This is a genomic window from Novosphingobium aquiterrae (genome assembly GCF_042434435.1).
GTDB lineage: Bacteria > Pseudomonadota > Alphaproteobacteria > Sphingomonadales > Sphingomonadaceae > Novosphingobium > Novosphingobium aquiterrae.
Map to the genome: position 1 here is coordinate 441,741 of NZ_JBHLTL010000006.1, position 57,433 is coordinate 499,173.

Annotated in this window: 49 protein-coding genes and 1 tRNA gene (2 of these 50 only partly in view); 30 read left to right on the top strand and 20 right to left on the bottom strand. The window is 64.3% G+C overall.

The features are described 5' to 3' along the window. The 3 genes in view from ACFFF7_RS11980 to ACFFF7_RS11990 are tightly spaced (at most 43 nt apart) and all read left to right on the top strand, a layout consistent with a single transcriptional unit that may run on beyond the window. Positions 1–321, top strand: the 3' portion of a protein-coding gene (locus tag ACFFF7_RS11980) for a hypothetical protein (RefSeq protein WP_379481584.1). The gene continues 450 nt to the left of window position 1, outside the view; the window shows 321 of its 771 coding nt (coding positions 451–771); its start codon lies off the left edge, out of view; it ends in the stop codon at positions 319–321. Continuing rightward, entirely contained in the window at positions 321–788 is a 468-nt protein-coding gene (locus ACFFF7_RS11985; protein WP_379481585.1) for a hypothetical protein, read from the top strand. The genes ACFFF7_RS11980 and ACFFF7_RS11985 overlap by 1 nt, the downstream gene beginning before the upstream one ends. 43 nt (positions 789–831) lie before the next feature. After that, positions 832–1,401, top strand: coding sequence for a hypothetical protein (locus ACFFF7_RS11990; protein WP_379481586.1), 570 nt, complete (start codon positions 832–834; stop codon positions 1,399–1,401). Here ACFFF7_RS11990 and ACFFF7_RS11995 read toward each other — a convergent pair. Next, complete coding sequence (locus ACFFF7_RS11995) at positions 1,398–2,177, bottom strand: LytR/AlgR family response regulator transcription factor (protein ID WP_379481587.1); 780 nt, start codon at positions 2,175–2,177, stop codon at positions 1,398–1,400. The genes ACFFF7_RS11990 and ACFFF7_RS11995 overlap by 4 nt on opposite strands. Further along, positions 2,174–3,328, bottom strand: coding sequence for a sensor histidine kinase (locus ACFFF7_RS12000; RefSeq protein WP_379481588.1), 1,155 nt, complete (start codon positions 3,326–3,328; stop codon positions 2,174–2,176). The genes ACFFF7_RS11995 and ACFFF7_RS12000 overlap by 4 nt, the downstream gene beginning before the upstream one ends. 373 nt (positions 3,329–3,701) lie before the next feature. Here ACFFF7_RS12000 and ACFFF7_RS12005 point away from each other — a divergent pair, with 373 nt between their 5' ends. The 6 genes from ACFFF7_RS12005 to ACFFF7_RS12030 are packed head-to-tail and all read left to right on the top strand — an operon-like array spanning position 3,702 to position 7,970. Then, a complete protein-coding gene (locus tag ACFFF7_RS12005) occupies positions 3,702–4,202 on the top strand; it encodes a response regulator transcription factor (RefSeq protein ID WP_379481589.1) in 501 nt (166 codons plus the stop codon). Further along, positions 4,141–4,929, top strand: a complete 789-nt coding sequence (locus tag ACFFF7_RS12010; protein ID WP_379481590.1) for a hypothetical protein — start codon at positions 4,141–4,143, stop codon at positions 4,927–4,929. The genes ACFFF7_RS12005 and ACFFF7_RS12010 overlap by 62 nt, the downstream gene beginning before the upstream one ends. A 32-nt stretch (positions 4,930–4,961) precedes the next feature. Then, positions 4,962–5,795, top strand: a complete 834-nt coding sequence (locus tag ACFFF7_RS12015) for a tetratricopeptide repeat protein (RefSeq protein ID WP_379481591.1) — start codon at positions 4,962–4,964, stop codon at positions 5,793–5,795. A gap of 34 nt (positions 5,796–5,829) precedes the next feature. Further along, positions 5,830–6,180 (top strand): hypothetical protein, encoded by a 351-nt coding sequence (locus tag ACFFF7_RS12020; RefSeq protein WP_379481592.1) that lies wholly within the window; start codon positions 5,830–5,832, stop codon positions 6,178–6,180. Positions 6,181–6,216: 36 nt separating this feature from the next. Further along, complete coding sequence (locus ACFFF7_RS12025) at positions 6,217–7,170, top strand: SHOCT domain-containing protein (protein ID WP_379481859.1); 954 nt, start codon at positions 6,217–6,219, stop codon at positions 7,168–7,170. Then, positions 7,164–7,970: a hypothetical protein gene (locus ACFFF7_RS12030; RefSeq protein WP_379481593.1), complete on the top strand. Its 807-nt coding sequence runs from the start codon at positions 7,164–7,166 to the stop codon at positions 7,968–7,970. Before ACFFF7_RS12025 ends, ACFFF7_RS12030 begins: the two co-directional genes overlap by 7 nt. A 35-nt stretch (positions 7,971–8,005) precedes the next feature. Here ACFFF7_RS12030 and ACFFF7_RS12035 read toward each other — a convergent pair whose 3' ends face one another. Together ACFFF7_RS12035 and ACFFF7_RS12040 are read right to left on the bottom strand one after the other, a co-directional pair. Beyond that, positions 8,006–9,055, bottom strand: coding sequence for an ankyrin repeat domain-containing protein (locus ACFFF7_RS12035; RefSeq protein ID WP_379481594.1), 1,050 nt, complete (start codon positions 9,053–9,055; stop codon positions 8,006–8,008). A gap of 161 nt (positions 9,056–9,216) precedes the next feature. Beyond that, positions 9,217–9,651: a hypothetical protein gene (locus tag ACFFF7_RS12040; protein ID WP_379481595.1), complete on the bottom strand. Its 435-nt coding sequence runs from the start codon at positions 9,649–9,651 to the stop codon at positions 9,217–9,219. 1,167 nt (positions 9,652–10,818) lie between these two features. Here ACFFF7_RS12040 and ACFFF7_RS12045 point away from each other — a divergent pair. The 6 genes from ACFFF7_RS12045 to ACFFF7_RS12070 all read left to right on the top strand — a co-directional run bounded on the left by ACFFF7_RS12045 (position 10,819) and on the right by ACFFF7_RS12070 (position 27,489). Beyond that, positions 10,819–20,691: a beta strand repeat-containing protein gene (locus ACFFF7_RS12045; protein ID WP_379481596.1), complete on the top strand. Its 9,873-nt coding sequence runs from the start codon at positions 10,819–10,821 to the stop codon at positions 20,689–20,691. A gap of 42 nt (positions 20,692–20,733) precedes the next feature. Next, positions 20,734–21,459, top strand: coding sequence for an OmpA family protein (locus tag ACFFF7_RS12050; RefSeq protein WP_379481597.1), 726 nt, complete (start codon positions 20,734–20,736; stop codon positions 21,457–21,459). A gap of 17 nt (positions 21,460–21,476) precedes the next feature. Then, positions 21,477–22,874 (top strand): TolC family protein, encoded by a 1,398-nt coding sequence (locus tag ACFFF7_RS12055; RefSeq protein ID WP_379481598.1) that lies wholly within the window; start codon positions 21,477–21,479, stop codon positions 22,872–22,874. Between the two features lie 99 nt (positions 22,875–22,973). Continuing rightward, positions 22,974–25,106, top strand: a complete 2,133-nt coding sequence (locus ACFFF7_RS12060) for an ATP-binding cassette domain-containing protein (protein ID WP_379481599.1) — start codon at positions 22,974–22,976, stop codon at positions 25,104–25,106. Next, entirely contained in the window at positions 25,103–26,233 is a 1,131-nt protein-coding gene (locus ACFFF7_RS12065) for a cell wall hydrolase (protein WP_379481600.1), read from the top strand. The genes ACFFF7_RS12060 and ACFFF7_RS12065 overlap by 4 nt, the downstream gene beginning before the upstream one ends. Beyond that, the gene (locus ACFFF7_RS12070; protein WP_379481601.1) at positions 26,230–27,489 is read left to right on the top strand and encodes an HlyD family type I secretion periplasmic adaptor subunit; all 1,260 of its coding nucleotides are present in this window, start codon (positions 26,230–26,232) and stop codon (positions 27,487–27,489) included. The genes ACFFF7_RS12065 and ACFFF7_RS12070 overlap by 4 nt, the downstream gene beginning before the upstream one ends. A gap of 17 nt (positions 27,490–27,506) precedes the next feature. Here ACFFF7_RS12070 and ACFFF7_RS12075 read toward each other — a convergent pair whose 3' ends face one another. Then, positions 27,507–28,475 (bottom strand): transglutaminase-like cysteine peptidase, encoded by a 969-nt coding sequence (locus ACFFF7_RS12075; protein WP_379481602.1) that lies wholly within the window; start codon positions 28,473–28,475, stop codon positions 27,507–27,509. 95 nt (positions 28,476–28,570) lie between these two features. Here ACFFF7_RS12075 and ACFFF7_RS12080 point away from each other — a divergent pair, with 95 nt between their 5' ends. The 3 genes from ACFFF7_RS12080 (at position 28,571) to ACFFF7_RS12090 (ending at position 30,337) form a co-directional block, all read left to right on the top strand. Next, complete coding sequence (locus ACFFF7_RS12080; protein WP_379481603.1) at positions 28,571–29,164, top strand: hypothetical protein; 594 nt, start codon at positions 28,571–28,573, stop codon at positions 29,162–29,164. Between the two features lie 64 nt (positions 29,165–29,228). Next, positions 29,229–29,849, top strand: coding sequence for a 6-phosphogluconolactonase (locus ACFFF7_RS12085; RefSeq protein ID WP_379481604.1), 621 nt, complete (start codon positions 29,229–29,231; stop codon positions 29,847–29,849). Further along, positions 29,837–30,337 carry an NUDIX domain-containing protein gene (locus ACFFF7_RS12090; RefSeq protein ID WP_379481605.1) on the top strand — a complete coding sequence of 167 codons (501 nt, stop codon included), beginning with the start codon at positions 29,837–29,839 and terminating at the stop codon, positions 30,335–30,337. Before ACFFF7_RS12085 ends, ACFFF7_RS12090 begins: the two co-directional genes overlap by 13 nt. Here the strand turns inward: ACFFF7_RS12090 and dinB are convergent. Next, the gene (gene dinB, locus ACFFF7_RS12095) at positions 30,291–31,418 is read right to left on the bottom strand and encodes a DNA polymerase IV (protein WP_379481606.1); all 1,128 of its coding nucleotides are present in this window, start codon (positions 31,416–31,418) and stop codon (positions 30,291–30,293) included. The two genes, ACFFF7_RS12090 and dinB, sit on opposite strands and share 47 nt — an antisense overlap. An 89-nt stretch (positions 31,419–31,507) precedes the next feature. Between dinB and ACFFF7_RS12100 the strand changes: the two genes are divergently transcribed. Together ACFFF7_RS12100 and ACFFF7_RS12105 are read left to right on the top strand one after the other, a co-directional pair. Further along, on the top strand, positions 31,508–32,785 hold the full coding sequence (locus tag ACFFF7_RS12100; RefSeq protein WP_379481607.1) for a multidrug effflux MFS transporter: 1,278 nt from the start codon (positions 31,508–31,510) through the stop codon (positions 32,783–32,785). A 13-nt stretch (positions 32,786–32,798) separates the two neighbouring features. Further along, a complete protein-coding gene (locus ACFFF7_RS12105; RefSeq protein WP_379481608.1) occupies positions 32,799–34,253 on the top strand; it encodes a glycerol-3-phosphate dehydrogenase in 1,455 nt (484 codons plus the stop codon). Between the two features lies 1 nt (position 34,254). Here the strand turns inward: ACFFF7_RS12105 and ACFFF7_RS12110 are convergent, their stop codons facing one another. Further along, complete coding sequence (locus tag ACFFF7_RS12110) at positions 34,255–35,778, bottom strand: acyl-CoA carboxylase subunit beta (protein WP_379481609.1); 1,524 nt, start codon at positions 35,776–35,778, stop codon at positions 34,255–34,257. 133 nt (positions 35,779–35,911) lie between these two features. Between ACFFF7_RS12110 and ACFFF7_RS12115 the strand changes: the two genes are divergently transcribed. The 3 genes from ACFFF7_RS12115 to ACFFF7_RS12125 all read left to right on the top strand — a co-directional run bounded on the left by ACFFF7_RS12115 (position 35,912) and on the right by ACFFF7_RS12125 (position 37,793). Further along, the gene (locus ACFFF7_RS12115; RefSeq protein ID WP_379481610.1) at positions 35,912–36,793 is read left to right on the top strand and encodes a c-type cytochrome; all 882 of its coding nucleotides are present in this window, start codon (positions 35,912–35,914) and stop codon (positions 36,791–36,793) included. A 147-nt stretch (positions 36,794–36,940) separates the two neighbouring features. Further along, on the top strand, positions 36,941–37,294 hold the full coding sequence (locus ACFFF7_RS12120; protein WP_379481611.1) for an ArsR/SmtB family transcription factor: 354 nt from the start codon (positions 36,941–36,943) through the stop codon (positions 37,292–37,294). Next, positions 37,281–37,793, top strand: coding sequence for an SRPBCC domain-containing protein (locus ACFFF7_RS12125; RefSeq protein ID WP_379481612.1), 513 nt, complete (start codon positions 37,281–37,283; stop codon positions 37,791–37,793). Before ACFFF7_RS12120 ends, ACFFF7_RS12125 begins: the two co-directional genes overlap by 14 nt. Positions 37,794–37,800: 7 nt before the next feature. Here the strand turns inward: ACFFF7_RS12125 and ACFFF7_RS12130 are convergent, their stop codons facing one another. Next, positions 37,801–38,460: an RlmE family RNA methyltransferase gene (locus tag ACFFF7_RS12130; RefSeq protein ID WP_379481613.1), complete on the bottom strand. Its 660-nt coding sequence runs from the start codon at positions 38,458–38,460 to the stop codon at positions 37,801–37,803. Further along, on the bottom strand, positions 38,457–39,689 hold the full coding sequence (locus tag ACFFF7_RS12135; protein WP_379481614.1) for a Ppx/GppA phosphatase family protein: 1,233 nt from the start codon (positions 39,687–39,689) through the stop codon (positions 38,457–38,459). The genes ACFFF7_RS12130 and ACFFF7_RS12135 overlap by 4 nt, the downstream gene beginning before the upstream one ends. Positions 39,690–39,825: 136 nt before the next feature. On the opposite strand from ACFFF7_RS12135, the gene ACFFF7_RS12140 reads away from it, so the two are divergent. Both ACFFF7_RS12140 and ACFFF7_RS12145 read left to right on the top strand, forming a co-directional pair. Continuing rightward, positions 39,826–39,899, top strand: a tRNA-Gln gene (locus ACFFF7_RS12140). Positions 39,900–39,979: 80 nt separating this feature from the next. Then, positions 39,980–40,945 (top strand): LOG family protein, encoded by a 966-nt coding sequence (locus ACFFF7_RS12145; RefSeq protein WP_379481615.1) that lies wholly within the window; start codon positions 39,980–39,982, stop codon positions 40,943–40,945. Here the strand turns inward: ACFFF7_RS12145 and thiD are convergent. Genes thiD through glmM form a run of 3 tightly spaced genes read right to left on the bottom strand, consistent with a single transcriptional unit; the run spans position 40,869 to position 43,182 of the window. Next, entirely contained in the window at positions 40,869–41,618 is a 750-nt protein-coding gene (gene thiD / locus ACFFF7_RS12150) for a bifunctional hydroxymethylpyrimidine kinase/phosphomethylpyrimidine kinase (protein ID WP_379481616.1), read from the bottom strand. The genes ACFFF7_RS12145 and thiD overlap by 77 nt on opposite strands. Beyond that, complete coding sequence (locus ACFFF7_RS12155) at positions 41,618–41,845, bottom strand: DUF1272 domain-containing protein (protein ID WP_379481617.1); 228 nt, start codon at positions 41,843–41,845, stop codon at positions 41,618–41,620. The genes thiD and ACFFF7_RS12155 overlap by 1 nt, the downstream gene beginning before the upstream one ends. Continuing rightward, positions 41,842–43,182: a phosphoglucosamine mutase gene (gene glmM, locus ACFFF7_RS12160; protein WP_379481618.1), complete on the bottom strand. Its 1,341-nt coding sequence runs from the start codon at positions 43,180–43,182 to the stop codon at positions 41,842–41,844. Before glmM ends, ACFFF7_RS12155 begins: the two co-directional genes overlap by 4 nt. A gap of 98 nt (positions 43,183–43,280) precedes the next feature. On the opposite strand from glmM, the gene ACFFF7_RS12165 reads away from it, so the two are divergent. After that, positions 43,281–44,534, top strand: coding sequence for a dicarboxylate/amino acid:cation symporter (locus tag ACFFF7_RS12165; protein WP_379481619.1), 1,254 nt, complete (start codon positions 43,281–43,283; stop codon positions 44,532–44,534). On the opposite strand, the gene ACFFF7_RS12170 is transcribed toward ACFFF7_RS12165, so the two are convergent. Further along, positions 44,531–45,658, bottom strand: coding sequence for an AI-2E family transporter (locus ACFFF7_RS12170; protein WP_379481620.1), 1,128 nt, complete (start codon positions 45,656–45,658; stop codon positions 44,531–44,533). The two genes, ACFFF7_RS12165 and ACFFF7_RS12170, sit on opposite strands and share 4 nt — an antisense overlap. A gap of 65 nt (positions 45,659–45,723) precedes the next feature. Beyond that, positions 45,724–46,887: a GNAT family N-acetyltransferase gene (locus ACFFF7_RS12175; RefSeq protein WP_379481860.1), complete on the bottom strand. Its 1,164-nt coding sequence runs from the start codon at positions 46,885–46,887 to the stop codon at positions 45,724–45,726. A gap of 135 nt (positions 46,888–47,022) precedes the next feature. Here ACFFF7_RS12175 and ACFFF7_RS12180 point away from each other — a divergent pair, with 135 nt between their 5' ends. Continuing rightward, on the top strand, positions 47,023–48,102 hold the full coding sequence (locus ACFFF7_RS12180) for a fatty acid desaturase family protein (protein WP_379481621.1): 1,080 nt from the start codon (positions 47,023–47,025) through the stop codon (positions 48,100–48,102). A 159-nt stretch (positions 48,103–48,261) separates the two neighbouring features. Here ACFFF7_RS12180 and ACFFF7_RS12185 read toward each other — a convergent pair whose 3' ends face one another. From ACFFF7_RS12185 to lptF, 3 genes are all read right to left on the bottom strand, one after another. Beyond that, on the bottom strand, positions 48,262–49,032 hold the full coding sequence (locus ACFFF7_RS12185; RefSeq protein WP_379481622.1) for a methyltransferase domain-containing protein: 771 nt from the start codon (positions 49,030–49,032) through the stop codon (positions 48,262–48,264). 179 nt (positions 49,033–49,211) lie between these two features. Next, on the bottom strand, positions 49,212–50,309 hold the full coding sequence (gene lptG, locus ACFFF7_RS12190) for an LPS export ABC transporter permease LptG (RefSeq protein ID WP_379481623.1): 1,098 nt from the start codon (positions 50,307–50,309) through the stop codon (positions 49,212–49,214). Beyond that, positions 50,309–51,520 carry an LPS export ABC transporter permease LptF gene (gene lptF, locus ACFFF7_RS12195; protein WP_379481624.1) on the bottom strand — a complete coding sequence of 404 codons (1,212 nt, stop codon included), beginning with the start codon at positions 51,518–51,520 and terminating at the stop codon, positions 50,309–50,311. The genes lptG and lptF overlap by 1 nt, the downstream gene beginning before the upstream one ends. A 134-nt stretch (positions 51,521–51,654) precedes the next feature. Here lptF and ACFFF7_RS12200 point away from each other — a divergent pair, with 134 nt between their 5' ends. Then, positions 51,655–52,362, top strand: a complete 708-nt coding sequence (locus ACFFF7_RS12200) for a VIT1/CCC1 transporter family protein (RefSeq protein ID WP_379481625.1) — start codon at positions 51,655–51,657, stop codon at positions 52,360–52,362. Positions 52,363–52,395: 33 nt separating this feature from the next. Here the strand turns inward: ACFFF7_RS12200 and clpS are convergent, their stop codons facing one another. The 3 genes from clpS to ACFFF7_RS12215 form a co-directional block, all read right to left on the bottom strand. After that, positions 52,396–52,773 (bottom strand): ATP-dependent Clp protease adapter ClpS, encoded by a 378-nt coding sequence (gene clpS, locus ACFFF7_RS12205; protein ID WP_379481626.1) that lies wholly within the window; start codon positions 52,771–52,773, stop codon positions 52,396–52,398. A 156-nt stretch (positions 52,774–52,929) separates the two neighbouring features. Next, entirely contained in the window at positions 52,930–53,715 is a 786-nt protein-coding gene (locus tag ACFFF7_RS12210; RefSeq protein ID WP_379481627.1) for a phasin family protein, read from the bottom strand. A gap of 139 nt (positions 53,716–53,854) precedes the next feature. Then, on the bottom strand, positions 53,855–55,732 hold the full coding sequence (locus ACFFF7_RS12215; protein ID WP_379481628.1) for a PHA/PHB synthase family protein: 1,878 nt from the start codon (positions 55,730–55,732) through the stop codon (positions 53,855–53,857). A 190-nt stretch (positions 55,733–55,922) separates the two neighbouring features. On the opposite strand from ACFFF7_RS12215, the gene ACFFF7_RS12220 reads away from it, so the two are divergent. Together ACFFF7_RS12220 and ACFFF7_RS12225 are read left to right on the top strand one after the other, a co-directional pair. Beyond that, positions 55,923–57,122 carry an LL-diaminopimelate aminotransferase gene (locus ACFFF7_RS12220; protein WP_379481629.1) on the top strand — a complete coding sequence of 400 codons (1,200 nt, stop codon included), beginning with the start codon at positions 55,923–55,925 and terminating at the stop codon, positions 57,120–57,122. 234 nt (positions 57,123–57,356) lie between these two features. After that, positions 57,357–57,433, top strand: the beginning of a protein-coding gene (locus ACFFF7_RS12225; RefSeq protein ID WP_379481630.1) for a winged helix-turn-helix domain-containing protein. 538 nt of this gene lie beyond the right edge of the window; the window shows 77 of its 615 coding nt (coding positions 1–77); its start codon is at positions 57,357–57,359; the stop codon falls past the right edge of the window.

The following is a 57,433-nucleotide window of genomic DNA, read 5'->3' on the forward strand; positions in this document are numbered from 1 at the left end:
CCACAAGCGCAGATGGTGATGCCATTCCTCACTATCCGGCGCGCGAAAGACATGGTGGTTGAGGTGGAAGCCCCGGGCCTGACGCCGCACCGACTGCGCGAGGTCATGCTGCGCGCATTGCAAGGTGCGAACGGGACTTCGGACCGCAATGATGTTCCGATGTTCAACCGCGCGAGAGGTCGTTTCACGCTGACCAGTGATACCGATCTGACCGCCTCGAATGGTGAGGAAAGCGTCTCGGGCGATCGCCATACGGTGGTCTGGACGATCGATGGCGACACAGAAATCGTGCCACAGGCGCAGATTGTTCTCGACAGGTAATGACCATGATCAAAGCACTTTTCCGGGCAAGCGTGCCATTCACTCTGCTGTTGACCGCGGCCCCGACTGTGGCGAGCGGATATTTGCCCATGCCTGAATTGCGCGAAACTCTGCGCAGCTACCGCACATGCTTCTCCCGCCTTCAATCTGCTGCCGGAGCGGATCGCCAGCTAGTAGCGCGCCGGAAGGACAAAGGTATGGCTGCGTCAAGCGATGGAACGACCCATGATGTTTCGCTTGAAGTTCAAAGCAAGGGGGTGGAGCGCATCGGCCGTGACCATGCCCGCTACGCCGCCCGGATCCGGTACCGCAATGGCGTGACGCGCCCTGACCTCAACCAGATTGAATACAATCACAGTTGGGAATCCCACAGCTATGAATGCCGGGGGCGTGTGCTGATCACCAACACCGCCCAGGGTTATACGCTGTCGACTTTCGAGCCGCTTGCGAAGACGCCCCCGCAGTGAGCGGCCTTGACCGAAAAAATCCGGGCGCAGGGAACTGCCGCGAATGAGCAAATGGTCAGGGCCGCCTAAGGGCTGGCTGCCATTTGCGTGGGCAGCAATCGCCGTATCCGCCTTGCTGCTTGTGGCCTACATCCTTGTCGCACGTTCCTTGGCATTGTTCCATGAACCGTTCGATGTGGAAGAGGTCGCGATCAGCTACGTCACCGAATATGACGCAGTCATCGCGGACGAAGATCGTCTTGATGCGAAGGGCAAGCCGCTCAGCGATCAACTCGCCATATTGCAGCGTGACCGGGAGAATTTCCACGAGCGCGCAATTCGGCAGAATGGCGACACTGCGGATCGCGATGCAGAGGGTGTCAGCTTTTTTGCCAGTGCCCGGAACCGGGATGAAATCGGTCGCGGGACGTTTTCAGTTGCCCTTCCCGTTGATACTCCAACGCAGCATCACATGACCGCAGAGGGCACTTCGCTGCATGTCATGGTTCATAGGCGGGATGGACACCTGATCCTGTCAGTCAGTCGCCTCCGGACGCCTGCAGCCAAGCGCAATGGCGACACAATGTTGAGCCGGACAAAACTGATACCAGCAATTGCGTCAAGCGCCCACTAGCCCTGATTCATGAGTCGGCTGCGGATGTTCGACGTGTAAGTGCGCCCAACGCGCAGTTCGACGCCCCCCCCAAGTACCACAACAAGTGCCGAGAAGGCGTCTTGTTTTATCCGCTTGATGGCGTCGATGCGTACAATGGTGCTTCGATGAATGCGAATGAACTGAGCAGACGGCAGACTGCGCTCCAAAGCGGCAAGGTTGCGATTATACAGATATTCAACGCCTTCGGCATGGATGCGGACATAGTCACGCTCCGCCGCTATGTGCGAAATGTTGCCCGGCGCCAGCCGGACATAGTCGCCCTTCGATTTTACCCAGATTTCCAGTCTTCGATCCGGCTGCGTGCTCGATTGCTTCCGCAGGGCAGTTACAACCTCCTCAAGCTCACGGATGCGATCGGTGTTGGATCGTTGCTCTGCGGCGATGCGAGCGCGCTCCAGCGCCTCGTGAAACCGGCCCGGATCAATGGGTTTCGTGATGTAATCCACTGCCCTCGAATCGAAGGCACGCAGTGCCTGATCGTCAAAAGCGGTAATGAAGACGATGGCAGGTGCCGGGTCGGGTAGCCGTTCGACCAGATCAAACCCGCTGCCACCCGGCATCTGGATATCGAGCAGCACCAGACCCGCCTGGAATGTGGCGAGGCGCTGGATGGCCTGCTCCACATTGCCGGCCTCTTCCACGGCACCGACCCAAGCCAGATGTTTGAGCAAACGGACAACACGGCGGCGCGCGAGTGGCTCGTCATCGACAACAAGGACGTCGACCCGGTTCATGCGGCCTGCCAGGGGACGTCGATTTCGGCACGAAAGTTCTGATCGGTCGTCATTCCGGCGGTGAACCGACCGTTATCGCCGTATCGTGCACGAATGCGGCCAGCCACGTTGCGCAAGCCAATGCCAAAACCCTGCGACGCAGAGTCACGAGAATGGTTGCTGGCACTGAGGTCGTTCTCGACAGCGATGAAGAGTCTGTCACCATGCCGCCGAGCGCGAATACTGATGGTGATTGCCTTTATCGATCTGCTCAAGCCGTGCTTTACCGCATTTTCGATCAGGGGCTGCAGAATCAGACTGGGCACGCGTCCCGCCTTTGTGCTCGCCGCAGCATCAATGCTGAAATCCATCCGGTCGGGAAAACGCTCGCGCTCGATCTCGAGATATTCCTCCTGCAACATCAGCTCCTCGGCCAGCGTCACGTCGCTCATCGGGTCCAAGGTCAGTGTGGTGCGCAAAAACGTCGACAGCGAAATCACCATCCGCTCGGCGCGCTTGGTAGAGCCTTCCTCGATCAGCCCGGCAATCGAATTCAGTGTATTGAACAAGAAGTGCGGGCTTATCTGATACCGCAGTGCCCGCATCTGCGCGGTCAAAGCCTCTTCACGCACGAATGCCAGACGGCGCTCCCGGTCCTGCACTTCGAAACTGTAGAGCAGCGAGATGAAAAGGCAGGACCAGCCGAAAAACGTTCCGAAGCTGGAAACCATTGTAACACCTGCCATATGCCAATCGAACACAGGCACTTTTGGCGAAATGCAAAGTGCAAAGAACGCAAAATCGATCAGGCTGAACAGCGGTGCGGCAATGCTGGAAAAAACGAAGGCCAGTCCAACTTTGGTGAGGATGCCGGCATTGCGCAAACGGTATAGGACGCCGGTTATTATCAGCGTCAGTAACGCGCCAAAGCTGTCGATGATCAGCTTCCCGAAAAAAGACCTGATCGGATCGACCCCAGCCACGCCCCACAGAATGCTGTCTGTCAGCAGTACAGCGGTCCAGAAAACTGCTGCCAGCTTAATCGTTGTTCCGGCCAGGGTATCCCAAAATCCGGAATCACCATGCTCCCTGGGCCGCGCGCCAGAATGAGGGTGTGCAAACGGTGTCAATGCTTCAGATTGAAGGTACGAAATATGTTGGATATCTGTCATTTGCGCTGCGCCATTGTTCAATTTCCCCAATTCCTATCGCAACGGCGGCGGACGAGACGTGCATGCGGAAAATGCAACATGACGCCGTGCGGATCGCTCGTTCGTTCGATACGATAGCCGCCTGATTGCGATAACCCCCTGAAGCCAGATCAAGGCTTCCTTCCCCACTCCGACCCAGCCATGCGTACGAGCCTTGGACCCGGTAGCGAACGCTCCGGTCGGACCGAAACGCCAGCGATGTGAACCGCTTATTTTGCCGTTCGTCATTCATTTCACGCCATTCGTACATTTTCGATGTATTTCATCGGCCGTACAAAGCTAGCGGCGAGCGACCGGATTGTAGCATTCAGTTTGATCCTGGATAGCGGCCGATATGGAACTGGTACATCTGCCCTACTTGTCACAAACGCAGTCTATGCAAACGGCCACTCTCCATCCGGCTGACCGTAGCAGCGACGCCCCCCGCAGAAGAACATTGCTTGCCTTGGTCGATTCCGATGACGAACAAGCTTTGGATCGTCTCATGTCGGTGCTGCCCAACGCCCGCTTTGTCGATTTGTCCTCCCCTCACGCCACCCCGGTTCCAACAACTTCGCACGCCGAAAAGGCAGCACCCGATCCGCAGCTTCTGACCAGTCGTCAGAGCGAGATTTTTGCGCTGATGTTGGAAGGGTTGTCGAACAAGGCCATCGGCCGACGCATCGGGATTTCGCATTTCACCGTGCGAAATCATGTGTCCAAGCTCATGCAGATATTGAACATCCCGACCCGCCGCGACATTCGCCGCGCACTGCATGACGCCATTCCAATCAGTGACCATCAGGATCAGCCCGACCGCGATCGCACCGAAAATAGCCCGCGTGCGCGGATGTGATCAGTCGGTGCCAGCAAGAACCATCAACTTTCCAGAAGGTAAGCGTATGCACGGACGCATCAGCCTGGCGCAGAAGCTGCTCCTGGCTCTGACATTTGCTTTGTCCAGCTGTGGTGACGGGTCAGCAAAGGTTGCACAGTCCGAAAGTTCGGCTGGGCGTTCGCCTGCCGCCACGGCGGCCTTCCCGCCCACGACCATTGCAGCCGTCGGCGGCGCGTACACGTTGTCGCAGTCCGACAGAATTTCACTTGGCGCAGCCGAGACTGCATGCCGCGCGAAAGACAAGGCTGAATTTTTCGACGCATTCATTCGTTCGCGCGTCGTCCAGCGAAAATATTTGGCCAAGACCATCAACCTGGCGGTGCTGGGGTCCAAAGGAGAAACGCTCAGTTCCAGACAAGTCGCTGCCGCCGATTTCGCTGGGTCACCAATCATCATGCAGGATTACTATCGCAAGGCGGCTGAGCCATTTCGAGCCGGTGACCGGGATGAATTTGTGATGATCTCCATCAATCAGAGCCAGTCAAATCAGGTTTCGGTTGAGTGGACCCGTGTGCATTTCGACGGCAAGTCGGAAGGCGGAGACGATCTGGGCAATGCCTTCGATCTCGATGGTCAGCCTTATGATCCGAGCGGGCGTACCGATGGTCAGTTGCTTTTCGAACCGACCGCCGATTGCTGGGAGCTTGCAGCCGATATCCGCTATCGACGCGGCGGCAGAGGGTGAGCAGCCTCACGGTCGGACGAACTTCGGCGACGTTGCTGGCTTTTCTCATGGCAGTCATGCCCGCGGTTTGCCTTGCTGCCGAAAATGGCCTGAGCGCCAACATGCGTCAGGCCGAAGCTGCAATCGGGCGTGAGGACTATGCGCAAGCGGCCCGGCACCTCGATGCTGCGTGCAGGCAGGGCGGGGCCCTGGGCTGTTATGATCTGGCGGTGCTCGAACATGAAGGACTTGCAGGCCCTCGCAACCTGGCGAGAGCAGCCGCATTCAATCGCCGGGCCTGCGATCTTGGCAATATCGATGGATGTGCCAACCTGGGCACACAGTTGCTGACCGGTGACGGCGTCCCTGCCGATCGGCGAAGGGCAAAGCCGCTGCTGGAGCGAAGCTGCCGTTACGAGTCGCCATCCGGCTGTTTCGGGCTGGCCTTGCTGCAAGAAGGTCTTTTCGGTGGCAGGGCAGATACGCTGAAAGGTCTGCCGGTGCTCGAGCATGCTTGCCGTATCGGTCATGCCGAAGCCTGCTACCGGCGCGGACATCAGCTGGCTCAAAGCGCCAAGGTGCCTGACTGGCACGCTGCGGCTTCCTGGTACAATGCTGCCTGTGAAGGTGGGCTTGCAGCAGGATGCAATGCGCTGGGTGTCCTTGCAGGTGAGGGGAAGGGCGGCCCGGTCGATCCCGAACGGGCGCTGCGACTTTTCAGGCAAGCCTGTGAAAGCGGCTCTGCTACCGGTTGCAGGAACCTGGGCAATTTGATCGGTCAAGGGACGCTAGGTCCAATTGATAGAGCAGCAGCGAACGCGGCCATTGCGCGTGCTGCCGCTATCGAGTCGGGACAGATCGCCGGTCAGCGGCAGCCAATGCCATGAGCGATGGATTCGCCATTGCGCTGGATATTGCCTGATGGAGCAGGCGGCGGAGATCACGCAGATGTCAAATCGGGGCAGCACCAGATGGCGCAAGTTCAATCTCTGGATACTGCTCGGGATCACAAGCCTGGCATTGCCGATCTATGCACTGCTTGCGCTCGCCATGTTGTTTTGCGACGCGCCAGGCGCCTGGTGTCAGGACAGCGCAAACATCAACTTGATTTATGACTTCGGCATATTGGGTCCCTTCGCGATTTGGCTGATCCTGCTGATAGGCGCAATCCGCAAGCGACCCTGGGTCGTCGCAGTATGGGCTGGCGGTGCACTGCTTTTGATAATGGTTTGTGCGATTGCCTGGCTGCTCCTGCTGGCTGCACTTTCCTGACAACGCAACGGCAAGAAACGCACAATGACTGACCGTATGGACCATTTGGAGCGCCTCGTCTCTTTGCGAGATAGTGGCGCTTTGACCGAAGACGAATTTCAGCGTGAGAAGGCGCTTGTCATTGCAGGAGGCTTAAGCGGGGCGCCCGGAAGCCCGCATCCGGCGCCAGCGCGACGTTTTGGCTTTTGGACGATCGCCGTGCCTCTGGCCCTTGGGTTGGCTGCCGCTGTTGGTATCGTGCTGGCGCGCTGGAGCACAGCCGATTTCGCGGGTGGCAAGTCTGTGGCGGCGCCTGCCGCAAAAAGTCTGCTCTCAACCCCCGCAGCCAGTGTTTCGTCGATACCGCAGACCAGTTTGCGCCAAAGCCTTTCGCCAAGTCAGCAGGCGCAACGCGCGTTCGATGCCCTGTTCGGCGACGGCCCGCCGAAAATCCGCACGAGCAATCAAATCGATTACACCTACAAGGCGGGCAAGCTGGCCTGGGCAGCGTTTGGTCCAGTCCTTGTCTTGCCTGCCGATAACCTGGCGGAACCGAGTCCAGTGTCGATCGGCGCGCTCGGCATATTTTATCTGAAGGAGGAGAACGGCGCATTCCGCGTTGTTCGCCGCTGGCCTGACGCAATCGATGGAAGCATCATGGGCAATCCGCCAGCCTGGAAGTTTGTCAGCGGCCTTGGCCCAAATCCCGTTATAGTCGCCACGGGTGGCGGGGTCTGGCAGGGCTATCGCTGCGAATCGACGACGGTGACCGAGCTGCGTCCTTCCGGTCCCGTCACAGTCGCCAGCTTCAGCTCAGTCTATGAAAACGGCGGCGCGGTGGAGGATCCGGAACGGGTCGAATCGATCACTGGTGAAATCATCAACATGCGGCAGAATTCGTTTGACGTGCGCTTCCGGGGAACGCGCAACTTCATGCATCATTACGTCCGTAAGGGAGAGGTGTTCGTCCGGCCCGACCCGGCTGGCGATCAGGAGTTGCCAGGATGCTGACCAGTAAAAAGCATGGAGCGCGGTTTGCCATGGCGATCGATCGATCGAGTATGTGCGCGTTGATCCTTGCCGGGTGCGCCATGGCCACCGTGTCACCAACGTCCGCCGGAGAAGCCAAGCCTGAAAAGCGCGATATCCCGGCGGATTACAGCACCGTCACATGTTCGAATGAAGCAAGTGCCCGCGCCATGATTTCCGACTATTACCGTCCCAATGACAATGGGGCGTTCGATGTATATCGCTTCTTTGATGGTCTCAAAGTCACGGGCTGCCAGCAAGCGGGCGGCCCGATTGTCATCGAGGAGGTCCTGGCCCGCAAGCGTGTCGGCGCTACGCACCAAATCCTTTACCGGGGAAGCCGATCGACTGGTGCGACGGTTTTTGGCCTGGTCGATGAAGAGGGGAACAATCGGGCACCGCGCAACGCATTTGAACGGTGGATTGCTACCTATGCAACCGGCGGATTCCTGAATCCAGACCCGCAGAAATCGCCGGCGCAGAAGCCGAGCTATCTGTGTCCAACGCCGCAGGCGGCGCAAAAGGTGATTTCCGCAATTCCGGCTGTCCAGCAGCCAGGTGTGATGAATGCCCCACAGGTGAGCGCCAAGCTTGCGGCACTCAACGCGAATGGCTGCACCATTGCTTCAGGGCGATTTGAAGTGATTGCGGTGCATGGCTCGGTGTTTATCAGTCTCGGCTACGAATCGGGAGAGACTTGGACCGCCTTGACCGCATTGGACAGTCATCGGCGGGTCGTGGGCATTCTCCATGATGACGATCTTATGACGGATTGGAACTGATCGACCGGACTGGTCGCCATGCCATTCGCTGATTCTTAGTTGGGTCTGCTCTCGCCGATCACGCCAGATTGGCCGAGACGACGCATGTATCTTGCGATGATCCGCCACACCGCATCAAAACGGCGCGAAACGAATTGAGCGCGCGCACCAGGACATGCGAAGTCGTGGAAAAAGTTACCGGAATTTGATCCACTCCAAACCAGATTGGCCGCGCCGAAGTCCATTGCGCGCAAGCATGAGAGATCGCTGTTGCCCAATGTGAACGGGTTGAGCGAACTGGAGAGGATTCCAGCCAATTGTGCCCTTATCTCGGCGTAGCCCGCAGCGCCAATATCGAAGCTGTGGTGACCTTCAATGAACCTGAAGGGCTCTTCCGAAGAGCCGGGTGCGTCGGGAAGTCGAAAGCCACCTGAAATGGGCACTGCAACCTCGCCCTTGCCGTTCCGATCCATGCGCCAATAGAGGTGATTGCCGGCCCGGGTTCCAATGATCGTGTAGCGTAACTGTTCCGGTTCCGCACTTTCCGTCGAAGAGCCCGATGCCTCCTCCACTGGTCGTTCGGCAGATATGCCATGGCGGATTAGCCAGGCGAGCACGGCTTGCCGCCCTGCAAGCGTGGACCGGTTTAGCATATGATCGGGCGTCATGAACAAATAGCGTTGGAACGTCTGTCCCTGCAAGTTGCGCTCTTCTGGAGGGGCGCCAGCCTGCAGCAGGTCAAGGACCCGCCAAGGTTCATTGATTTCCGCCGCCACGTGGAGCGGAGTGTTGCCCATTTGATCGGCCAGGCCCGGCTGCGCGCCGGCCCGCAGCAGCATCAGGAACTGTGCCTTGTTTTCAAAATACAACGCCGTGATCAACGGCGTGCGACCGTCCTCGGCGTTGCGGGCATCGGGATCGGCTCCCCCGCTGAGCAATCTAGATAGCCGCGCCGGATCAGGATTACGGACCGCGGCATGAATTTCCTCGGGCGAATACGCATGCGACGGAGCATGTGCCGATTGCGGTCTCCCTACGCAGGCAGACAACATCAACATCAGACCAGCAATGGCCGTCACGCCAGGATGTAGCGAAAATCGGGTCATATCTGCCGGAGCTGTATTGCGACAGGCGCACGCAACCTACCGATGCGAGATACCGGTACACAGGCCCTGCTAACGCCATCGTGACGTGACGTTGCGGACCGACGATCCTCCAACCGGAAACGCCGGGACGAACGGCGGCAAATATCTGTGCAGTGACGCGACTAGGGCGTGACGCTGATCGCGATGCTGTCTGCAGCGGCGTTGTAGCTGACATCGAAGCCGGCGCTGCGCAGGGTGGCAAAGCTGACGTATTCGCCCGCGCTGCCGGCCTGCGTGAAGCGTGCGAGCGAATCCGGATCCATCTGTGCGGAGACCAGGCCGAGCAGATCTGCGACCTTGACCGATGGTTTCATATCGGGCCCGATCCGAACCGCGATATCGCCGCCGGCTTGGCCACCCACGGAAACCGCTGCGTGATGATAGACGACATCGTCGATAAGGCGGTCGGCTTGGCGGACCTTGGTACCTGTCGCGGAGGACGTGCGGCTCGCGGCAAGCTTGGCAACTGGCTTCGCGGGGGCTGCGCGGAACTTGGCCAGGTCGAAGCGGCGCAGTTCTGGCGACGAAACAATCCGCAGTGGCTGCGATTCGATCATCGTAGCTGGCGAGGCAAATGTTGCAGCTGGTTCCGTACCGAGCTGCGCAGACAACGGAACACTGACGACGGCCAGGGCTGCCGTGGGGGCAGGCTGGGGCAATTGCACCGCCGGAACGGGCGCAAGAGCTGGCACAGTCTCGGACTTTGCAGTGCCAGCGGAAAGCGCGGCCGGCTCAGTCAACATCTGGCGCGTCAGCCCAGCTGTGGAGCTATCGATCCCGCTGGCGATGGGCCTGGCGGCCAATGCTGGCCTGGCTTTGACACGCGGTTCTGCCGCAGCCGGTGCGTGATATGCGGAATGGGCGACACGGCTTACCTTTGTCGACGACTCAGCCAGGTGTGCCTGCAGCGCGACGATCGCGGCATGCGGCGCGGCCGGCGCACCGCTTTCCCAGCCCGGCGCGAAACCCGCGCCATCGATGCGATGCGGTATGCCGCTAAGATCGGAGCGAACCGCGCCGTGCGAGCCGCTACCACCGGCGAGGCATGCTGCCAAAGCCAACGCGCCCAACAAAGGCCGGTCACCTAGCAGCATGAATGTGGGTTCTATCGTGTCCATCTTCGCCTTCCCCCGGCGGCCAGATTCCGCGGGCAAGTGTCCGTTGATTCGCATGGAAGAGTCAAACCGGATTTGTTCTGAGATCGCAGACCTTGCATAAATAATTGACGAAAAGGGATAGTTCCATTTTGTCGGTTAGCTGACACCACGACGCGATCGCAAGAATGCGTCAGGACGGGACATGATCTGCATGCGCTGCTGCGATTCTTGGTTAACGCGTCAAGTGATCCGCAATTCAGCATAATCAATTGAAAATAAAGGAAATAAAGAGTGGGCGTAGCGATGTCTGCGCGGGGTTGCGACGGACCGGTGGAAAAACAAGGCGTGGAGTCGCGGACACACTTGCCTCTGCATGGTTTGCAAAGGCGGTTAACGAACTTGCAAGGAATCGGTCCGGGTGTTCTAACGCAGCCAAGGCGAAGGGCGCGCTAACGATTCGGATAACGAAATCCGACAGATAAGCGCCACACGCCCCCAACAGGTCGCAGAACGTTTGCTAGGTTCACACCAGCCATTTTGCGCTGCGTCCGTGTCAGATGTTCTGCGTCCCTCACTGGTTCCCCGGTCCGTCTGGACCTGGCAGCCCGAAGAGAGCGAACGACGGCGATGGACTACGAAGGCACCCGCGACACCGACACCGAAATCGCCCTGGGCGATACCGTGCTGAACAATCCGGCACTGGCTCGGGCCCTGCCTGAACTGGCTGCTGCGGCCAGCGCGGCAGCGCGCACCGGCGGTACGCCATTGGTCCCGGACGCGAACAACACGGTGGTCCTGCCCGACGGCGCCTCGCTTGATGACATCACCGTGCGCGGACGCGATCTGGTCATCCAGACCGACGACGGGCGCACCTATGTGATCGCGGATGGCGCGATTTTCGTGCCGCAGATCGTTGCCCAGGGCGTGACGGTTCCGCCGCTCAACCTTGCCGCACTGCTGATCGGGCACGAGCCCGAACCTGCTGCCGGCGCGATTCGCAGCTCGGGCGGCAACTTCGCCGTGCCGGTCGGTTCGATCCAGGACGCCTACAAGATCGGCGATCTGCTGCCTTACACCGAACTCAAGTTTCCCGAACCGCGGATCCGCGAAATCGTCCCCGGAATCGATCGCAAGCCAATCACGGGCCCCAATGCCGATGTGCTGCTTGACGATGACGCGCTGAAGGGCGGCAATCCCGGCGGGACCGGTGACGATGCCGACAGCGCCAACACCGCGGGCACGCTGGTCGGCAGCGGCGGCGACGGCGCGCTGACCTGGTCGCTGTCGACCGCAGGCGCACCCAGCGGGTTCTCCTATGTCGCCAATGGCACCGGGCTCGACGTCTTCCAGGGCGCGGTCCGCGTTCTGACGGTCACGCTCGATACCGCGACAGGTGCCTATACCGTCACCCAGCTCGCGCCGATCGTGCATGTTGCCGGCAGTGACGAGAACAACCAGATCTTCTCGCTGACCTACACGGTCACCGACATCGACGGCGATACGGCATCGGGAACGCTCGGCATCAATGTCGATGACGATACCCCGGTCGCCAATCCGGACACCGACACGGTTGCCGCAGGCACCTATGGTCCGGAAACCGGCAATGTCCTGACCGGCGCCGGGACGACCAGCGGTGCCGCGGGTGCCGACCACGTCGGGGCGGACGGTCCGGCTGCGGGCGGCGCGCTCATTGCGATCAGCGGCTTTGGCGGTGCAGGGACGATCGGCGGAATCACTGTCGGTCACTATGGCACGCTGACGCTCAATGCCGACGGCAGCTACAGCTATATCCGCAATCCGGGCACGCCGGGCGGCGTGGCCGACACCTTCACCTACACGATCCGCGACGGTGACGGCGACAACACCTCGACCACGCTGACGATCAACATCGGCGATGCCCAGCCGCTGACCCGCGAGAACGCGACGGTCCTGCTTGACGACGATGCCCTGGCCAATGGCAATGCCGGCGGCACCGGCGACACTGTCGATGCAGCCAATGTTTCCGGCACGCTCTCCGCAGCTGGCGGCGATGGACCGCTGGCCTGGTCGCTGTCGACCACCGGCGCGCCGGCCGGCTTCAGCTATGTCGCCAACGGCACCGGCATCAATGTGCTCCAGGGCTCGACCCTGGTCATGCAGGTCACGCTCAACACCGCGACCGGCGCCTACACGGTGACCCAGGTTGCGCCGATCGACCATGCGGCCGGCGGCGACGAGAACAACCAGCCCTTCAACATCACCTACACCGTGACCGATCAGGACAGCGATGCCGCCACCGGCACGCTGTCGATCAGCGTCAACGATGACACGCCGCTTGCCGCAAACGACACCGACACTGTCGCGAGCGGTACCTATGGCCCGGAAACCGGCAACGTCCTGACCGGCGCCGGCACGACCAGCGGCGCCGCAGGGGCCGATTCGATCGGCGCTGACGGTCCGGCCGCGGGCGGTGCAGTCACCGCGATCAGCGGTTTCGGCGGCGCTGGCGCGATCGCGGGCGTTACCCACGGCCAGTACGGCGACCTGACGCTCAATGCCGACGGCAGCTACAGCTATGTCCGCAATCCGGGCACGGCGGGCGGGGTCAGCGACACCTTCACCTACACCGTGACCGACCACGACGGCGACACTGCCACCGCGACCCTGATCATCGCGATCGAAGATGCGCGCCCGATCACCGCAGCGAATGCCACCGTCCTGCTTGATGACGATGCGCTGCCCGGCGGCAATCCTGGCGGCACCGGGGACGATGTCGATGCAGCCAATGTCACCGGCACGCTGACCGGCTCCGGCGGCGACGGGCCGCTGATCTGGCAAGCCGTTTCGTTCACCTCGCCTGTCGGGTTCTCGCCCACCCTGGTCAATCCGGGACTGATCGAAGTGCGCCAGGGTGGAACCCTGGTCTTCACTATCGCTTTCAATACGACGACCGGCGCCTACACGGTGACGCAGCTCGCGCCGATCAACCATGCGGCCGGCGGCGACGAGAACAACACCGGCTTCAGCTTCGGCTACCGGGTTGTCGACGTCGACGGTGACTTTGCAAGCGGATCATTGGCGATCAACATCGACGACGATACGCCCGTCGCCTTCAACGATACCGACGCCCTGCTCGCCGGTGCGACCACTGCCAGCGGCAATGTCCTGACCGGCCTGGGCAGCGACGGCAACCCGGCCGGTGCCGACTCGATCGGCGCCGATGGCCCGGCAACGGGCGGCGCGGTTACCGCGATTACCGGCTTCGGCGGCGCTGGCACGATCGGCGGCAGCACGACCGGTGAACACGGCACGCTGACGCTCAATGCCGACGGCAGCTACACCTATGTCCGTTCGACCACCGGTGCGATCAACGCAACCGACACCTTCACCTACACAATCACCGATCACGACGGCGATACCGCGACCGCGACCCTGGTGATCACGCTGCAGGATGCCGCGCCGATCACCGGGCCGAACCAGACGGTGCTGCTCGACGACGACGTGTTCGCCGGCGGCAATCCCGGCGGCACCGGCGACGTGACGCCGGACACCGCCAACACCTCCGGGACGCTGGCCGCATCGGGCGGCGACGGGGCGCTGGCCTGGTCGCTGACCTCGTTCAGCTCGCCGGGCGGCTTCTCCGCCTCGCTGGTCAATCCTAGCCTGCTCGAGATCCGCCAGGGCTCGACCCTGGTGATGCAGATCACGCTCAACACCGCGACCGGTGCCTACACGGTAACCCAGGTCGCGCCGATCGATCATGCGGCCGGCCTCGATGAGAACAACTCGGGCTTCACGCTCGGCTACCGGGTGACCGACGCCGACGGCGACCAGGCCTTCGGCACGCTGGCGATCAGCGTCAACGACGACAGCCCAATCGCGGTCAATGACACCGACGCCATCCTTGGTGGCGGCTCAACCGCCAGCGGCAATGTCCTGACCGGCCTTGGCAGTGACGGCGATCCGGCTGGTGCCGACTCGATCGGTGCTGACGGTCCGGCAGCGGGCGGCGCAGTTACCGCAATATCCGGCTTCAACGGTGCGGGCACGATCGACGGGGCCACCGTCGGTCAGTACGGCACGCTGACGCTCCATGCTGACGGCAGCTACACCTATGTCCGCGCCAGCGGCACGCCGGGCAATGTCGCCGACACTTTCACCTACACGATCACCGATCATGACGGCGATACGGCAACGGCGACGCTGACGATCACGATCGAGGATGCGCGTCCGGTCACCGGACCCAATGCCACGGTCCTGCTGGACGACGATGCGCTGGCCGGTGGCAACCCTGGCGGTACCGGCGACGTGAACCCGGACACCGCCAACACCAGCGGGACGCTGGCGGCATCGGGCGGCGACGGTGCGCTCGCCTGGGCGCTGACCTCGTTCACCTCGCCTGGCGGCTTCAGCGCGTCGCTGGTCAATCCCGGCCTGCTCGAGATCCGCCAAGGCTCGACCTTGGTGATGCAGATCACGCTCAACACCGCGACCGGTGCCTATACTGTGACCCAGGTTGCGCCGATCAATCACGTAGCCGGTCTCGATGAGAACAACACGGCCTTCACGCTCGGCTACCGGGTAACCGATGCCGACGGCGACCAGGCCACCGGCACGCTGGCGATCAGCGTCAACGACGATACCCCGACCGCTTCGGTGACCGGCGCCGTCCCGAACCTGACCGTCGACGAAACCAATTTCACGCCCAATTCGACCCAGAACCTCAGCAGTGTCTTCACCCATTCATTCGGGGCAGACGGCGCCGCAGTGGGCGGCGGTGTAGGCTATACCCTGGGCGTGGTCGCCGGGCCCAGCGGGCTGGTCGACACGCTGACCGGGCAGCCGATCACCCTCGCCATGAACGGCACCGTGGTCGAAGGTCGCAATACCACTGGCGATCTGGTCTTCACGGTTGCCGTCGATGCCAGCGGCAACGTCACGCTCGATCAGAGCCGCGCCGTGGTCCACGATCCGAACCTTGGCCCCAATGACGTCGAGACCCTGGCCGCCAACCTGGTCACGCTGACCCAGACGGTCACCGACCACGACGGCGACAGCGCCTCGGCGACGGTCGGGATCGGCGATCATCTGCAGTTCGTCGACGATGCGCCCAGCGCGGGCGGCAACCTTACTGCCTTCCTCAACGACGATGCGCTGAGCGGCGGCAATCCCGGCGGCAGTGGCGATATCGGGGGCATCCAGGCCACGACCGGTGTGCTGTCGCATACTTACGGCAACGATGGCGGCTCGCTCGCCTTCCTTACCACCGGTGCGCCCAGCGGCTTCCAGTACGTCGCTTCGGGCTCTAACATTCTGATCCAGCAGAACCAGGGCGGCACTTTCGTCACCGTCGTGACAGTGACGTTGAATAGCGCGAGCGGGGCTTACACGATCACCCAGAACGCGCCGGTGCTGCATGGCACCCCCGGCACGATCGAAGAAAACCAAGCCTTCACGCTGAACTATGTGGTCACCGATGGTGACGGCGATACCGCGCCCAGCTCATTGGTCATCGTCGTCAACGACGATACCCCGATCGCCGTCAACGACGTCGACTCGGTGACCGAAGACGGCGCGATCGTGGCCGACGGCAATGTCTACACCGGCAGTGGCGGCAGCGATGCCAATGCCACCGACGGTGCCAAGGACTCGATCGGAGCCGACGGCGCGGCGCTGGGCGGCGCGGTCACCGCGATCGCCTTCGGGGCGACCACTGGCACGCTCGGCAGCGCGCTGGCGGGCACTTACGGATCGCTGACGCTCAATGCCGACGGCAGCTACTCCTATGCGCTCAACAACGCCAGCCCGCTGGTCCAGGCGCTCGACAGCGGCGAAACCCGCACCGACGTGTTCACCTACACGATCACCGATCGTGACGGGGACAGCACCACGGCGACGCTGACCGTGACTATCAACGGCACCAACGATGCCCCGGTGGTGACCCCATCGACCGCGGCAGTTTCGGAAGAAGGTCTGGCGTTGGGCAATCCGGACACGATCGGCAACACCGACACCACCAACAGCGCCACCGCCAGCGGCACGATCGTCGCCACCGATGTCGATGTCGAACCGCTGACCTACACGCTTGGTACGCCGGCCACGGCGCTCACTTCGGGCGGCGTAGCGGTGACCTGGTCGGGCGCAGGAACCGGCACGCTGACCGGTTCGGCCGGCGCAACGCCGATCATCACCGTGACGATCAATTCGAGCGGCGGCTACACCGTTACCCTGCTCGGCCATGTCGATCACCCCAGCACCACGACAGAAGACAGCTTGAACCTTGTTGTACCGGTCAACGTATCGGACGGTACGGCCACGACCGGCAGCACCATCACGGTCTCGATCGAGGATGATAGTCCGATCGCGACCACCGGCACCACCTCGGGCACGGTTGACGAAGACGGCCTGTCGGGCGGAATTGCCGGCGGAACCGGCGACGTTGCCGGGACTGCTACCGTGGCGACGGGCTCGGTAGTCGGCCTGTTCTCTGGCGGTGCCGATACGTCGCCGCAGTACCTGCTGACCACGACTGCGGGTCTGCCCACGCTGACTTCGGGCGGAACGGCGATCACCTATTCGCTGGTCGGCAATGTGCTGACCGCGACGGCCGGGGCGACCCCGATCTTCACGCTCAACCTCAATTCGGCGACCGGCGGCTGGACCTTCACGCTGCAGGGGCCGATCGATCACGCCAGTGGCGCGAACGAGAACGACCTGGTGCTCAACTTCGCGGGGATCGTCCAGGCGGTCGACGCCGACGGCGACCGCGCCACGGCAACCGGCACCTTCAGTGTGACGGTCAACGACGATACTCCGGTGGCGAACAACGATGGGGTAACCCAGGGCAGCGAGAATGCTCCGGTAACGATCAACGTCTTCGCCAACGACCAGGGCGGCGCTGACGGCACGCTGGCTTCCAGCGTGGCGCTGGTTGCCGGTTCGCTCCACAACGGCGTCGGCGCGGCCAGCGGCACGCTGACCAACAACGGCAACGGCACCTTCACTTACCAGCCCGGCCCGGGCGAGGAAGGAACGATCACCTTCGCCTATACGATCACCGATCGTGACGGCGACACCTCGCAGGCAACCGCGACGATCACCCTCCTGGCCGACTCGGTTCCGCAGCCGGTCAACGTCGTGGCCGCGGTCGATGACGATGCTTTGGCGGGCGGCCTGGCCGGCGGAATCGGTGACATCACCACGAACACCGGATCGAACCCGGCTTCGGCCACCGAAGCAGTGTTCAATGGCCAGATCAGCGTCAACTTCGGCAACGATACCGGCGCGGTCAGCTTTGCCAACCTCAACGGCACGACCGGCGTGGTCGGCACCGAAACGGTCAACTATGCCTGGAACGCTGGCACCAACACGCTAAGTGCGACAGGTCCGCGCGGCCTGCTGTTCACTGTCAGCCTGACGCCGTCGGGTACCTACACGGTAACCCTGGTCGACAACGTGCTCCATGCGACCGGCGGCAATGAAACCAGCGCCCCGGTGGTCAACCTCAACTACCTGGCGACCGATAGCGATGGTGACACCAACAGCACCGGCGTGCTGGCGATCACTTTCAACGACGATACGCCGACTGCGGTCAACGACGGCGTCACCCAGGGCAGCGAGAATGCTCCGGTGACGATCAATGTCTTTGCCAACGACCAGGGCGGCGCCGACGGCGCGCTGGCTTCCAGCGTGGCGCTGGTGGCCGGTTCGCTCCACAATGGCGTCGGCGCGGCCAGCGGCACGCTGACCAACAACGGCAACGGCACCTTCACCTACCAGCCCGGCCCGGGCGAGGAAGGCACCGTCACCTTCGCCTACACCATCACCGATGCCGACGGGGACACCTCGCAGGCGACCGCGACGATCACCTTGCTGGCCGACTCGGTTCCGCAGCCGGTCAATGTCGTGGCAGCGGTCGATGATGACGCGCTGGCCGGCGGGATTGCGGGCGGCACCGGCGATATCGACGCCAATGCCGGAGAGCCGGGCGCGACGCCGAGCGAGGCGCTCTACACCGGCGCGATCGCGGTCAATTTCGGCAACGATACCGGCACGGTCAGCTTCGCCAACCTCAACGGCACGACCGGCACGGTCGGCACCGAAACGGTCAACTATGCCTGGAACGCCGGTACCAACACGCTGACCGCCACCGGTCCGCGCGGCGTACTGTTCACGGTCAGCCTGACTCCGTCGGGCGCCTATACGGTAACGCTGGTCGACAACGTGCTCCACGCCGCGGGCGGCAACGAAACCAGCACGGTGGTCAACCTCAACTACCTGGCTGCCGACAGCGACGGTGACACCAACAGCACCGGGGTGATGGCAATCACCTTCAACGATGACACCCCGACGCTGGGTGCGGTCCAGAACCAGCAGGCCAACAACGATCCGACCCAGGCTCCGGCCGTTGGCACCTTGCATTTCGCCGCTGGCGCCGATGGCGCAGGCAGCGCAATGACGATCAGCGCCAACCTGACCGGGATCACTTCGGGCGGACATGCGCTGGTTACCCAGCAGGTTGGCAATGTGCTGACGGCCTATGCCGATATTACCGGCAATGGCTTCACCGGAGACGACACCGCAGTGTTCACGCTGACGGTCGATCCCAACGCCGGCACATCGGGCCAATATACCTTCAACCTGATCGCTCCGCTCGATACGCTTACGACCAACGTCTCGATCCTGTCGAACGGTGCATTCGGAAGCGGACCCAGCAACGGCATCGAAGTGACCAATTCGGCCACGGCGGAAAAGCTGACGCTGGTTACCGGCTGGGCCGCGACTGGCGGTTTCACCGGCGGGGAAGAAGGTGCCTGGCTCGCGGGCGGCACGCCCGACATGACCCAGCGCAATGACGTCAACGGTTCGACCAGCGGCTGGGGCCTGGCCAACAACAACTTCGATGCGGGCGAGTTCCTCCGCTTCGATTTTGGCGCGCTCAACGACTATGACGGCGCAGGCGGCTATACCCCGCCCGTTGCCGGGCCTTATGCCAACGTCAGTTACGCGGCCTTCTCGTTCTTCAACTTCGGGACCGGCGACAAGATCGAGTTCGTCGCGCACTATACCAATGGCACGACCGCATCGTGGACGCTGAATGGCGGAGTCGATCCTTCGACCCTCACGATCAATTCGCCTTCGGGGACGCAGATCGCATGGATCGACGTCTATGAGGCAACCGGATCGATCAAGCTCAACCTGACCGACATTGGTGTCACGCAGACTTCCATCGACCGCACCCTGCCCTTTTCCGTGCAGCTGACCGATGGCGACGGCGACCCGACCGCGACGGCCAACTTCTCGGTCCATGTCGCCACCGGCCTGTCGCCGCTGGCCCCAGCCGCGCCGATCGCGATCGATCTCAATGGCGACGGTGTGCATTACCTTGCCAGCGATGCGGGCGTGACCTTCGACTACGGCAACGGCCAGAAGGTTGCGACCGCCTGGGTCGACGGTCACGACGGCCTGCTGGCGATAGACGCCAACCACAACGGCAAGGTCGACAACGGCACCGAGATCGTCTTTGGCGGTAACGGTCTGACTGACCTTCAGGGCCTGGCCGCAACCTACGACACCAACCACGACGGTGTGCTCAACGCGCAGGACACGGCCTTTGCCCAGTTCGGCGTGTGGCAGGATGCCAACAGCAATGGTGTCAGCGACGCAGGTGAATTCAAGAGCCTGACCGAGCTTGGCATTGCCAGCATCAACCTGACCAGCGATGGCCAGGCCGGCACGGCTGCCGGCGGCGACGTGACGGTGCTGGGCACGACCACCTTCACCCGCACCGATGGCACCACCGGCACGGCAGCCGATGTGGCCTTCGCCACCTCCGCCCTGCAGCGCCAGGCCCAGCCGGCCGAGCTGGCTGCGGTCAGCGCGGCGGCAACCGGCCTGCTTGCGGCGATGGCGCTCGACCACGCCAATGCCGTGGCGGACACCGGGCTGCGTACGGCAGCGGCGCACACCGCCGATCTGCCCGCGGCTCCGGCACCGGTCGGCGCCGATCTGCCCGAAGCGGCGGCCCAGCCGGCCTTCGCCCAGCTCACTTCGCCGGCTTCGGCCAAGGTCGCGGCGCTGGTTGAAAGCCGCGGCGATCACACCGACGCCGATCGTGGCCATGCGGAGCTGGCGCGGATCGTGGATCACGCCGACAAGATCGATACCGCGGCCCAGACTGCCGGGAAGAGCGCACTGTTCGCCGATCATGACGGGGGTCATGCGGCGATGGATGCACTGCTGACGGTCGCGGCCCAGACCCAGACAAAGGCGGCCCCTGCGGCGCAGCCGGTCGTGGCCGAGGCGCTGTCGGATGCCGCTGGCAACCACGCAGTGGATCACATCGTCGATCACTTCGCGGCCACCACGGCCACACAATTGGGAGCTTCGCCGAAGGCCGGTGACTTTGCACTCCAGGGACTGCTCGACAGCAGTGTGCAGGGCAGCGGGCATGACGCGGGGGCGCCGCATTTCAATCTGATGCAGGTGCTCGATCACGAACAGGCCGCTGCCTTGGCGTGATGACTGGGATACGGGACTGCAGCGAAATTGGGGAATATCGCGATGCGCACTGATGCAAAACTGAACAAGACGGCACTGGGGGCACTGCTTGCCGCCACCACCGTGGCCTTTCCGGCTGCGGCCCAGGCCCAGGCCACCGCAACCGACCTCATGGGGATGTCGGTTTCGGCGCTGAAGGGAGAGATCGGCAATCGTTACGATGCCGCGCTGACCCTGACCCGGGACGGGGCAATCCAGGGCGCGGACACGCCGCGCTACCTCTGGGCTCTCCAGGCCAAGGCGCAGTGCGGCATCGCGCTCGGCTTCCTGAAGAGCGGGACCAAGGATCCGGTCTCGATCGGCAAGTGCGTCGATGCTTACACCCGGATGCAGGAGCAGCCGGTCGTTGCGCCGCCGCCGCCGCCCCCGCCGGTCGACAATCCCGCTTGCCGCGAAAGCATTGCCGGGATCGTCTTCTTCGAATGGGACAGCGCGGTTCCGCCCGAAAGCGCCGCGCCAATCATACAGGCCGCCGCGCAGAACCTCAAGGTCTGCGGCTGGAAGGGCCTGATCGTGACCGGCCACACCGACCGGTCGGGCAGCGATACCTACAACAACGCCCTTTCGACGAAGCGCGCCACTGCGGTTGCCCAGATGCTGGGCGCGCAGGGTGCAGACGGCGGGCAGCTGACGGTCTCTGGCCGCGGTGAAGGCGAACCCAAGGTGCCGACCGCCGATGGCGAGCGGAACCCGCAGAACCGCCGTGTCGAAATCACCGTACAGAACTGATTGCAGGGGGCAGGACAATGACCATTCGTAAATCGCTCGCCGCCGGCCTCGCAACGCTGCTCGCCGGAGTCGCCACGCCCGCGCTGGCCCAGTCGGCACCGGTGTCGATGCAGGACGTAATCGCCGTCGCGGTGAACTCGAATCCCGAGATCGCCCAGGCGCAGTACAACAAGGAAGCGATCCAGTTCGAACGCAAGCAGGCCCAGGGACTCTACGCCCCGCGGGTCGACGTCGAAGGTTCGGGCGGGATCCGCTATCTCGATAACCCGGCGCGCCGGATCCAGAACATCGATGGAAATGCGCTCTATCCGGTGACCGGAGAAGTCCGGGCCGACTGGACCGTGATCGATTTCGGTCGTCGCCGCGGCGAATTGCTGCGCCAGGCGGCGCGGGTCGACGGCGCTTCGCTCCGCGTCGTCGAACGTTCGGAGTTCATCGCGCTGCAGGTTGCGCGCCAGTACCTTGACGTGCTGCTGCAGCAGCGCGTGGTCGCGGCCAGCGTCGATAACGTCGCGTTCCACGAAGCGCTGGTGAAGGATCTGGGTTCGGGGGTTGAGCAGGGCTCGATCTCGATCGCCGATCAGCAGCAGGCGCAGGAACGGCTCCAGGCCGCCCGGGTCCGCACGATCGAGGCCGAACAGGCCCTGACCGAAGCCAAGATCCAGCTGCGCACGCTTTCCGGGCTCGATGTCGATGCCGTGGTCCAGCCGCCGCTGCTGGCCGAATCGATGCCCGGCTCGGTCGCCGAAGCGGTGGGCCTGGCCCGCACGCAGAACCCGCGAGTGCGCGAAGCCGAAGCCGATGTCGATGCCAGCCATGCCCTGGCGAGCAGCGTCAAGGCCGACCAGCTGCCCAAGATCGGAGTCGATCTGACCGGCCGCATCGGTCACGACATCGACGGCGTCGACGGGGCGACCCGCGACGTTCAGGCCCGGGCCTATCTGCGCTGGAACATCTTCGATGGCGGGATCAACCGCGCCAACTATCAGGAGATGGTCCGCCGCGCGAGCGAGAGCCGCTACCGGCTCTACACCGTGGTCCGCCAGTCGGAAGAGGACGTCCGCACCGCCTGGACCAAGCTCGACAGCCAGACCCGGCTGACCAACGATCTCGAACTGCAAAGCAAGGTCAGCGACGATCTGCTGCTGTCCTACCGCAGCCAGTTCAACGTCGGTCGTCGTTCGCTGCTCGACGTGCTCGATTCGCAGAACGCGCGCTACAACACCCAGGTCCGCCTGGAGACGTCGCGCTTCTCGGCGATGTTCGCGCGCTATCAGACGCTGGCGGCGACCAACCGCTTCCTCTCGGCGATGAACATCGCGCCGGGCGCGGGCGCGGGCGAGAAAGAGCGGGAACGCTTCAACTACGGTCCGCCCAAGCCGGCCGAACTGGAATACCGCACCCTGCCGAAGTGACGGCAGGCGTGTGAAGGGACGGGCGTTCCGTTCCTGACATGACAGTGGGTCCCTGCATCCTCGGATGCAGGGACGCCCCACAACCGGGATATTGCATTTATGGCCGATGGGCCTTCCACCCTTGTACCGCCTGCCGACCCGCTGGTCGCGGCGCTTGCCCAGTTGGCCGAACGCTTCGGCGTTCCCTTTTCACCGGCAATGCTTGCCGGTCTTGCTCTCGACACGCGCGGACGCTTGCCGCTGCACCAGGCCGAACCGGCGCTGGAAGTGCTTGGCCTCAATTGCGATGCCCAGCGGCTGAAGCGCCTGCCCCACCGCGGCGCGGCCTATCCTGCGCTGGTTTCGCTGGGTGAAGATGGCCTGTGCGTGGTCCACGAACTGCGCGACAAAGATGCGCTGGTCTGGCGTCCGGAGACCGGAGCTGCCCAGTGGGAGCCGTTGGCCGGGATCGAAGCGGACTATTCGGGCTGGATGGCGACTGTATTCGGCGATCCCAGCGCGATCCGCGCCGAAGGCCAGCCATGGGAAGTTGGCGCTCGGTCGCACTGGTTCTGGAGCGAAGTCGCCAAGCTGCGCCGCCGTTTCGCCCCGGTATGGGTTTCGACCCTGATCATCAACATGCTGGCGCTGTCGCTGCCGCTGTTCTCGATGAACGTTTACGACCGGGTGATTCCCAACCGCACCCAGGCGACCCTGTGGGTGCTGGCGGTTGGCGTGCTCGGCGCCTTTGCCATCGAATATGCGCTGCGCCGCGCGCGCTCGGCCGTGCTCGACGAGATCGGGCACGAGCTCGACATGAAGTTGTCGCAGAAGATCTATTCCAAGATCCTCGCCGCGCCGCTGGCCGATCGCAAGGGCCATACCGGCAATATGGTGGCGCGGGTTTCCGAATACGGAATCGTTCGCGAATTCTATGCCTCGACCACCGTGATGCTGGTCATCGACCTCTTGTTCCTGGTGCTGTTCGTCGCGCTGATCGCCTGGATCGCCGGGTGGCTGGCGCTTGTCCCGCTGATCGCGATGGCAGTGATGGCGCTGATCGGCCTGCGCCTGCGCAGCCAGGTCATCCACGCCGCGCGCGAGGCCCAGGCCGATCACGGCTTGCAGCAGACCCTGCTGGTCGAATCGATTGCCGGCCTTGAAACGCTCAAGTCTATTTCGGGCGAAGGGGCGATGCTGGGCCGCTGGCGCAAGCTGGCCGAACTGGGCGCCCATTCGCAGCAGCGGTTGAAGGATGTCAGCACCACCGCGATCGGCCTCGCCTCGACCTTCCAGCAGGTTTCCAACATCGCGCTAATCGTTGGCGGCTATTACCTGTTCGATGCGGGCAAGATCACCATGGGGGCGATCGTCGCGATCGTCATGCTGTCGTCGCGCTCGCTTGCCCCGGCCGGCCAGCTCGCCTTCCTCCTGACCCGCGGCCAGCAGGCCCAGCAGACGCTCGAATCGATCCAGAAGCTGTGGGACGCACCCGACGAACGCCGGATGGGCAGCGCCACGCTGACCCCCTCTGTGCGTTCGGCTAGCATCCGCTGCGAGGGCCTCGAATTCTCCTATCCCGATGCCTCGGCCGAATCGCTCACCGACATCAATCTGATCATCAACCCCGGCGACCGGATCGCCGTGGTCGGGCGGGTCGCTTCGGGCAAGTCGACGCTGGGCCGGGTGCTGTGCGGGCTCTATGTGCCGAGCGGCGGGGCGATGCTGATCGACGGGATCGACAGCCGCCAGTACCGCCCGCAGGAACTGCGCGATGCCTTCCGCTTTGTCGGCCAGGACTCGAGCCTGTTTTCCGGCACGATCAAGGACAACCTGGCGCTGGGTGCGGGCGTTGTCGCGGACGAAAGCCTGATCGATTCGCTGCGCTTCGTCGGTGCCGACCAGTTCCTCAGCCAGGATGCCGGCGGATTCGACCGCGGCGTGGGTGAGGCCGGCAGCCGCCTGTCGGGCGGCCAGCGCAGCTTCCTGACCCTGGCCCGGGCCTTCGTCCGCCCCTCGAAGCTGCTGTTCCTCGATGAGCCGACCGGGGCGATGGACAGCCAGACCGAGAAACTATTCGTCGACCGTCTGTCCCAATCGCTGACACCCGAACAGACACTGGTTATTTCGACCCATCGTCCGGCGCTTTTTGCCATCTGCAACCGCCTGATCGTTCTGGACAAGGGACGGATTGTGGCGGACGGACCGCGGGACGAGATCATCGCCTCGGCAGGAGTGGGGCTGAAACCATGAACACGCACAACGCTGCAATCCTGGACCTGGCGCACCCGCTCGACCTGGCTGAAGCCGGCACCTTGGTGCGCCGCTGGAAGGCGGAGCATTGGCTGGCCGCGGCGATTGTGGCGATGATCGCGGCGCTGGCGCTGTCCTTCGCGGTCGAACCGCTGACCCGCGCCTTTGCTTCGGCAGCACCCGCACCGCAAGCGAGCGTCAATCTGGCCGAAGTCGGCAATGTCGCCAACATCTCGGTCGACGACAAGAGCCAGATCGTGGTCGAAGGCCAGGCCGCGCAGGACCAGAACGCCGCGATCCCGACGCTCAACCTTCCGCTTGAACACATGAAGGCCTTCGGCATCCAGGCGGCGAAGAACGAAACCTATGCCACCGCGCTCAAGTGCCTGACCCAGGCGGTCTATTACGAAGCCGCGAACGAACCGCTGCAGGGCCGCCGCGCCGTGGCCCAGGTCGTGCTCAATCGCATGCGCCACCCGGCCTATCCCAAGAGCGTCTGCGGCGTGGTCTATCAGGGGGCCGAACGCCGCACCGGCTGCCAGTTCAGCTTCACCTGTGACGGCGCGCTGCTGCGCGTCCCCGCTGCGGTGCGCTGGAACGAAGCCGCGCTGGTCGCCCGGGCCGCGCTGGCCGGCTATGTCGAACCCAGCGTTGGCACCGCCACGTTCTATCACGCCGACTATGTCCTGCCGAAATGGGCCTTCACCCTGGGCAAGATCGGCCAGATCGGCCGCCACATCTTCTATCGCTTCGGCGGCAACTGGGGCACGGCATCGGCCTTCACCGGGCGCTATGCCGGGACCGAGCGGATCCCCGCGCTGGACTTTGCTGCGCTGCGTGACCGTGCCTTGTCCGATGGCCTGACGATCGACGGCCAGATCGTCGCTGCGGACAGCTTCGTTCCCGGCCTGACTGTCACCCCCGACGTCAAGGACCGCCATGCCGAAAACGATGTCGGCGGACGGATCGACATGACCAAGACCTGGCGCCCCGCGATGCCCGATCCGGTGGCGATGAACAGCCGCTTCCAGGAAACCGTCGCCGCCACAACCACAGCTCCCACACCGGCCGCAGCGCCGAAGCAGATTGCCGTGGGCGAAATTGCAGGACCCGTGGCCCCGCAATGAGCATGAACCCGCTGCGCAGCATCTGGCATGGCTGGGATGCCAACCGCCGCCTGATCGCCGTCTGCGCGATCGGGCTGTTCCTGCTGATCGGCTGGGCGGCGATCGCCCAGGTCGATGAAATCACGCGCGGGATGGGCAAGGTCATTCCGTCGAGCAAGGTCCAGTTGATCCAGGCGTCGGAGCCCAGCACGATCGCCTCGATCCAGGTCCGCCCCGGCCAATTGGTCAAGAAGGGCGATCTGCTGGTCCAGCTTGAAAACGCCCAGTCGCAGTCGCAGATGGGCCAGCTTCAGGCCGAAAACGAGCGCCTGACCGCGCGCGCGAACCGCCTGCAGGGCGAAGGTAGCGGCGCGGGCAGCGGCGCCTGCGAAGGCGTGGCCTGCGAGGAGGAAGCCCAGCTGGCCGCGGTCCGCCGCGCCACTGCCGCAAGCAAGCAGAGCGCGCTGGCCGCCCAGATCGAACAGCGCCGCCGCGATCTGTCCGAAGGCCAGGCCACGATCGCCAGCCTTGAAGGCAGTGTCCGACTGGCGCAGCAACAGGTCGATACCCTGGCTCCGATGGTGGCCAAGAAGGTCATCCCCCAGACCGAACTTATTTCCGCCCAGCGCGAGCTAGTCGATGTGCAAGGCCGGCTGTCGGCTGCGCGCCAGGGTGCTGCCCGCGCTTCGGCAGCGATCCAGGAAGCCCAGGCCCAGTTTAGCGAGGCCCGGCTCGATTTCCGTCAGCAGGCGCTCAACGAACGCAGCGAAGTGGCGACCAAGCTGGCGGTCAACGAGCAGACCATCAAGGGTTCGGCGACCGAGCTGCGCGCGCCGGTCACCGGCTTCGTCAACGACGTCAAGGTCAACACCGTCGGCGGCTTCGTCGGCGCGGGCGAGAAGGTCATGCAGATCGTCCCGCAGGGCGACAAGCTGCTGATCGAGGCGCGCGTGACGCCAAAGGACATCGCCTTCATCAAGGAAGGCGACCGCGCCGTGGTCAAGGTCACCGCCTATGACTTCTCGATCTACGGCGGGCTGACCGGCCAGGTCCGCAACATCAGCGCCGATTCGATCTATGACGAGAACGAGCGCCAGGCCTATTACATCGTGGTGATCGAAACCGACCGCGCCTTCATCGAGAAGAACGGCCGCAAATTGCCGATCATGCCGGGAATGATCTGCGACGCCGAAATCATCACCGGACGCAAATCGATCCTGAGCTATCTGTTCAAGCCGGTGCTGAAAGCATTCGGCGAGGCGATGACCGAGCGCTAGGCGCGCTTAGCCCCTATTCAGTACCCGTGGATCCAGCGCTTGTTTTCGCTGAACGAAACGATCGGCCGGTAGTCATAGCTTTCGCTGGCATCGAGCACGCGATCGGTGGCGTTGTCGAGCAGCCAGGCCTTGCCGTCCAGCTTCACTACCAGCACGGCATGGTCGGCGGCGCGGACCGTGTCGCGGGCAATGGTCAGGTACATCGCGTCGCGATGCACGCCCAGCGCGGCAAGCAGCTGCATCTTGGCGATGGCGATGTCTTCGCAGTCGCCCGCACCGCGACGCAAGGTCTCTCCCGCGCTGGCCCAGTAGTCGGCCTTGCCGTAAAGCTCGCGGTCCTCGACATAGCGGACCTTGGCATTGGTCCAGCTGTTGACGCCGGCCAGGGTTGCCATGGATGGCGCTGCACGGCCCATATCGACCATGCGCGCGGCAAAGGATCCCGAAAGCCCGCTGCCGCGCACGCGGTTCCAGTCGCGGTCGAAGCCGGTTTTGCGGATTTCAAGGCGCTTGCTCGCCAGGAAGTTGTCGGGCGACGCGGGGAGCAGCGGGTGCAGCACGGCCGCGCTCAGCTGGGGCGCAGGTGCCACCGGCTTGATCGCCGTGACAAAGCCGCTCGCTGCGCAGGACGATGTTGCGAACACCGGCGTGTACGACATCCCTGCCGCCGGCTCCAGGGTTCCCGCCAGAGCGTGGGTCGATGCCGGCTGGACCAAAGCGGCCTGTTGCTGCCTGATCAGATCGAGCTGGCTGACCTGCCCTCCCAGAATTGCCGCAGACTTGCTTGGCGCAGGCGCGGCCTGCGCCGCAACCGTGCCGAGCGCCGGGGCGATCGAAGTCGGGCAGGCTTGCGGATTGGCAAAGGCCGAGGCGGCAACGGCCATCGGCAAGGTCGCCACGCCAAACGACGCGGCGGCCGGCTGGGCCAGCAGCACCGTGCCGAGAACGGCAGGCAATGCGGCGCAAAGGGTCCTGGTGCGGATCATGGCACCAATTTGACCGGCGCTGCTCAAGGTTACGTGTAGGCACGTAGTTAACGCATCGTTGCGGAGTTGTGCGGGGGACGGGCAATTCGGGGCGCTTGACGGTAACCGCGGATACCGCAACCGTGATGGCCATGGCCGCGCTGCTCTTTACCCTGCTGGCCGTCGTGGTGACGGGCTTTGGCGCACGCGATCAGGCCTTGCTGGCGGCGATGGTGGCGCGTCAGGGCGCGCGACCAATGCTCTTGTTGATGGCCGGGGTGACCGGAATCGTCAGCGTCATCGCGGCGATCTGGCTCTCGCAAGTCATCGCTGCAGCCTTGCCGGCACCGGCCCGTCAGCTGTTTGTCGCGATCGCGCTGGCACTGGCCGGGCTGGAGATGCTGCTGCTGACGCGGCGGCCGGTACCGCGCGAGCCGACCCATTCGCTCGGTGCCTTTGCCGTGGTCCTGTTGGCCGGACAGGTAACCGACGCGGTGCGCTTCGTCGCCATGGGCATGGCGGTTGCCAGCCGCGCGCCGCTGCTCACAGCCCTTGGCGCTGGTGCCGCGGTCCTTGCGCTGGCGGTTGCGGCGTGGATGGCCGGCGACCTGATGCGCCATCCGCACGTGATGCAGCTGCGCAGGGTCCTCGGCCTCGTCGTTTTCCTCGGGGCCATCTTGCTTGGCCTGCGGGCGCTGGGACTGGTCTAGCGGGCCGTGTTGCATAGCAATGCGCGACGTTTCGCGGAGGGCACAGCAATGCTATTGCCTGGACATGACCAAGGTAACGATCGTTTCCGACGCCAGCGATGCCCGGATCGCTGAATGGCTTGAGCGAACCCTGGGCGCTGCCTTGTCCGCCACGGATGGATCGGTGGCGATCACCATTCCCGGTGGTTCGACGCCGTTTCCGATTCTGGCGCGGCTTGAATCGGGGGCCGTCGATTGGCGCCGGATCGTCGTCTGGCCGGGGGATGACCGGGTCGTGCCCGAAGACCATCCTGCCAGCAATGTCGGCCGCATCCGCCGGGCACTTGAACCGCTTGGTGCGCGGGTCGTTGCCCTGACTGAGAATGCAACGCCCCCGCATTTCGCACTGACGTGGCTGGGGATGGGCGGGGACGGGCATATTGCCTCGCTTTTTCCCAATACCGATCCGCAAGTCGATGACCCGGCACGTGTCCGCCGCCTGATGCCCGATCCGCTGCCGCCTGAGGCACCCTTTGCCCGGCTCAGCCTGACGATCCCGGCGCTGCTGGACAGCGACGCGCTGGTCTTCGTGATCCGCGGCGCGGACAAGCGCGCGGTATTCGATGCGGCCCGGGCGGGCGAGAGCGACCTGCCGGTCGCGCGTCTGCTAGGCGCGGCGCATCAGCCGGTGACATGCTTCGCCTGATCCCGGCCCCGCTGCACCGCGCCGCGCTGGTTTCGGCGCACCGGCTGCGCCAGGTCTGGTGGCGGCTGCGCAAACCGCTGCTGCACGGCTGCCGGGTCTTGGCCTTCGATCACCGCGGCTATGTCCTGCTGGTCCGTCATTCCTATGGTAGCGGGCGCTGGATGCTGCCCGGCGGCGGGATCGGCCGCACTGAACCGCCAGTAAGTGCCGCCTTGCGCGAACTGCGCGAAGAGGTCGGCTGCGGCCTGCACCATGCCCAGGTCTTCTTCCGCGTCGATGAACCGCTTTCGGGCACGACCAACCGGGTCCAGCTGGTCTGCGGCTTGATCGACGGTCACTTGCGCCCCGACGGGCGTGAGATCATCGAAGCGGCGTTCCATGATCCCGCCGCTCTGCCCGCCAACATGGCCGCGGCGCTGGAGCGCGGCATGGCCGAATGGGTCACAGCAGCGAAAGCTGTGCTGCCCCGCCCACCGGCTGCGGAGTGACCTCGTCCTCACCGTCGAGCTGCGACAGCGTCAGCCCCATCAGTCGCACCGGCTGGGCCAGTGGCAGCACCTCGTCCAGCAAGGCATGGCCGATCGCCGAGAACTCCTCGCGCGTGGCGACCGGGCGGGCCAGCGAGCGGGCGCGGGTCAGGCCGGTGAAGTCCGCGTGCTTGAGCTTGAGCGTAATTGTCCGCCCCTGCGCCTCGACCTTGACGATCCGGTCCCAGGTGATCGCGATGATCCGTTCCAGCACCTCGCGCAGCGCCGAGCCGGAGGAGATGTCCTTGTCGAAGGTCCGCTCTGCCCCCAGCGACTTGCGCGCCCGGTTCGCCTTGACCCGGCGAAGGTCGATGCCGCGCGCGGCGCGATAGAGATAGTCGGCCTGGCTGCCGAAATGGCGCCGCAGGAAATCGATGTCCTTGGCGGCGAGGTCGGCCCCGCTTTCGATCTCCAGTGCCGCCATTTTCTCCGCACCCTTGGGTCCGATCCCGAAGAAACGCCGCACCGGCAGCCCGGCGACGAACTGGGCGCCTTCACCGGGGCGGATCAGACAGAGCCCGTCGGGCTTGTTCTGGTCGCTGGCCAGTTTGGCCAGGAACTTGTTGTAGCTGACCCCGGCGCTTGCGGTGAGGCCCGTCTCGTCCTTGATCCGCTGCCGGATCAGTTCGGCGATACGGGTGGCGGAACCGATGCCGCGCAGGTCCTCGGTCACGTCGAGAAACGCTTCGTCCAGGCTAAGCGGCTCAACCAGTGGGGTATAGTCAAGGAAGATCGCGCGGATCTGGCGCGAGACCGCGGTGTAGACGTCGAAGCGCGGACGGCGGAAGATCAGCCCGGGGCACAGCCGCTTGGCCGTGGCTGAGGGCATCGCGCTGCGGCAGCCGAACTTGCGCGCTTCATACGAACACGTGGTCAGAACCCCGCGCGGACCGTCGCCGCCGACGGCGATGGGCTTGCCGCGCAGGCTGGGATCGTCGCGCTGCTCGACGCTGGCGTAAAAGGCGTCCATGTCGACGTGAATGATCTTGCGCAGGCCAGGGGCTGCGCCGTCGTCGTCGGTCTCCTCAGGTTCCTCGGCCATGTTGGGTGATCCTAGCGCGATCGGCGGCACGGCGAAATGCATACGAAAAAGCTGGCGGAAAAGGGTAGCGCGCGCGCCGCGATGTGGCCATGAGCGATGCCATGCCCAAAGGTCATCCCTCTGCCGCCGGTTTCGGTGCCGGCCCGCGCGAGTTCATCGCGCTGATGGCGATGACCATGGCGCTGCAGGCGATGTGCATCGATTCGATGCTGCCGGCGCTGGGCCTGATCGCCCGCGATCTCGACGTCACCGATCCCAATCGCCGCCAGCTGGTGGTCGGCCTGTTCCTGTTCTTCGCCGGGGTCGGATCGCTGGTGCCCGGGGCCCTGGCCGACCGCTATGGCCGCCGCCCGGTGCTGTTCGTCTGCTTTGCGGGATTTGTCGTGCTGTCGGTGGCCTGCGCGCTGGTCCGGGATTTCACCATGCTGCTGGTCCTGCGCGCGCTGCAGGCACTGTGCACCGCCGGGTTGTCGGTCCTGCCCGGCGCGATTATCCGCGATCGCTACCACGGCGATGCGATGGCGCGGATGATGTCGACCATTTCGGTCGTCTTCATGATCGTACCCATGCTCGCCCCCAGTTTTGGCCAGGCGGTGCTGCTGTTCGCCAGCTGGCGCTGGATCTTCGGCGCCATGGCGCTGATGGGCGCAGTGGTTGCCACCTGGGTCTATTGGCGCCTGCCTGAAACGCTGCACGAGGAATACCGTCAGCCGATCGAGGCCCGGGCGATTGCAGCCAACATGTGGGAAGCGGCGACCAATCGCGCGTCCTTCGGCTATGTCATGGGCGGCGCCCTGCTGATCGGGGCACTGTTCGGCTATATCAATTCGGCGCAGCAGCTGATTGCCGAGCACCTTGGCGCCGGGGATCGCTTTCCCTTGCTGTTCGCCGTGATGGCCGGGGGCATTGCCGTTGCCAACCTGGCCAATTCGCGCATCGTCGAACGCTTCGGCGCGCGGCGCGTGTCGCATGCCGCCCTGCTCGCCTTCATCGCGGTCGGCGCGCTGCAGGTGTGGTTCGCGCACCAGCCCAATGAGACCCTGTGGCAGTTCATCCCGCTGATGACGCTCAATTGCGCGATGATCGGTTTTACCGGGGCCAACTTCGGCTCGATCGCGCTGCAGCCGTTCGCGCGCATCGCCGGAGCAGCGGCCTCGCTCCAGGCGTTCCTCCGCATGGTCTGCGGATCGGCGCTGGGGGCCCTGGTCGGTCAGGCCTATGACGGCAGTGCGCGGCCCTTGTCATGGGCCCTGTTCCTGTGCGGTCTGGCGGCGCTGGCGCTTGTACTTTACAGCGAGAAGGGGCGGCTGTTCCGCCGCCTGACCCCGCCGGGACAACCGCGGCCCGTGCCCGACCCGGCGCATTAGGAGCTGACCCCCCGTGACTGACAGCTTCGACATTGCGGTAATCGGCGGGGGCGTGAACGGCGCAGGGATTGCCCGCGATGCCGCCGGGCGCGGCGCCCGCGTGCTGCTGCTTGAAGCCGGGGATCTGGCCAGTGGGACCTCTTCGGCATCGACCAAGCTGATCCACGGCGGGCTGCGCTATCTTGAGCACTACGAGTTCGCGCTGGTGCGGGAATCGCTGACCGAGCGCGAGGCGCTGTGGCGCATTGCGCCGCACATCATTCATCCGCTGCGCTTCGTCCTGCCGCATGTGAAGGGCCTGCGCCCGCGCTGGCTGCTGCGCCTGGGGCTGTTCCTCTACGATCACATCGGCGGCCGCAAGCTGCTGCCGGCGACGCGCACGGTCGATCTGGCCGCGCATCCGGCGGGAAGGCCGCTCAAGCCGGGCTTTCACACCGCCTTCGAATATTCCGACGGCTGGGTCGACGATGCCCGGCTGGTGGTGCTCAACGCCCGTGACGTCGCCGATCGCGGTGGTACGGTGCTGACCCGCACGCCGCTGCAGGCGGCGCGGCGCGAGGGCGGCTTGTGGGTGATCGAAACCCCGGCCGGGACGTTTCGTGCCCGCGCTTTGGTCAATGCGGCGGGGCCGGCGGTACTCAAGGTCGAAGGGCTGGTCGGGGACACGCCTGACACCGGGATGCGGCTGGTGCGCGGCAGCCACATCGTGGTGCCGCGGCTGTTCGATCATCCCTTCGCCTATTTCTTTCAGCTGCCCGACGGACGGATCTTCTTCGCTATTCCCTACGAGCGCGAGTTCACCCTGATCGGCACCACCGATGTCGACCAGCGCGAGGGCGAGCCGATTGCGGCCTCGGCGGAAGAGATCGCCTATCTGTGCGAAGGGGCCAGCACCTATTTCGACCGCGCGGTCACCCCGGCCGATGTCGTCTGGACCTATTCGGGGGTGCGGCCGTTGATCGACGATGGCTCGGGCCGGCCCGAAGCGGCAACCCGCGGCTACCGGCTCGACCTGTCCGAGGCGGGCGAAGGCGCGCCGCTGCTCAGCGTTTATGGCGGCAAGATCACTACTTATCGCCATCTGGCCGAGGAAGCCGTGGACCTGCTTTCACCGCGCCTGGCAGCGCTGGAAAGCGGGCCTTGGTCCACGACCCAGCCGCTGCCTGGGGGAGACTTCGCGGTCGACGGTCTCGAGGCGCTCAAGGCCGCGCTGGCGGCGGAGCACACCGATCTCGACGCGGCCACGATCGACCGCGTTGCCCGCGCCTATGGGACCCGCGCGCGCCGCTGGCTGGACCAGGACCGTGGGCGCGATTTCGGCGGCGGTCTGTGCCAGGCCGAGGTCGACTATCTCGTGGCCGAGGAATGGGCCAGGACCGCCGAGGACGTGCTGTGGCGCCGGACCAAGCTGGGCTTGCGGCTAGACGCGCAGCAGCGGGCGGCGCTGGCGGAGTACCTCGGCAACTAGCTCAACCCTGCCCCAGGCTCCGCCAGGCCAGGTCGGCGAATTCGCACAGCAGCGGCCGGGTTTCGCGCGGATCGATGATGTCCTCGATCCCGAAGATCTCGGCGGTGCGGAACGGACTGCGCACCTTGTTGAGCCGCTCGCGGATCGCGGCAAGATGCGCGGCGGGGTCGTCCGCCGCCTCGATCTCGGCCTTGTAGGCCACTTCGATCCCGCCCTCGATCGGCAGGCTGCCCCAGTCGCCGCTAGGCCAGGCGAAGCGGTACTGAAAGGTCTCGGCATTGCTCATCGCCGATCCGGCGATGCCATAGGCGCGGCGGATCACCACGCAGCACAGCGGCACGGTGGCGCGGTAGACCGCGTTCATCGCCTGGACGCCGTAGCGGATCGTCCCGGCCATCTCCGCCTCGCGCCCGATCATGAAACCGGGGTTGTCGACCAGGTGGACCACCGGCAGGCGGAACTGGTCGGCCAGCTTGATGAAGCGTTCAACCTTTTCGCTGGTCCGCGCTTCCCATGATCCGCCGAGGAAGCTGGGGTCGCTGGCCAGCACCGCCACCGGCCAGCCGTCAAGCCGGGCAAAGGCGGTGATCGCGGCGCGGCCCCACAGCTTGCCCATTTCGAACACACTGTCCTTGTCGAAGACCATTTCGAGCAGGCGGCGCATCGAATAGACCTGCTTGGCTTCGCGCGGAACCAGGCCGACCAGCGCCTGTTCGCGGCGGTCGACCGGATCGGCGCAGTGGGTGCGCGGCGCGGCCTGGCCGACATGGCTGGGCAGATAGGACAGGAACCGGCGGGCGCGGGCGAAGGCCTCGTTCTCGCTGCCGACTTCCTCGTCGACCACGCCGTTGCGGGTGTGGATGTCGCTGCCGCCCAGACTTTCCTTGTCACTCGCCTCGCCGATCGCCTCGACCACGGCAGGTCCGGCTGCGAACAGCTGGGACAGCCCCTTGACCATCAGCGAGTAATGGCTCGCCACCACGCGCGCCGCGCCAAGGCCGGCGGTCGGCCCCAGCGCCAGCGCCACGACCGGCACAGTCTCCAGGTTCTTGACTACGTCACCCCAGCCGGGAACCGCGGGTACATAGGTCGCCCCCATCGTCTCCAGCGTCTTGACCGATCCGCCGCCGCCGGTGCCGTCGATCATCCGGATCAGCGGGATTTTCAGCGTGTGCGCCATCGCCTCGCACTGTTCGAACTTGCGCTTGATCGCGGCATCGGCAGCGCCGCCGCGCACGGTGAAGTCGTCAGCGCTGGCCACCACCGGGCGGCCTTCGATGTCGGCGCGGCCGAAAATCAGGTTCGACGGGGCCAGATGGAGCAGGTCGCCGTTTTCGTCATAGCTGCCCTTGCCGGCGATCTTGCCAATCTCGCGGAAGCTGCCCGGATCGACCAGTCCCTTGATCCGCGCGCGGGCGTCCAGCTTGCCCCGGCCATGCTGCCGCCCGACCTTTTCCGGCCCGCCCATCGCCTCGGCCAGCTTGCGGCGGCGGCGCAGTTCCTCGACTTCGCTTTTCCAGGTCATGCGCGCTCCCAACAGGAAATCCTCAAGATAGTCGCTAGGCCGCTGCGGCGCGGGCCGCAATGCCCCTTGCACTCGGCAAAAGCCGCCACTAGAGCGACGCGCAATTGCAGGGTTTTCCCAATGGGGCTTTTCCATGGCTGAGTCTGACCGTTTCAATACCACCGCCGGCTGGGTGCTGTTCTCTGGCATTATCGCGCTGGGCCTTTCGGCCGTGTCGAGCGGCTATTTCCAGGCCGACAAGCATCACGCACCCAAGGAAGAAGCCGCAGAAGGCGGCGGCGGCAAGGCTGCTGTGCCGATCGAAACGCTGCTGGCCAGTGCCGACCCGGCCAAGGGCGAAGCCGCTTCGAAGAAGTGTGCCGCCTGCCACACCTTCAACCAGGGCGGGGCCAACGGCATCGGGCCGAACCTTTACGGCGTGCTGGGCGAAGCGGTGGCCGCAGGCCGCGGCGGCTTTGCCTTTTCCGACGCGCTCAAGGCCAAGGGCGGCAAGTGGGACTTCACCAGCCTCAACGAATGGCTGACGAGCCCGAAGGCCTTTGCTCCAGGCACCAAGATGAGCTTCGCCGGGATCCCCGACGCGGCTGAGCGCGCCAATCTGATGGCCTGGCTCAACACGCTCGGCTCGAACCTGCCGCTGCCCGCCGCTCCGGCGGCTCCGGCTGCTGGTGAAGAAGGCGCCGCGCCTGCCGCTGCCGCTGTTGTTGGCGATGCCGCCGCCGGCGAAAAGAGCTTTGCCAAGTGCAAGGCCTGCCACACCATCACGCCGGGCGGCGCCAATGGCATCGGTCCGAACCTGGCCGGCGTCCATGGCGAACCGATCGGCCAGGGCCGCGGCGGCTTTGCCTTCTCCGACGCACTCAAGGGCAAGGGCGGCAATTGGGACGACGCCAGCCTCGATGCCTGGCTGACCAACCCCAAGAGCTTTGCCCCGGGCACCAAGATGACCTTTGCCGGCATCGCCGATGCCCAGGAACGCGCCAACGTCATCGCCTATCTGAAGACCGTCAAGTAGCACTGGCTTTCATGGCGAAACCAAAGGGGCGGGGCCGCAAGGCTCCGCCCCTTTCGTATGGCCGCGACGCGAGACCTGCCACTTCACAGTCTGGCAAAGCAAACAACTCTTGCATCCACGGGATTTCGCGACCAGATAGTGAACCATATGGTTCAGCAATATCCGCCCACGCTCGATTCATCATTCGCCGCGCTGGCCGATCCGACCCGGCGCGGGGTGCTGGAACGGCTTGGCAGCGGCGATCACTCGATCTCGGACCTTGCCGCAACATTCGGAATGACACTGACGGGCATGAAGAAGCATGTCAGCGTCCTCGAACGCGCCGGGTTCGTCGCCACGCGCAAGGTGGGCCGGGTGCGCACCTGCGGGCTGGGCGCGCGGCGGCTTGAACAGGAAGCGGCCTGGATCGACCAGCTGCGCCAGACCTGGGACGCCCGCTTCGCCGCGCTCGATAGCGTGATAGCCGACTTACAGAAGGAGAAGACCAATGAGCATGGGTGAAACCCCGGGCGCTGCGGTGCCCGCCAAGACCAGCGTAGAACGGCGCACCGACCGGGATGTCTACATCACCCGCCGCTTCGCCGCGCCGCTGGCGATCGTTTACGAGGCGTGGTCGCGGCCAGAGCTGTTCCGCCAGTGGTGGGTGCCGCGTTCGGCGGGGATAACCCTGCTCAGCTGCGAAATGGACGTGCGCACCGGCGGGACCTACCGCCTGGAATTCGGTCACCCGCAGTCGGACACGCCGATGGCCTTCTTTGGCACCTACCAGGACGTGGTGCCGAATTCACACATCGCCTGGACCAACGAGGAGAACCCGCAAGGGTCGGTAACCACGGTGACATTCACCGAAGAGGACGGCCTGACCAAGGTCCAAATTCACGAATGCTACCCCTCGAAGGAAGCGCTCGACGAAGAAATCGCTTCGGGCGGGGCTGCCGACGGGATGCAGGAAACGCTGGATCAGCTGGAAGAATTCGTCACCGCGCCCGCGAAGGGATAAGCGCGCTTCAGCCTTTGAAGCCCTGGGCGATCACGTACCATTCCGAACTGTCCTTGCGGCTGGCCGGTGGCTTGGCATGCTTGACGCTGGTGAAGTGCCTTTTCAGCAGCGCAAGCAGCTCGGCATCGGTCCCGCCGGCCAGAACCTTGGCGACGAAGGCACCGCCGGGGGCAAGGTGCTGGATCGCAAAGTCGGCTGCGGTTTCCACCAGGCCCATTGTGCGCAGATGGTCGGTCTGCTTGTGGCCGACAGTATTGGCGGCCATGTCTGAGACCACCAGATCGGGCGGGCCATCAAGGGCTTCCAGCAAGGCAGCGGGCGCCTCGTCGGCCATGAAGTCCATCTGGAAGATCGACACCCCTTCGATCGGGTCGGTCGGCAGCAGGTCGATCCCGACCACCGCGGCCTGCGGGCTGCGTTGGCGCACGACCTGGCTCCACCCGCCGGGTGCGATGCCCAGGTCGACTACCCGCCGGGCCTGTTTGACCAGGGCAAATTTGTCATCAAGTTCGATCAGCTTGAATGCAGCCCGGCTGCGCCAGCCCTGGGCCTTGGCCGCCTTGACGTAGGGATCGTTGAGCTGGCGCTGCAGCCACTTGGTCGAGCTTTGCGTGCGCTTCTTCGCAGTCTTGACCCGGGTAACGGGGTCTTTCCCGGAACGGCTCATGCCCGCGCGTTTCGCCGGGCTTCGCGCAGCGCCGCGCGGCTTTTTTCCGCAGCCCCGCCTGCGGCCATCAGGCTACGCAAAATGCCTTCGCGAATGCCGCGGTCGGCCACGCCCAGCCGGTCGGCCGGCCAGATATCGAGGATTGTCTCAAGGATCGCACAGCCCGCTACGACCAGATCCGATCGTTCGCGCCCGATGCAAGGCTGGGTCCGGCGCACGGCCGGGCTCATCTCCGAAAGCCGCGCCGCGATGCCGCGCATCGATTCGGCCGGGACGATCAACCCGTCGACCGCGCGGCGATCATATTGCGGCAAATCCAGGTGGACGCTGGCCAGGGTGGTTACCGTACCGCTGGTGCCAAGCAGGCGCAGCGGTGTCTGCTTTTCCTGCTCGACCTGCAAACGGTCCCACACCCGCACGGTGAACGGGGCCAGGCTATCGCGCACCAGCTCGCGCATTCTGGCGTAGCGCGCGGCACGGCCGTCATCGTCGTCGGGTTCGTCACCGCAGGTTTCGGTCAGCGAAACGACGCCCCACGGCACGCTTTGCCAGTCGTGGATCCGCGGGATTTCACCGCGAACCGATTCGACCAGAACCATCTCGGTCGATCCGCCGCCGATGTCGAAGATCATCGCGGGACCTTCGCCCTGCTCAAGCAGCAGATGGCAGCCGAGCACGGCCAGCCGCGCCTCTTCCTTGGCGCTGATGATGTCGAGCGCGATGCCAGTCTCGCGGCGGACACGCTCGATGAATTCCTCGCCATTGGTGGCGCGGCGGCAGGCCTCGGTCGCGACCGAGCGGGCGAGATAGACATTGCGGCGGCGCAGCTTGTCGGCGCAGACCGTCAGTGCGCCCAGCGCGCGGTCCATTGCCGCTTCGCTCAGCCGGCCTGACTGGGCCAGACCTTCGCCCAGCCGCACCACGCGGCTGAAAGCGTCGATGACCACGAAGTGTTCACCTTGCGGCCGGGCAATCAGCAGACGGCAATTGTTAGTGCCAAGATCGATCGCGGCAAAGGCCTGGCGGTGAAAAGGCAATACCCCCCACTGCGCGCCAGGACGCGGTACTGGATCGGTATTGTGGCCGCCCGGGCGGGGAGGGGAACTGTCGGCTGGCGAATCGCCGGTTGCAGGCTTGCGTCCGTCGGAATCTTCGTCAGGCCGGTTGTCGTTCTCCTCGCGCATGGCCGGCGGATGGTTCTCCGCCATGATCTCTGCACTCTTTATCATTATCCCGTCAGGTGTGACGGGTACCTGCGCCTGATGGTAGCGACGGCAGTCGCAGGGGGCAAGGCTTGGGTATCAAAGTGGCCATTCGCACGGGGTTGACCTACTGCGCCCTCGGTCTTAGAGGCACTCGCCTGATTGCCCGATCCTCTAATGGTAAGAGAGCGGACTCTGACTCCGTCAATCAAGGTTCGAGTCCTTGTCGGGCATCCATCCCTCCATCGCACAGCCGGCAATGCGTGACGCGCCAATCGCGCTTTGACACGCGCCGGCAATCCGGCGATCAGGGCGAAATGGCAAAAGACACCTCGGACACCAACGGCAAACGCTTGCAGCGCGGCCGCTTTTACAAGGCGGAGCAGGAAGCCAGCTTCGTCGAATCGTACTCACACTCTACCCCACAGACCCGCGACCCGGCCTATCGGCTGGCCTTCCGCGACACCGATTTCCTGCTGCGCGAGGAACTGCGCCCGGTCCGCTTCCAGCTTGAGCTGCTCAAGTGCGAGATGCTGCTGGAAGAGGCCGGGATCGGCTCGACCCTGGTCTGCTATGGATCGGCGCGGATTCCCTCACCGGAGATGGCGGATGAAGCGCTGAAGGCGGCGACCACGCCCGAGCGCAAGGCGGTGACCCAGCGGCTGGTGGCCAATTCGAAGTATTATGAGGAAGCGCGCCAGCTTGCCCACATCGCGTCGAGCAAGAAGATCGTCGAGCAGGGTATGCGCCAGTTCGTCGTCTGTTCGGGCGGGGGACCATCGATCATGGAAGCCGCCAACCGCGGTGCGGTCGAGGCCGGGGCGGAAACGATCGGGCTCAACATCGTCCTGCCGCACGAGCAGGCACCCAATCACTATGTGACGCCGCACCTGGCATTCCAGTTCCACTATTTTGCATTGCGCAAGATGCACTTCCTGCTGCGCGCCAAGGCGGTGGCGGTGTTCCCCGGCGGGTTCGGCACGCTCGACGAATTCATGGAGCTGCTGACGTTGGTGCAGACTGGCAAGATGAAGCCGATCCCGATCCTGCTGTTTGGGCGCGAATTCTGGACCCGGGTGCTTAACTTCGAGGCCTTGGCCGAAGAAGGTGTGATCAACCCCGCCGATCTCGACCTGTTCCACTGGGTCGAAACCGCCGAGGAAGGCTGGAAGATCATCTGCGACTTCTACGAGCTTGACGCCAAGGTCAGCCGCGTGCCGCCGCGTGACCCAAAGGGCCGCTCCCCCCGCCGAAGCCCGGCGCGGCCCGCAAAGCAGACCTGACGAACAGCCGGGCGCGGTCGACTGCTTCGGCCAGAGGCAAACCCTTGCCAAGGTAAATGGCAATGGCGCTCGACAGGGTGCATCCGGTGCCGTGGGTGTGGCGCGTATGGATGCGGGTGCCAGCCATGACGTGGGGCGGCTGGCCGGGCAGGCACAGCATGTCCTCGACCCGCTCGCCCTCTGCGTCGCCGCCCTTTGCCAAATAGGCCACGCCGTGCGCCGCCATGCCCTCGTGCCCGCCCAGCGCAGCCAGTTCGGCGACATTGGGCGTCGTGACGGTGGCAAGGCGCATCAATCGCTCGAACCCGGCGATCGTTTCCGTATCGGCCAGCGCCGCGCCGCTGGTCGCAATCATCACCGGATCAAACACCACTGGCGCACCCAGCTTCTCGAGCCGGTCAGCCACCACGGCGGCGATGGCGGGTGAACCGAGCATCCCGATCTTGACCGCATCGACCCCGATGTCGGACAGACAGGCATCAATCTGCGCGCCGACCAGATCCGGTGATAGCACTTCAACCGCCGTCACGCCCAGCGTGTTCTGCGCCGTGATGGCGGTGATCGCGGTCATGGCATAGCCGCCCAGCATGGTGATGGTCTTGATGTCGGCCTGGATCCCGGCGCCGCCCGAACTGTCGGACCCGGCGATGGAGAGGATGCGCGGCGGGGGCATCAGCCCTTGAACTTCCGCACCGTGCTGGGCGGATGCTTGGCGTGGAGGTGCTTGGCCCGGGTCGGCCGGTCGAGCAGTTCGCCGCCGCAATTAGGGCAGCGCTCATCCAGCGCATCGGCGCAATCAGTGCAGAAGGTGCACTCGAAACTGCAGATGAAGGCGCCGGGCAGATCGGCCGCCAGGTCCGCACCGCAGCGTTCGCAATCGGGGCGCATTTCCAGGCTCATACCGCTGCCTCCTTTACTGCCGCGCAGATTGCATCGACCACCGCTTCGACTTCACGCGCATCGTCTCCCTCGGCCATGACGCGGATCACCGGTTCGGTGCCGGAGGGGCGGATCACCAGGCGGCCCTTGCCCTGCAATTGCGCCTCGGCATCGGCGATGACTGCCTTTACCTGCGGGTCGTCGAGCGGCTTGCCCCCGGCAAAGCGCACGTTCTTGAGCAGTTGCGGCACCGGGTCAAACAGGTGCAGCAGTTCGCTGGCCTTCTTGCCCGACTGGACCAGAGCCGCCAGCACCTGCAACGCAGCAACCGTGCCGTCGCCGGTGGTGCCGTGATCGAGCAGGATCATGTGGCCGGACTGTTCACCGCCGACATTGAAGCCGCCGGCCTTCATTTTCTCAAGAACGTAACGGTCGCCCACCTTTGCGCGCTCCAGAGTCAAGCCCTGACCGGCCAGATAGCGCTCCAGCCCCAGGTTCGACATCACCGTCGCCACCAAGCCGCCGCCGCGCAATTCGCTGCGGGCGGCAAGCTGGGTGCCGATCAGCGCCATGATCTGATCGCCATCAACGGTCTGGCCCTGTTCGTCGACCACGATCAGCCGGTCGGCGTCGCCGTCCAGCGCGATGCCGATGTCGGCGCCGCTGGCAACGACGGTTTCCTTGATCAGATCGAGATGGGTGGAGCCGCACTTGTCGTTGATGTTGGTGCCATTGGGCTGCACGCCGATCGTGATTACCTCGGCCCCGAGCTCCCACATCGCCGAAGGGGCGACCTGATAGGCGGCGCCATTGGCACAATCGACCACGATCTTGAGCCCGTCGAGCCGGACATCGTCGGGCAGGGCGCTTTTGACCGCGTGGATATAGCGGCCGCGGGCGTCTTCGATGCGGCGGGCCCGCCCGATCTGTGCCGCCGGGGCCAGCGCCAGATCCTGATCGAGCATCGCCTCGATCGCCAGTTCGTCCGCGTCCGACAGCTTGAATCCATCGGGGCCGAACAGTTTGATGCCATTATCCTCGTAAGGGTTGTGGCTGGCAGAGATCATCACGCCCACATCGGCGCGCAGCTCGCGGGTCAGCATGGCGATGGCCGGGGTTGGCAGCGGCCCGGTCAGCACCACGTCCATCCCGACGCTGGTAAAGCCCGCGACCAGCGCATTCTCGATCATGTAGCCCGACAGGCGGGTGTCCTTGCCGATCACCACGCGGTGGCGGTGGCTGCCGCGCAGAAAGCGGGTGCCTGCCGCCTGGCCAACCTTCATTGCCGTCGCCGCGGTCATCACCCCGGCGTTGGTCAGTCCGCGAATCCCGTCGGTTCCGAAATAATTGCGTCCCATGCCCCTGCCCAATGCGCCGATCTGTGAAAAATTGCTATGTCGCGCAGCGTTGTTAAAGTCACGCCACGATAACGCTTTGCGCCGGGGAGCCAAGATTGATGAGTGAATACGCCGAAGCCGCCAAGTTTCCGGAAATCCGGGTTCCGGCAGGCCTTACCTTTGCCGGACTGGTGCTGGGCTTCGCTGTCGGCGTCCTGCTCGCGGGCACGCCCACGCTAGATACGCTGCTGCGCTTTGCGAAGCCGGCCGGCGAGCTGTGGCTGCGTGCCTTGCAGCTGACGATCGTCCCGCTGGTGATCGGCCTGGTCTATACCGGCATTTCACAGACTCTGGCCGCGGCCGGCGGCGGGCGCCTGGCAAGGCGCGCGGTGACGCTGTTCTGCGTGGTGCTGCTTGCGGCCGGGACCATGTCGGCGCTGGTGGTTCCGGCTTTGCTGTCGGCCTTTCCGATTCCCGCCCGTGCCGCGGCCGCGCTCAGCGGCGGCGCGGCGGAGGCGGGCACGGTGCCGGGCTTTTCCGAAATCCTGCTGGCGATGATGCCTGACAACATCTTCGCTGCCGCGTCGAGCGGGGCGATGTTGCCGGTGGTGTTGTTCGTCTCGGTCTTTGCGGTGGCGGCAACGCGGATCTCCGCGGAACCGCGACGCCAGCTTGGGCTGCTGTTCGAAGGTCTGGCATCGGCGATGATGGTGGTGGTCGGTTGGGTGCTGATGCTCGCGCCGGTCGGGGTCTTCGGCCTGGCGATTACCCTGGCGGCGGCCAGCGGATCCGACGCCATCGCGGCCTTGGCGCACTATATCCTTATCGTGGTTGCCGCAGGCACCGTTGTGCTGGTGGGGGCATATGTCGTGGCAATCACTCTTGGTGGTCAGCCGGTCGCCGGGTTTGTCCGGGCGATGCTGCCGGTCCATGCCGTGGCGATTTCGACCCAGTCATCGCTGGCCAGCCTCCCGGCAATGCTAGCCGCAACGCGCCGACTGGGCGTGCGCGAATCGACTGCCGATTTCGTGCTGCCGCTGGCCGTGGCGATCTTCCGCGCAACGAGCCCGGCGATGAACATGGCTGTGGCGATCTATGTCGCTTACCTGACCGGCACACCGCTTTCCCCTCTTGCCCTCGGTGCCGGGGTGCTGGTGGCGTTCCTGGTCTCGCTCAGCTCGGTGTCGCTGCCCGGCACGCTCAGTTTCGTCGTCTCGGTCGGGCCGATCGCGCTGGCGATGGGCGTCCCGGTCGGCCCGCTGGCGCTGCTGGTCGCGGTCGAGGTGCTGCCCGACATCATGCGCACGCTGGGCAATGTGACCGCTGACGTTGCGGTGACTGCTGCCGTCGATCGCAAGCATCAGGCCGACTAGGCGGCCTCGGGTTCACTTTCGGGGAACAGCGGCTCGCCAAAGACGAAGCCGATCAGGTTGGGCCGCCCGACGTGGTGGAACAGCGCGGTCAGCACCAGCAGCATCGGCATGGCCAGCAGCGCCCCGACCACGCCCCAGATCCAGTAGAAAAAGCTAATCGCGGCCAGGATCAGCACCGGGTTGAGGGTAAAGCGGCGTCCCAGCACGGCGGGTGTAACCAGATTGGCTTCGACCGCGTGCAGCCCCAGGTAGAGCGCCGGGGGCAGCAGCCCTTCGAACACGTTCTGCGCGGTGCCAAGCCCGAACAGGCCAAGCAGCACGGCCATGCCCAGCGGCCCGACATAGGGCAGGAAGTTGAGCATCGCCGCCAGCCCGCCCCACATCAGCGGGGCCTCCATCCCCAGCAGCGAAGCACCAAGCGTCACGATCGCCCCGACCCCCAGATTGATCAGCCCGACAGTGGCCATGTACGACGCGACCAGGTCCTGCACCTCGCGGAGCACCCGCGCCGCCTTGAGCCCGGCAAACCCGTGGACCCGGTCCTGCAGCAACCGCTCGCGCATCCGCACCCGAGATTCGATCATGAAGAAGCTCATCAGCACGGTGACGATCAGTTCGATCACCACTGCGGGGGTGGCAAAGACGAACTGTTCGACCACATTGGGCCCGGCCAGCACCACTTCGCGCGCCTTGTTGTGCCCGGCCAGCCGGTCGAGCGAGGTGTTGATGTCGTTGAGCCAGCCCAGGTTGCCGCGCAATTGCGATATCCGCTGCGCCACCTTCTGGGTCATCGATGGCAGCTGGCTGAAGGTATCGATCAATGGTTGCATGATTGCCGACAGCAGCACGCCGAAAATCATCAAGGCGAGAGTCAGGGCAAGGAACGAGGCCAGCGAATTGGGCATGCCCAGCTTGGCCAACTGGTCGGCCAGCGGCGAAATCAGGATCGACAGGATCAGCGCCGCAGTCAGCGGCATGAACACCACCGCACCGATCGACAACACGAAGGGCAGCGCCAGCAGCACGCCGATACTCAGCAGCAGCACGATCGCCGACAACATGCGGACCTGCTGCGCGCCGCGGTCGGGATGCAGGTCTTCGGCGCTGTGCTGGCGGTCATCCATGGCAATATAGTTCCGGTTCTGTCGTTGACCCGAGGCGCTAACGAAGCTTGGACCGGAAAGCTCCCCTACAAGGCTTTCTGGTAGATTGTGTATTCCTTGTTGACGTGGCTGTCGATTGCTTCGGCGATGGCATTCATCCCCTGGTTGTCGTCCAGGATCCAGCCGATCTCGCCCCGCGTTGCGCCATAGCGGCTGACGGCGTTGCGGCGGATAAATTCGATCATCATGAAGGCCAGCTGGCTGGCCAGGCGGCTGGACTGGTACTGCTTGATTACCCCCATCAGCGGCACGCGCATGGTCCGCACCCTGGGCTTTCGCAACCACGCCAGCAGCTTGACCCAACCGAACGGAAACAGCTTTCCGCCCATCGGCTTAAGGACTTCGTTGAGATCGGGCAAGGTCATCATGAAGGCCACCGGCGCACCTTCGTATTCAGCAATCATGATCAGATCCTCGCGGACAATCGGTTTGAACTTCTTGCCGGCATAGGCGATCTCGCGGTCGGTGAAGGGGACGAAGCCCCAGTTGTCCGACCAGGCATCGTTGAGGATGTGCAGGATCAATGCTGCTTCCTGGTCGAACTTGCTCTTGTCGACGCCGCGGATGCGGATCTTGGCGTTCTTCTCACCCGACTGGACAATCCGCTCGATCAGCGGCGGGAAGGGTTTGACGATGTCGAGCTCATAGGTCTTGAGCACTTTGGCCGGGGTATAGGCCAGCGCTTCGATATAGCGCTGATAACGCTGCGGCTGATGGCCCATCATCACCGTCGGGGCATGATCGAAGCCCTTGGTCAGCTGGCCCGGCTCTTCCCAGATCGACATCGAGAGCGGGGCCAGGACGCGGTTCATCCCCTTGCCGCGCAGCCAGTCTTCGGCCCGGGCGATCAGCGCGCGGGCAATGTCCTCATCCTCGGCCTCGAGCAGGCCCCAGTTGCCGGTGCCCGGGCCCATGCCCTGTTCGGCCGGCTGGGCAATGGCGAGATGGTCGATATGGGCGGAAATGCGCCCGACCACGCTGTCGCCGCGCCGCGCCAGGAACAGCTCGACATCGGCATGGTCGAAGAACGGGTTCTTGCCCGGGGTGACCAGCTCCAGCGCCTCCATCCGCAGCGGCGGAACCCAGGCCGGATCGGTGGCATTGAGGCGATAGGCCAGGTCGACGAAGGCAGCGCGATCGGCCTTGGTTTCTACCGGGGATATAATCAAATCTGCTTTTGCCACGATCATGCCTTTGTTCAGGTGCAAGGGCGCACTGCGATTGGGCCGGACGGCTTGTCAAGCATGCCTTGCAGCCCCATTTCGGCGAAAATGTGAACGGGTCGCAATTCGTCGGCTAACCGGTCAAAGTGGATAGAGTGTAGAATGAGCGTACATCAACCGATAGCCGCCAAGGGCGCAGCCACCACCGCCCAGCGGATCGCGGCCATTCCCGACGATATGGCGATGCTGCGCGCCGCGGTCGAGCAGACCCGCGACATTTCCGCGGCCAAGGCGTCGATCTATTGGCCGGACATGCTGCTGTCGGCTGCGCTGGGCTATGCCGGGATCGCCGGGGCGGTGCTGCTGGTCAGCCCGTGGGCCGCTGCGGCCAGCGCCGCGGTTGCGGTTATCGCGCTGTACCGCGCGCTGCTGTTCATCCACGAGCTGACCCATATCCACCGTACCGCGCTGCCGGGTTTTCGCTTTGCCTGGAACCTGCTGGTCGGCATTCCGATGCTCACGCCCTCGCTGATGTATGAAGGCGTTCACAAGCTGCACCATGCCCGCACCCGCTATGGCACGGGCGAGGATCCCGAATACCTGCCGCTCGCGCTGATGAAGCCATGGAGCCTGCCGGTCTTTGCCCTGGTCGCGCTGTTGCTGCCGGTCGGCCTGCTGATCCGTTCTGCCGTTCTGGTGCCGCTGGGCGTCGCCATTCCGCCGCTCCGCAAGCTGGTGTGGGAACGCGCCAGCGCGCTGTCGATCAACCCTGATTTCCGCCGCCGTCCGCCCGAGGGCGATTTTGCGCGGATGGTGTTCTGGCAGGAACTGGGTGCCAGCGTCTGGGCGTGGTGCCTGCTCGCCAGCACGCAATGGCTGGGCTGGCGCCCGCTGCTGATCGCGCTGGGCATCGTCTCGCTGACCGCGCTGTTCAATCAGGTCCGTACGCTGGTGGCGCACCTGTGGGAGAACGAGGGTGAGGCGATGACCGTCACCGCGCAGTACCTCGATTCGGTCAATGTCCCGCCGCCCGGCCTGTGGGCCGAGATCTGGGCCCCGGTCGGCCTGCGCTATCACGCGCTGCACCACCTGCTGCCGTCGATGCCTTACCATTCCCTGCCCGAAGCCCACCGCCGCCTGCGCGCCGCGCTGGGGGCCGGATCGACTTACGACAAGGCCAACTACCCCGGCCTGTTCCCGCTGCTGTCGCGGCTGGCGAAGAGCACGATGGGGGCGCGTTAAGCGGGGTGGACACGTTCTGACCGGGGTGAATGGCAGCTGCTACTGATTCCTGAGCGCGGCCTGCATGGTGCGAATGTCTGGGGAGGCAGGCATCGTTGTCGATGCTTTATGCTCCTGCCGTTTGAGTACCCCGACTTTTGGATCTTGAATGCCAGACATTCAGGGCTGCAGCGACGGGGTTCCGCCTTTAGGCTTGCCCAAAAGCTTGCACTTAGTTCGGGCAAACCAGAGCCCAATGTATTCCTCAGGCGAAAACCAGTTTGCCAGATCGGCCTTCTGTTGGAATCCGACCGGATGCGCTAAGTCGAAAGTGTGCGGGGCTGACAAATGCAGTTCTTGCCAGCGAGCTTCCATCACTGAGCCTTCACGGCAAAAAATTACGATGTTTTGGCGATACCACCAGCAAACCTCATCGTCCTCCCATACCCGAGGACGGATCGGGTCGAAGGGCCTGAAACCATGCTTTGCGAACTTCTTGATCCAATAGGCCAGAGGGTGTTCGTTGACGTGATGCTGTCCACCCTGCCCTTCAATCGCTGCAGAAAACATGATCGTGTCTGACAATTTGGCGAGGCTGTCCACGAAGGTATCTGCATTTTCTTCGTCGATATGCTCAGCAACTTCCAGCGTCATTGCCAGATCGAACTTCTTCGGCTCGGTGTATGGAGTGGAAAGGTCAGTAGCCTCAAATTCAACGTCGTTGATTAGGGGGTTAGCGCCTTGCACCCAAGGCCCATCCCTGCCTTTCACCTTGACGACGCCGAGCTTTTTGAACTCGTCTAGCCAAACCCCCCGGCCACAACCTATGTCGATGACACTCTGCAAGCCATTCTTATATGCATCGATCAGGATCGGAATGACCACCTGTGCTGACCGAGAGGTGCGCAGGTAATCGCGCAAATAAAACCTTTTCGTGTAAAAAATCGACAATTCGTGCCCCTTCCAAATCTCGATCAGAAATACGTCTTTTCTCGACTGAATCTAACGAACATAATCCACGTCGATGTCACTGATGCAACATCAAACCGGGACTCAACAGAAAATCCTTGGCGAATGTTGGATCGTCGGTCCGCGCAGCAGAAACATCCATTCTCGCTAGGCTGGAACGCCTACTCCTCCGTCCGGACCAGCACCGTTTCGCCGACCAGGGCGAACAGCAAGAACGGCGCCCAGGCGGCGATCAGCGGGGGGTAGCTGCCGAAGTTGCCCATGGCGAGGGCGGCGTTGTCGACCACGAAATAGGCAAAACCCAGCGCCATGCCGACCACGGCGCGGATCAGCAGCTGGCCCGAGCGGGCGAGGCCGAAGGCCGCGACCGAGCCGAGCAGCGGCATCAGCAGTGCCGACAGCGGCCCGGAAATCTTGTGCCACCATTTACCGTCAAGCTCGTCGGTGCGGCGTCCCGCGGCGCGCAAGGCATCGATCTTGCGGCCCAGGGTAACGATGTTCTCGCCATCGGCATCGGTCTTGGTGATCGCCACCTGCGCCGGGGTGAGGTTGGGCGAGATCACCGTATCTCCCAGCTTCTGCGTGGCTGTGGCGGCCACCGTGAACCCAGTCGGCGCCTGCAGCTTCCAGCCCGGCGCGGCATAGGTCGCCTGCGGGCTGCGCAGCTGCTGAATGACCATGCCCCCGGCATCGCGGCGATAGTAGGTTACGTCGCGCATCACTGTGCGCTCGCCGCTGCCGCTGACGGTGCGCGCAGCTATGATATCGTTGCCGTCGCGCAGGTAGACGTTGGAGCGCGTGCCGGTTTCCTTGGGGATCGGGTAATAGCGCAGCTCGGTCCACAGCTTGAGCGTGCCGGTCGATTTCGCCACCACGGTTTCGTTGAAGGCAAAGCTGATCGCCGAAATCGCCGCCGCGGTGAGTAGCAGCGGGGCCAGCACCTGGTGCGCTGAAAGCCCGCCGGCGCGCATCGCGATCACCTCGCTATTCTGGTTGAGCGGCCAGAAGGTGAACAGCGTCGCCAGCAGCACGGAATAGGGCAGGAAGCGCGCGATCAGCGCCGGCACGTTGAGCTGGACATAGCGCAGGATCTCGGCCTGACCGTTGCCCGGAACCGCCAGAATATCGCCACTTTCGGACAAGAGCTGCAAGGCCTGCAGGACCAGCACCAGCAGCACCAGCACGCCCAGGATGCGCCCGACGAACAGCCGGGCAAGATACCAGGTCAGCGTCGGCGAGGGGAACAGCGCGGCAAACATCAGGCAGTCTCCGCCGCGGTGCCGCTACGCCGGCGGACCAGTTTCATCAGGCGCTTGCCCAGATTGCCGGTGAACTTCTCGAGCGCGCCGATCGCCTGGCCGCCGGGGACATAGGCGACGCGCCAGTACATCCAAACGATCAGCGCGGCGAACAGCACGAACGGCCCCCACAGGATCACCGCGGGCGAAAGCCGCCCCAGCGCCGCTACCGCCTGTCCGTATTCGTTGATCTTGTGATAAGCGACGACCATCACGATCGAGACGAACAGCCCGAGCGACGAGGTCGAGCGCTTGGGCGGGATCGCCAGGGCCACCGCCAGCAGGGGCAGCATCATCATCATCACCACTTCGACCAGCCGGTACGACAGGCTGGCACGGGTTTCGTCCTTCATCTGCTTTGTCGCGTCCTTGCTCCAGCCGATCTTCATCAATTCGGGCAGGATATATTCGCGCTCCTTGCCGCCGCGCTGGCGGAACTTTTCCAGCGCTGGCAGGTCGATCGGCAAGTCGTGGCGGGTGAAGCTCAGCACCCGGGCGGTCTGCTTGGGATCGTCCTGGATGATCTGCCCGTCGGTCAGGCGCAGGATGATCGTGTCGGGGTTTTCCTTGAGCGCCAGAAACCGCCCTTCGCGCGCGCTGATCGTCAGCACTTCGCCGCGCGGGCTGTTGACCCGGGCGAAGATCCCGATCAGGCGGCGCCCGTCCTCGCGGCTCTGCTCGATCCGCAGCGCCATCTTGTCCTGCAGCGTGGTGAACTCACCCACCTTGATCGAGGCGCCCAGCGCGCCCGAGCGCAGTTCGAACTCGAGCTGTTCGTACCAGTACCGCGACAGCGGCTGGAGATATCCGACGATCACCAGGTTGAGCGCGGCGAGCACCAGGGTGATGGCATAGGGCATGCGCAGCAACCGGGTATAGCTGAGCCCGACGGCGCGCATCACGTCGAGCTCGCTGGTCGTCGCCAGCTTGCGGAAGGCGAAGAGGATGCCAAGCATCAGCCCCAGCGGGATCGCCAGGCTGGCATATTCGGGCAGCAGGTTGGCCAGCATCCGGAACACCACGCCGATCGGCCCGCCTTCGCTGGCGACGAAATCGAACAGCTTGAGCATCTTGTCGAGGATCAGCAGCGAGGCCGCGATCAGGAAGACCGCGCCCATCGGGACCAGCGTCAGGCGCAGGATGTAGCGATCGATGGCGGGAAGAAATTTCAAGGGGGCGCAGTCATGTTCCGGTCGGGTGAAAGCTTCCATAACCGCGCCGTGCCACGGGCGAAAGCGCGAATTGGCCGCTGGCGCGCCGGCGTGCGGGCAACTAGGGTGGCGTTGTCGACAGGAGGAGCAAGGCGATGGCCAACGGGAAAGCAAAGCCGGCGGAAACCCACGCGGTGGAGCGGATTGGCTGGCTGCGCGCGGCTGTCCTTGGGGCGAACGACGGAATCGTTTCAACCGCCAGCCTGCTGGTCGGGGTGGCAGCGGCGGCCAGTTCCAAGCAGGAAGTGGTCGTCGCCGGCGTGGCAGGTCTGGTCGCCGGGGCGATGTCGATGGCGGCGGGGGAATATGTCTCGGTCTCCAGCCAGGCCGATACCGAAGCAGCGGACTTGGCCAAGGAACGCCGCGAACTGGCCGAGATGCCCGAATTCGAGCTGGAAGAGCTGACCGCCACTTACCGCGCGCGCGGCCTGTCCGACGATCTGGCCCGGCAGGTGGCCCAGGAGTTGACCGCGCACGACGCGCTGGGCGCCCATGCCCGCGACGAGCTGGGCCTGGCCGACATGCACCGCGCCCGTCCGATCCAGGCGGCGCTGACTTCGGCTGCGACCTTTTCCGTCGGCGCGGCGCTGCCTTTGATCGCCGCGATAATGCTGCCCTTGGCGCGCATTCCGTTCACTGTGTCGCTGGCCGCGCTGGCCTTCCTGATGCTGCTCGGCGGCGTCGGCGCGGCAGCCGGCGGCGCGCCGGTGGCGAAAGGCGTCGTCCGCGTCGCGTTCTGGGGCGCGCTGGCGATGGCCGCGACCTATGCGATCGGCAGCCTGTTCGGGACGTCGGTGGCTTAGGACCGGCCGCAGGCGGCCGGCAGAGGCTTCAGATCACGCCTTTTCCAGCGTGCATTGCAGCGGGTGCTGGTTCTGCCGGGCGAAGTCCATCACCTGGTTGACCTTGGTTTCGGCCACTTCGTAAGTGAAGATGCCGCAGACCCCGACGCCCTTCTGGTGGACGTGGAGCATGACGCGGGTGGCCTGTTCCAGGTCCATCGAGAAGAACCGCTTGAGGCACATCACGACGAATTCCATCGGAGTGTAATCGTCGTTGAGCATCAGCACTTTGAACTGGCTGGGCTTCTTCGGCTTGGCGCGGGTCTTGGTGGCGACGCCGATCTGGTCCTGGCCGCCGGAATCGCCGCCCTGGTCGGGGTCTTCGCCGGCACGCGGCGCCATCAGGTAGGGATTGCGGTCGGGTTGCATCATGCCAAATTATCGCATCGTGGGGGGATAGGACAAGCCTTAGCGCTCCAGGTCTTGCCAAAAGCCGAACGGGCCGGGCAGCGCATTGGCTGTCCGGCCCGACGATTTCGGCTCGCGACCTGGCGGAGACGTGCGCCCGGTCGCGAGGAACGGCTGCGCTTAGGCGGCCTGCTTGACCTTTTCGACAGCCAGGCTGACGCGGGTCGAAAGCGGGGCGAAAGCGTCGTTTGCCAGCTTGAGCATGGCTTCCGAACGCTTCGAACCGGTGGCAACCGCGGCGTCGAAGTTGCGACGCAGGATTTCACCCTGAAGCTTGAAGAAGTCGGTCGGTGACTTGACCGCGGCCAGGCTCTTGACGTCGTCCTGAACGACTTCGAAGGCCGTCTTGGCATCGGCGACATAGTCCTTGCCCATGTCCTGCAGGCCGGCAGCAAGGATCTTGCCCGATTCGACCAGGGCTTCGACGTTACCCTTGGTGAATTCGCCAGCGTCGCCGAACACGGCCTGGCTCTTTTCGAAGGCCAGCTTGGCGCGGTCCTGTGCTTCGGTCATGGCGTCCTTCACCTTGGCGGTAAAGTCTTCGGTGGTGGTCTTGGTCTTGGTCATGAGCGTGTCCTTGATCTGGGTAAGGGTGTTGGCCCTGGCTGCGGGCTTGACGGCCTTGGCAGCGGCAGGCTTGGCAATCTTCTTCGGCGCGGCCTTCTTGACGACGGTCGCCTTTGCAGCGGCCTTGCGGGCAACCGGCTTGGCTTTCGCGGTCTTGGGGGCAGCCTTCGGAGCAGCGGCAGGCTTTTCCGCCTTTGGTGCGGCAGCCGGCGCCGCCTCGGCGGCCTTGGCGACTACGACCGGCTTGGCCTCAACCTTCTCGGAAGCAGCGGCATAGGCCTTTTCGGCTTCAGCAGCGGCCTTGGCGGCGTCGATCTTTGCTTCAGTGGCTTCGGCCATCTGTCACATCCTTGGCTAAGCCGCGCCGACCTTCGGCACGGTCTATGTTGCAGTGCACAAAATAGGTATTGCACCTGCGAAGTCAAGGCATTTTTGTGCAGTGCAGCATAAGACCGATTCGTAACGTGAAATCCGTAGCTTACCGCGCCTTCACGTAGCTCCCCGGCGCGTCTTCCAGCACCGTATCGCCTTTTCGGCCGGGGACGCGCAGACCCGTGGCCGGGACTTCGGCATGGTCCTGGCGGCGCAGCCAGTCGATCCAGTGCGGCCACCAGCTGCCCGGCGTTTCGCTGGCTCCGGCCACGAAGTCGGCGAAGGTCTCTGCCGGGCCGTCGTTGGTCCAGTACTGGTACTTCCTGGCCGCGGGCGGATTGACCACACCGGCGATGTGGCCCGAACCGGCGAGCAGGAAGGTCCACGGCCCGCGCAGATGGCGGGTCAGCCGCCAGACGCTTTCCGCCGGAGCGATGTGATCCTCGCGCCAGGCCTGGATATAGGCCGGGGTTTCGATCCGGGTCAGGTCGATCGGTGTGCCCCCGGCTGACAGCGCGTCGGGGACGACCAGCTTGTTGTCGCGGTAAAGATCCTTGAGATAGGCCATGTGCCACTTTGCCGGCAGGTTCGTGACATCGCCGTTCCAGTGGAGCAGGTCGAACGCAGGATAGTCCTCGCCCAGCAGGTAGTTCTTGACGACATAGTTCCAGATCAGATCGTTGCCGCGCAGCAAGTTGAAGGTCGCCGCCATCGTGCGCCCGTCAAGATAGCCGTTCTGGGCCGAAAGCTTTTCCAGTGTGGCAAGCTGCTGATCGTCGATGAACACCTTGAGTTCACCCGCGCGTTCGAAATCGACCTGCGCGGTGAAGAAGGTCGCGCTCTTGACTGTGTCGGGCTGGCCCCGCCGCGCCAGCACCGCCAGGGTCGCGGCCAAGGTGGTACCGGCGACGCAATAGCCGATGGCGTGCACCGCCTTGACCCCCAGCCGGTCGCGCACGGTGTCGATCGCGTCGATCTGGGCGGCGATGTAATCGTCCCAGATGACATCGGCCATGCTCTCGTCGGCCGATTTCCACGATACGACGAAGACCGTCACCCCCTGGTCGACCGCCCATTTGATGAAGCTCTTCTGGGGCGCGAGGTCGAGGATGTAGAAGCGGTTGATCCACGGCGGGAAGATCACCAGCGGCACCTCCAGCACGCTTTCCGTGGCCGGGCTGTACTGGATCAGCTGATATAGTGGGGTCTGGTGAACGACCTTGCCCGGAGTGGTCGCAATGTTCTCGCCAACGCGGAAGGCGTCCGGATCGACATGGGTCAACTGCCCGCGCCGCAGGTCCGAAAGCAGATGCTCCATCCCCTTGACCAGGTTCTCGCCGTGGCTCGCCAGGGTCTTTTCGACCACCAGCGGATTGGTCAGCGGAAAATGCGCCGGGCTCAGCGCCTCGACCAGGGTTCGCGCGGCAAAGCGCAGCTGCTCGGTCTTGGCCGGATCGCCGGTATCGACGGCCTCCGCCATTGCCAGAACCTGCTCGGCCAGCATCAGATAGGTCTGATGGATCACCGCATAGAGCGGCTGCTCACGCCACTTTGGATCGGCAAAGCGGCGGTCCTTGCGCGGCAGGTCCGGGCCGCCTTCGCCAGGCTCGACCGCCTTGGGGCCGATCCCGTATTGCCCCAGCACGCCTTCCCACAAGGCCATGCTGTCTTCCCACAAACGCTTCTGCACATCGGGCTTGGCCAGCGGCAGGGCGCCAAGCCAGCCCTGCATCATGCCCATCCAGCCGCCCGGTTCGGCCAGCATTGCAGGCAGCTTCTGCGCCGCGCCGGCCATCTGCTCGCGCTGGAAGTCGAACCACAGGCCTTGCAACCGCTGCGTCGTTTCCGCCCACTTTGCCAGGTCGGCGGCTCCCGGCGTCTCATCGCCTGCGCCGGCAGCCGCCATGAACTGTGCGAGCAAGCGCCGCGGTGCATTGGCCATCTCGGCCAGAAAATCGGCGGGATCGGAAGATTGAACACTCATCATCGGGCTCCATCACCGGATGCCTTTCGGCACATGCGCGTTGGGTCTCTCCCCGTCTCCTGTCCCTGCCAGCAAAGGTCTGGCGAAGCAACGCGCAAGGGGCATTTGCGAAAAGGACTGGCGCAAACCCGTCCCAATCCTGATAAGGCCAGCGCGCGCCACCTGAGGCGCGATCAACCGGAAAGGTACCATGGAAGAAGAGTTCTACCGCATGAAGCGACTGCCGCCCTATGTCATCGCCGAAGTCAACGGCATGCGGGCCGCAGCACGCGCCGCGGGCAAGGACATCATCGACCTTGGCATGGGCAATCCCGATCTGCCGCCGCCCCAGCACGTCATCGACAAGCTGTGCGAAGTGGCTTTGAAGCCCGACGCCCATGGCTACTCCGCATCGAAGGGCATTCCCGGCATCCGCAAGGCTCAGGCCAATTACTACGCCCGCCGTTTCGGGGTCGATCTCGATCCCGAAAGCGAAGTGGTGATGACCATGGGATCGAAGGAAGGCCTTGCCAGCCTGGCGACCGCGATCACCGCGCCGGGCGACGTGGTGCTGGCCCCCAATCCCAGCTATCCGATCCACACCTTCGGCTTCATAATCGCCGGGGCAACGATCCGCTCGGTCCCGACCACCCCGGACGAGAACTACTGGCGCGCGCTTGACCGGGCGATGGCCTACACCGTGCCGCGCCCCTCGATCCTGATCGTCAACTATCCCTCGAACCCGACGGCCGAGACGGTCGATCTGGCCTTCTACGAACGACTTGTCGCCTGGGCGCGCGAGAACAAGGTCTGGGTGTTGTCCGACCTGGCCTATTCCGAGCTGTACTATGATGGCAACCCGACAGTCTCGATCCTGCAAGTGCCCGGAGCCAAGGACGTTGCCGTCGAATTCACCTCAATGTCGAAGACCTTTTCGATGGCCGGATGGCGAGTCGGCTTCGCCGTTGGCAACAAGCGGCTGATCGCCGCGCTGACCCGAGTGAAGAGTTATCTCGATTACGGAGCATTCACGCCGATCCAGGCGGCGGCCTGCGCCGCGCTCAACGGACCGCAGGACATCGTCGAGGCGAATCGCAATCTCTATCAGAAGCGCCGCGATGTACTGGTCGAAAGTTTCGGCCGGGCGGGGTGGGAAATACCCAGCCCCAAGGCCTCGATGTTCGCCTGGGCGCCGCTGCCGCCGGCCCTGCAACACATGGGCAGTCTTGAATTTTCCAAGCAGCTGCTGACCCATGCCGAAGTCGCGGTGGCCCCGGGCGTCGGCTACGGCGAAGAGGGTGAAGGCTTCGTTCGAATCGCCATGGTCGAAAACGAACAGCGGCTGCGCCAGGCGGCGCGCAATGTGCGGCGCTACCTTGCCAGCATGGGCGTCAACACCACCGCGGCCTGACCGTCCACCTGCGATCCGTCTCCTGTAAGCCGATTTCGTTGCAACGGTGCTTGCCGCGCCGGACCTACCTTGTCTGCTGTTTGGGCAAACAGTGCATTGGGGGTCGCTTTGCGACGGTTTCGCTGGTTGGCTACGGGGGCAATTCCCGCTGCCTTCGATCTGCGCCGACTTGGCTGGCGCCTCTGTGTTGTTTCGCCCGATTGCGGGCGGGCCGTCGGCTGCCCGGTTCTGGCGATGCCTGCAGGCTTGCCGCTGGCGCGCTGGCTGGATCTGAACACCGTCTGTGACACGCAGCGCAGCTTGACGGCGAT

Coding starts and splice junctions, on each gene's coding strand:
- ACFFF7_RS12065 (WP_379481600.1), top strand. CDS start 25,103: ATGAACACGCACAACGCTGCAATCCTGGACCTGGCGCACCCGCTCGAC.
- ACFFF7_RS12070 (WP_379481601.1), top strand. CDS start 26,230: ATGAGCATGAACCCGCTGCGCAGCATCTGGCATGGCTGGGATGCCAAC.
- lptG (WP_379481623.1), bottom strand. CDS start 50,309: ATGTTTGCCGCGCTGTTCCCCTCGCCGACGCTGACCTGGTATCTTGCC.
- clpS (WP_379481626.1), bottom strand. CDS start 52,773: ATGATGCAACCCGACCGCAATCCCTACCTGATGGCGCCGCGTGCCGGC.
- dinB (WP_379481606.1), bottom strand. CDS start 31,418: ATGGCCGAGGAACCTGAGGAGACCGACGACGACGGCGCAGCCCCTGGC.
- ACFFF7_RS12220 (WP_379481629.1), top strand. CDS start 55,923: ATGGAAGAAGAGTTCTACCGCATGAAGCGACTGCCGCCCTATGTCATC.
- glmM (WP_379481618.1), bottom strand. CDS start 43,182: ATGGGACGCAATTATTTCGGAACCGACGGGATTCGCGGACTGACCAAC.
- ACFFF7_RS11995 (WP_379481587.1), bottom strand. CDS start 2,177: ATGAACCGGGTCGACGTCCTTGTTGTCGATGACGAGCCACTCGCGCGC.
- ACFFF7_RS12085 (WP_379481604.1), top strand. CDS start 29,229: ATGACCAAGGTAACGATCGTTTCCGACGCCAGCGATGCCCGGATCGCT.
- ACFFF7_RS12215 (WP_379481628.1), bottom strand. CDS start 55,732: ATGAGTGTTCAATCTTCCGATCCCGCCGATTTTCTGGCCGAGATGGCC.
- ACFFF7_RS12000 (WP_379481588.1), bottom strand. CDS start 3,328: ATGACAGATATCCAACATATTTCGTACCTTCAATCTGAAGCATTGACA.
- ACFFF7_RS12175 (WP_379481860.1), bottom strand. CDS start 46,887: ATGATCGTGGCAAAAGCAGATTTGATTATATCCCCGGTAGAAACCAAG.
- ACFFF7_RS12090 (WP_379481605.1), top strand. CDS start 29,837: ATGCTTCGCCTGATCCCGGCCCCGCTGCACCGCGCCGCGCTGGTTTCG.
- ACFFF7_RS12035 (WP_379481594.1), bottom strand. CDS start 9,055: ATGACCCGATTTTCGCTACATCCTGGCGTGACGGCCATTGCTGGTCTG.
- ACFFF7_RS12005 (WP_379481589.1), top strand. CDS start 3,702: ATGGAACTGGTACATCTGCCCTACTTGTCACAAACGCAGTCTATGCAA.
- ACFFF7_RS12030 (WP_379481593.1), top strand. CDS start 7,164: ATGCTGACCAGTAAAAAGCATGGAGCGCGGTTTGCCATGGCGATCGAT.
- ACFFF7_RS12155 (WP_379481617.1), bottom strand. CDS start 41,845: ATGAGCCTGGAAATGCGCCCCGATTGCGAACGCTGCGGTGCGGACCTG.
- ACFFF7_RS12045 (WP_379481596.1), top strand. CDS start 10,819: ATGGACTACGAAGGCACCCGCGACACCGACACCGAAATCGCCCTGGGC.
- ACFFF7_RS12135 (WP_379481614.1), bottom strand. CDS start 39,689: ATGATAAAGAGTGCAGAGATCATGGCGGAGAACCATCCGCCGGCCATG.
- ACFFF7_RS12200 (WP_379481625.1), top strand. CDS start 51,655: ATGGCCAACGGGAAAGCAAAGCCGGCGGAAACCCACGCGGTGGAGCGG.
- ACFFF7_RS12025 (WP_379481859.1), top strand. CDS start 6,217: ATGGACCATTTGGAGCGCCTCGTCTCTTTGCGAGATAGTGGCGCTTTG.
- ACFFF7_RS12060 (WP_379481599.1), top strand. CDS start 22,974: ATGGCCGATGGGCCTTCCACCCTTGTACCGCCTGCCGACCCGCTGGTC.
- ACFFF7_RS12130 (WP_379481613.1), bottom strand. CDS start 38,460: ATGAGCCGTTCCGGGAAAGACCCCGTTACCCGGGTCAAGACTGCGAAG.
- ACFFF7_RS12180 (WP_379481621.1), top strand. CDS start 47,023: ATGAGCGTACATCAACCGATAGCCGCCAAGGGCGCAGCCACCACCGCC.
- ACFFF7_RS12125 (WP_379481612.1), top strand. CDS start 37,281: ATGAGCATGGGTGAAACCCCGGGCGCTGCGGTGCCCGCCAAGACCAGC.
- ACFFF7_RS12040 (WP_379481595.1), bottom strand. CDS start 9,651: ATGATCGAATCGCAGCCACTGCGGATTGTTTCGTCGCCAGAACTGCGC.
- ACFFF7_RS12110 (WP_379481609.1), bottom strand. CDS start 35,778: ATGACCTGGAAAAGCGAAGTCGAGGAACTGCGCCGCCGCCGCAAGCTG.
- ACFFF7_RS12120 (WP_379481611.1), top strand. CDS start 36,941: ATGGTTCAGCAATATCCGCCCACGCTCGATTCATCATTCGCCGCGCTG.
- ACFFF7_RS12020 (WP_379481592.1), top strand. CDS start 5,830: ATGGAGCAGGCGGCGGAGATCACGCAGATGTCAAATCGGGGCAGCACC.
- ACFFF7_RS11985 (WP_379481585.1), top strand. CDS start 321: ATGACCATGATCAAAGCACTTTTCCGGGCAAGCGTGCCATTCACTCTG.
- ACFFF7_RS12115 (WP_379481610.1), top strand. CDS start 35,912: ATGGCTGAGTCTGACCGTTTCAATACCACCGCCGGCTGGGTGCTGTTC.
- thiD (WP_379481616.1), bottom strand. CDS start 41,618: ATGCCCCCGCCGCGCATCCTCTCCATCGCCGGGTCCGACAGTTCGGGC.
- ACFFF7_RS12055 (WP_379481598.1), top strand. CDS start 21,477: ATGACCATTCGTAAATCGCTCGCCGCCGGCCTCGCAACGCTGCTCGCC.
- ACFFF7_RS12145 (WP_379481615.1), top strand. CDS start 39,980: ATGGCAAAAGACACCTCGGACACCAACGGCAAACGCTTGCAGCGCGGC.
- ACFFF7_RS12165 (WP_379481619.1), top strand. CDS start 43,281: ATGAGTGAATACGCCGAAGCCGCCAAGTTTCCGGAAATCCGGGTTCCG.
- ACFFF7_RS12050 (WP_379481597.1), top strand. CDS start 20,734: ATGCGCACTGATGCAAAACTGAACAAGACGGCACTGGGGGCACTGCTT.
- ACFFF7_RS12210 (WP_379481627.1), bottom strand. CDS start 53,715: ATGGCCGAAGCCACTGAAGCAAAGATCGACGCCGCCAAGGCCGCTGCT.
- ACFFF7_RS12100 (WP_379481607.1), top strand. CDS start 31,508: ATGAGCGATGCCATGCCCAAAGGTCATCCCTCTGCCGCCGGTTTCGGT.
- ACFFF7_RS11990 (WP_379481586.1), top strand. CDS start 832: ATGAGCAAATGGTCAGGGCCGCCTAAGGGCTGGCTGCCATTTGCGTGG.
- ACFFF7_RS12170 (WP_379481620.1), bottom strand. CDS start 45,658: ATGGATGACCGCCAGCACAGCGCCGAAGACCTGCATCCCGACCGCGGC.
- ACFFF7_RS12075 (WP_379481602.1), bottom strand. CDS start 28,475: ATGATCCGCACCAGGACCCTTTGCGCCGCATTGCCTGCCGTTCTCGGC.